This window comes from Pseudomonas atagonensis (assembly GCF_011369485.1).
GTDB classification, from domain to species: Bacteria; Pseudomonadota; Gammaproteobacteria; order Pseudomonadales; family Pseudomonadaceae; genus Aquipseudomonas; species Aquipseudomonas atagonensis.
The window spans coordinates 57,672-107,526 of sequence record NZ_VXCA01000006.1; the positions used below are offsets into that span (position 1 = coordinate 57,672).

Here is a 49,855-nt window from a genome sequence, read left to right on the forward strand (position 1 = left end):
CCACGGCTGGCGATGACGGGGCAGGACACCGGCATCGCCATGCGTGAAGTGCGTGTCGGGCTGAATCTGCTCGACTTGCTCGCCTACACCCCGCGAGTGACCGGCGCGCCGAACGTTTTGTTGCAGCAAGTGGTCAGTGAAGTCGGCGAGTATTTCCGCGCCTGCCTCAAGGCCGGCGAACGCTTGCCGGCGCCGGCCGCATTGCTGATGACCATGGATCGCACCCGTCGCGCACTCAATGGCCACGGCGACGATGAAACCCGTCTAAACCTGTTGCACGCCTTGAGCGGTTTGCGTCTGGCGTTGCTGCCCGGCGTTGAATTCGTTTCCAGCGCCGAGCCCGAAGAACCGCTGCCCGATGGAGCGCCCCTATGATCGGTGATCTGGACATCAGCGGCATTTTCCTGCCGACCCTGCTGGTGTTGATGGGCATCACTTATGTGCTGTTTTTGTTGGTGCATGCCGTGCTGACGCGCGTGCACTTTTACCGTCTGGTCTGGCACCGGGCATTGTTCAACGTGGCCCTCTACGCGGTACTGCTGTACGGCGTGGACTCACTCAGTCGATACCTGATGACATGAAAAAACCGTTTTTGACCCTCGGTCGCGTGGTACTGACCCTGCTGATCGTGACTTTTGCCGTTGTCCTCGTCTGGCGCATGGTGATGTATTACATGTTCGCGCCGTGGACCCGTGACGGCCACATTCGCGCCGACATCATCCAGATCGCCCCGGACGTGTCCGGTTTGATCCAGCAGGTGGAAGTGAAAGACAACCAGTTGATCAAGCGTGGTCAGGTGTTGTTCAGTATCGACCAGGACCGCTTCAAACTGGCCCTGCGTCAGGCCAAGGCAGCCGTCGCCGACCGCGAAGAAACCCTCGCCCAAGCGCAGCGTGAAGCCAAGCGTAACCGTGGCCTCGGCAACCTCGTGCCGGCCGAGCAACTGGAAGAAAGCCAATCGAAAGTCGCCCGCGCGCAATCGGCACTGGCCGAAGCGTTGGTGACCGTGGACAGCGCCCAGCTCAACCTCGACCGCTCGGTGATCCGCAGTCCGGTCGACGGTTACGTCAACGACCGTGCGCCGCGCCCGCAGGAATTCGTCACCGCCGGACGTCCGGTGTTGTCGGTGGTCGACAGTAACTCGTTTCACATCGACGGTTATTTCGAAGAAACCAAACTCGACGGTATTCATGTCGGCCAATCGGTGGATATCCGCGTGATCGGCGACAAAGCCAAGCTGCGCGGGCATGTCGAAAGCATCGTTGCCGGTATCGAAGACCGCGACCGCACCAGCGGCAGCAACCTGCTGCCGAACGTCAACCCGGCGTTCAGCTGGGTGCGGCTGGCGCAGCGGATTCCGGTGCGGATCGCCTTTGATGACGTGCCGGAAGACTTCCGCATGATCGCCGGGCGTACGGCCACGGTGTCGATCATCGACGATCAGCCAGTCGACAAGCGCAAGCAGGAGCCCGGGCAATGAACAGGGCGCTGATGATCGCCGGGTTGGGCGTGATGCTCTCGGCCTGTCAGATGGTCGGGCCGGATTATCACGTGCCCGAAGACGCTGCGGTCCAGCGCAAAGACTTTCAGGGCGAGTTGGCGGTGGACGGCAAACCGGTGGTGTCGGCGCCCGTGCCGGCCGACTGGTGGCGGTTGTACAAGGACCCGCGTCTGGATCAACTGGTGCAGCAGGCCATGGCCTCCAACACCGATCTGCGCGTTGCGGCGGCTAACTTGCAACGCGCCCGTGCTCAGGTCGATGAGGCCGAGGCAGCCGGTGGCTGGAGCGCTGGCGTGAAAATGGGCGCACAGCGCTTGCAGGAATCCGGTCAGGCATTTTTGCTGCCGGAAAAAGTGCCGGTTGCCAACGTCGGCGATATTGGCATCAGCGCTTCGTATCAGTTTGACCTGTGGGGCACGCTGCAGCGCGGGATCGAAGGCGCGAAGGCCAATGCCGACGCGACTCAGGCTGCCGCCGACACCGCACGCATCACGCTGGTGGCGGACGTGGTTCGTGCCTATACGCAAGTCTGCGCGGCCAACGAAGAACGGGAAATTGCTCAGCACTCCCTCGATCTGCAATCGCAAGGCACTACGCTGATCCAGCGTTTGCGTGACGCCGGACGGGGCGATGAAACCCAGGTCACCCGTTCGCAAACCCAATTCAAATCCCTGCGCGCCGACTTGCCGCGCTACGAAGCGGCGCGTCAGGCCGGTTTGTTCCGCCTGTCGATGTTGCTGGCCAAACCGGTCGATCAGTTGCCTGCCGGCACTGCAACCTGCGCCGAACTGCCGAAAATCGCCCAATTGGTGCCGGTTGGCGATGGCGCCGCGCTGCTCAAGCGCCGCCCGGATATTCGTCAGGCTGAACGACGTCTGGCGGCTTCGACCGCCGGCATCGGCGTCGCCACCGGCGAGCTGTACCCGGACATCAGCATCGGCGCGACTATCGGCACCGTCGGCATCATCGACGACCTCGGTGATCCGTCGACCAATCGCTGGGGCTTCGGCCCGTCGCTGAGCTGGAAAGTCCCGACCAATGGCGCTCGTGCGCGCATTCGCGAAGCAGAAGCGGCGACACAGGGTGCACTGGCGCATTTCGATGGCGTAGTGCTCAACGCCATTCGCGAAACCCAGACCGGCCTGGCCCAATACTCGGCGTTACTGCAACGTCGCGATGCGCTGGCCGAAGCCGAACAGTCGGCGAAACTCGCCGCAGACCAGACTCACCGCTTCTTCCAGGCCGGCCGCGAGTCGTTCCTCGCCGACCTGCAAGCGACGCGAACCTACACCGACGTCACCGCGCAACTGGCCGCCGCCAATACGCAAGTTGCGATGAGCCAGATCGATTTGTTCCTTGCCCTCGGCGGCGGTTGGGAAAGCGGACGAACGCAAGCTTCAAGCGCGAGCAAACCCTGACGCCGTAGCTATGCTTTGAAGTGTTGGAAGGGTGCCTCGAGCAACGCACTCTTTCAGCGCACATTGCTAGCGCTGGTCTAGGGGAAACCAATAATGAAAAACCCTTACGCTCTCGGCTTCTGGTGCGCCCTCGCAGCGCTGGTGCTGCTCTCGGCCACCTATTTCTACGGCATCATGCTGGCCCACCAGATCGACAAGGCGATGGTGTTCCTCGACAGTGCGACGGCGCTGATCGCGGTGATGGCCATCGTCGTCGTAGCCTGGGCCTCGGTTCAGGTGCAGCGGGTCAAGAAACGACAACTTGAACAGGGTAAAACCCTGGTGCTGATCTGGGACACCAAAGTCGCCCTGCGTCGGGTCGAAACCGTGTTCGACCGGTATTTCTGGGGCAGTTACTGGCAGCCCGGGCGCACCTTCGCCGAAGTCATGGGCGAACTCACCGGCACGCCGCTGGAAAAAAGCCTTGAAGCGCTGAAGAAGCAGTGTCTGGAACTCGACAAGCAGATCGCCGACGAGGGCTGGCACTGGCTGAACAATGCCCGCGAACTCTCGGACGTCGCCACGGCCATGGCCCGCGAGCGTTATCAGCTGGATTTCTGCGACCCGCGCGCCGACGGGCCGGGCGGGGCGGTGATTGATCGGGATTTTGAAGTGCTGGTCTACACGTGGACCGCGCGGCTGAAAAGCTTTGATCATCAACTGGATGAGATCGAGCTTCAGTATTCCTGAGCGGCGTCGTTCTCTCTGGCCCCTTCGCGAGCAAGCCCGCTCCCACAGGTTGAGCGCATTCCTCCTGTAGCAGCGGGCTTGCTCGCGAAGGCGACGGCGAAAATTGCGAAACTCTTCCAGCCAGTCGACTGTCCACACTCCCCATAGACACTCTTTCACCTTTAATCATTGGGCCGCCCCGCGCGGCCAGTGCTAATCTCCACCGCTGAATTCAGCGGAGTCGAGCCGCGACCCGGTCACGGGTTCAGGGAAGACGACCCCACTCACAGCCACGGAAATCGATCAGGTCATTCATGAATAAATCAGCAGGCGTGCTTCTCGGAATTGTAGTTGCCATCGGCGCGATCAGCGCAGGCGGGGCCTGGTACACCGGGACCAAGATCGAAGGCGTACTGAACAACGCCGTCACCAACGCCAACAAAGAGCTGCAGACCGCGATGGCCGGCTCCAACGGCACTGCGTCGCTGGAACTGGTGTCGCTGGAGCGTCACACCTTCACCAGCACCGCGCACTATCGCCTCAAGGGCGAAGGCGAAATGTTCGGCGACAAGCCGGTCGAGCTGCTGTTCGTCGACCACATCGAGCACGGTCCGCTGCCGTTCTCGCGTCTGGTTTCGCTGAAATGGCTGCCGGTCATGGCCACCAGCAATTACGAGCTGGAAAAGAGTCCGGCCACCGAAAAATGGTTCGCCGCCACCAAAGGCGCAGCACCGCTCAAAGGCGTGACCAATATCGGCTATGACGAATCCACCACCAGCACCGTCGATCTGCTGCCGCTGGAAACCGCACTGGATGACCAGTCGAGCCTGAAATTCTCCGGCCTGACCATGAATATTTCCGCCAGCGCTCAGGCACAGAAGGTCAAGGCTGACGGCTACATGGACAGTCTGAAACTGGTCACCGTCGCTGAAGATCAGGCACCGGTTCAGGTCGAGCTCAACGGTCTGACCCTGGCCAGCAACCTCGCCAAAAGCAGTTACGGCTACTACACCGGCGAAAACACCCTGGAGCTGACCAACAGCAAAACCACCTTCGGCACCAAGCAGTCGGTACTTGGCGTGAAGAACTTCGAAATGAAGAACCTCACCGAAGAGAGCGGCAGCAATGCTTCCGGTCGTGCTGACTACAAGGTTGGCGAAGTGACACTCAACGACAAGAAGATCGGCTCGGCGAACATGGCCATGAGCCTGAAAAATCTCGACATTCCGTCGACGATGTCGCTGATGCAAATTTACCAGACCAAGTTGCAGCCCTACGAAAAAGCCGCCGCAGAAGCGGCCGAAGCAGGCTTGCCGGCGCCGGAACTGAACCTGACTGACGCTGAGAATGCGCAAGTCAAAGCCGATCTGCAGAAACTGCTGGCGGCCGGCCCGCAAGTAGCGCTGGAGAACCTGTCGTTCAATACCGCCAACGGCGAAAGCCGCGCCAGCCTGGTCATTGATCTGACCAAACCGCAGTCGATGGACTTGCCGCCGGACCAACTGGGCAAACAACTGGTCGCGCTGCTCGACCTGAATATCCAGGTGTCCAAGCCAATGCTGGTCGACCTGCTCAGTGTGCAGGCGCAACTCGATGGCCAGACCGATGCCAAAGCCATCGTCGATCAGTCCAAAGAGGCTGCCGACATGTTCGCGGGCATGGCGGTCGGTTCGCAGTTAGCCGTAGTGGACGGCACCAACGTGGTGACCAAGCTGCATTACGCCGCCAATCAGGTGGAATTCAACGGCCAGAAAATGACCGTCGAGCAGTTCGTCGGCTTCCTGATGAGCAAATTCGCCGGCGTCACGCAAGTGCAGTAATACTGCGTTCTAAATAACAACGCCCGGCCTCTGCATTGCGCAGACGTCGGGCGTTTTGCTGTCTGGCGCATGGGTTTTTGCGGTGTTTCAGCCCAGGCTTTGTTACGAATCTGAACAATTATTGTGTTCTGAATATTGGTCTACGCTTGCATGCAAGACTGCCTGACTAAGCTTGGCTGAGCCTTGTTGGCTCAGTCTCCGTTACGAATGGGCAAGGAGGGCATTGCGACCCGGCTGGCCATGTAAGGATGCTGACGAATGCCGCGTATTGATGTCCCTGTATTGCATCGTGGTTTACGCCCTTTGTTTCGCTTCGCGCTGTGCAGCCAATTGCTTTGGCCGGCACTGGCGTTTGCCGACACACCCTACGATCAGATGGTGCGAGATGCCCGTGCCGGGCAAACCACGCCTGCGTTGAATGTGCTGCGGCAGGTGCCGCCGGGCCAGTCGACCACCGGGCAGATCAGCGATCACCTGCAAATCGCCAGTTGGGCCGGACTCGATGCCGAAGTGGTGCAGGTCTATGAAACCCAGGGCCGCGACCGCGTGTTGCCGGTACAGGCACTGACTGCCACCGCCCGCGCTTATCGCAACCTCAAGCGTTGGGATCAGGCCACTCAGGTCTACAACAAGGCTCTGGCTCTGGAACCGGACAACGCCGACCTGCAACTCGGCCTCGCGCTGACCCAGGCCGACGCCGGCAAACCGGACGAGGCCGTGACCCGCGCCAAGGCCTTGGTCGCGGCCAAACCCGATGATCCTTCGCGCCGACTTGCGCTGGGCTACGCGCTGACCCGCGCCGGCAAGCAATACGATGCGCTGTTCGAATACGATCAGGCGTTCAAACGTGCCGGCAGCAAACCGGAAGTTGCCCGCGAATACGTGGTCGCCCTGCAAAAGGCGCGTCTGCCGGAACCGGCGATACGCTTGGCCAATCAACGTCCCGGCCTGATTGATCCGGTCACCCTGCGCCGTCTCGAAGGCGATCTGGCCGCCGAACGCGTGCGCCTCGCCGAACTGGCCACCCGCAGCGAAAAAGAACGCTACGTCATCGCCGACCGTGCGCTGGCCGATTACGACAAACTGCTCGCCACCTGGACTCCGGATGCCAGCGCCAGGGACGACGTGACGCGTTGGCGCATCGACCGCATGGGCGCACTCAAGGCGCGCGCACGTACCGCCGACGTCATCAGCGAATACCAGAAGCTGCAAGCCGAAGGTGTGAAAATTCCGACCTACGCACTGCGTTGGGTCGCGGCGTCCTACCTCGATCAGCGTGAGCCGGAAATCGCTTCCGATCTCTATCGCCAGGTACTGTCCGCCCCGGACGCTGATGTCGGCGACCGTCTCGAAGACACCACGGCGTTGTACTACGCGCTGCTGGAAAGCGACCGGGCCGACGAGGCACGCAAAGTCGCCGAAGATCTGGCCAAATCCCAGCGCCCGCGCATCGAACTCAAGGGCCTGCCCATCGGCAACCCCAACGATGAGTGGATGGACGCCCAGCAACTCGCAGCGCAGGCCGGCACTTACAGCTCCGACCTGCCACACGGCGAAGAACGCTTGCAGACGTTGGTCGATCAGGCTCCGGGCAACATCGGCTTGCGGCTCGCTCAGGCCGATCTGTACCTGGCCCGTCAATGGCCGCGCCGCGCAGAAAACCAGCTCAAGGAAACCGAGAGCATGACGCCGCGCGACATGGGCCTGGAGGTCGCTCAGGCGCGTACCGCGATGACGCTGCAGGAATGGCGGCAGATGGATGCGCTGACCGACGACGTCGTCGCGCGCTTTCCTGACAATCGCCAGGTTCAACGCGCGGCCCGCGAGCGTGAAGTTCACGACATGTCCGAACTGCGCGTCGAAGCCTACGGCGGCAAGGCCAACGGTGGCGGCAGCAGCGGCGCCGGAGCGGTTAGCGGCAGCCGTGATTACGGTATTCAGACCACGCTTTACAGCCCGCCGATTGATGAAGACTGGCGCGTCTTTGCCGGTGCCGGTTACGCCACGGGCGACTTTGCCGAAGGCACCGGCAACCATCGCTTCCAGCGTGTTGGCCTGGAGCGGCGCACCCGCGACATGACCCTCGAAGCCGAAGTCTCCAACCACTCCTACGGGTACGGCGACAAGCAGGGTGCGCGTCTGGCGATTGCCCGCGACATCAATGACAACTGGCAATACGGCGGCAGCCTCGAATACCTGTCGGCGGAAACCCCGTTGCGCGCGCTCAACAGTGACATCAAGGCCAACGGCGGCAGCGGTTTCATTCGCTGGCGCGCCAACGAAAGCCGCGAGTGGCGGCTGTCGGTCAGCCCATCGCATTTCAGCGACGGCAACAATCGCGTCGAAGCTTTGCTCACCGGTCGCGAGGGCGTTTACAGCGCGCCGAACGTGCAGGTCGATGCCGGTCTGGAAGTCGGCACCAGCCATAACTCCAAGTCCGATGACGTGCCGTACTTCAACCCCAAATCCGACTTCAGCGTCATGCCGCTGGTCAACGTCAATCACGTGCTCTACCACCGTTACGAAACTTCCTGGAGCCAGCAATTCCAGGCGGGTGCCGGTACCTACAGCCAGCGTGATCACGGCACGGGCGGCATGGCGTTGCTCGGTTACGGCCAGCGTTACGCCTGGAACGACGTGTTCGAAGTGGGCGGTCTGTTCAGTGTGATCAACCGGCCCTACGACGGTGATCGGGAGACCGATCTGCGTCTGCTCGTCGACCTCACTTTCCGCTTCTAGAAGAGTTTGAAGATGCCTTTGATTTCGCGTTTCATCCTTCTGCTGGGAGTGCTGCTGGTCAGCGCCTGCGCCCAGCAAGCTCCGGCCTTCGCACCGCCGTCCGAGCGCCCGGTGGCGGCCAGTGAGAAACCATGGCCGAAAAATCACGTGCTGGGCATCGCCTACCACGACGTCGAAGACCGCGATCCCGATCAGGCGGTGGTGGCGGTGCGCACCGAGCGCATGATCGAGCAACTGGCCTGGCTGCGTGAAAACGGCTACAAACCGGTCACGGTCGACCAGATCATGGCCGCGCGCAAGGGTGGCCCGGAGCTGCCCGCGAAAGCGATCCTGCTGAGCTTCGACGACGGTTATGCAAGCTTCTACACCCGAGTATTACCGGTGTTGCGCGCCTATAACTGGCACGCGCTGCTGGCGCCGGTCGGTACCTGGATCGACACGCCCCTGAATCAACCGGTGGACTTCGCCGGCGCCCCGCGTGCCCGTTCCGACTTTCTGACCTGGGATCAGGTACGCGAGATTTCGCAATCCGGGCTGGTGGAAATCGCCGCCCACACCGACGCCAACCACAAAGGCATCCTCGCCAACCCGCAGGGCAACATGCAGCCTGCGGCCGCGACCCGGCGTTACGATCCAGTGACCAAGCGCTACGAATCCGAGGCCGATTTCCAGGCGCGGATTCGCACCGACGTGAACAATATTTCGGAAAAAATCCGTAAGGTCACCGGTAAAAAGCCACGCGTCTGGGTCTGGCCGTACGGCACGGCGGACGGTACTTCGCTGACCGTTGTCGGCGAGGAAGGCTACGAAATGGCCCTGACCCTCGACGACGGTCTCGATGCCCTCGACAACCTGATGAGCAGCCCGCGCTTCCTCGTCGCCTCCGACCCTGACGGCGAGCACTTCGCCAACAGCGTGGTTGCGGTGCAGTCCGATTTCGCCATGCGCGTGGTGCATGTCGATCTGGACAACGTCTACGATCCGGACCCGGCGCAGCAGGACATCAACCTTGGCAAACTGGTGCAGCGCATGGCGGACATGGGCGCCAACACGGTGTTCCTGCAAGCCTTCGCCGATCCGAAAGGCGATGGTCTGGTGCACTCGCTGTACTTCCCCAACCGCCACTTGCCGGTGCGTGCGGACATCTTTGACCGGGTCGCCTGGCAGTTGCGTACCCGCGCTCACGTGAAAGTCTTTGCGTGGATGCCGGTGCTGAGTTTCGGCCTCGACTCGAAGCTGCCACGCGTTACCCGCTGGGACCCGAAGACCGGCACCACGTCGGTCGATCCGGACCAGTACAAACGCCTGTCGCCCTTCGATCCGGAAGTACGGCGGATCATCGGTGAAATCTACGAAGACGTGGCACGCCTGACGTCAGTCGACGGCATTCTTTATCACGACGACGCGGTGCTCTCGGACTTCGAAGACGCCAGCCCCGAAGCCTTGAAAACCTACGCTGCCCACGGTTTACCGGGATCGATTGCCGCGCTGCGAGATGACCCCGCAGCGATGCAGCGCTGGACGCGTTTCAAGAGCAAATACCTCATCGATTTCACCAACGAGCTGACTGCCAAAGTCCGTGCGATTCGCGGCCCGCAGGTGCTGACAGCGCGCAACATCTTCGCCGAGCCAATGCTCAATCCCGAAAGCGAAGCGTGGTTCGCACAGAACCTCGATGACTTCCTCGTGACCTACGACTGGACGGCGCCGATGGCGATGCCGCTGATGGAAAAACAGACCCAGGCGCAATCCGGCCCGTGGCTGGAGGCGTTGGTGGCCACGGTCAGGAAACGCCCCGGCGCGCTGGATCGCACCGTGTTTGAACTGCAGGCGCGGGACTGGACGAAAAAGGATCAGGCCGACATCGATGGCGCGCATCTGGCGGACTGGATGGGTCGCCTCAAGCGTCAGGGCGCGACCAGCTTCGGCTACTACCCGGACAACTTCCTCGACAACCTGCCGGACCTGAAAACCGTAAGGCCTGCGCTCTCCAACAAATGGAATCCATAACATGCTGGATAGACTGTTAGCCCTGCTTGTTCTGGCGATTGTCCTCGGCGTTCCGCTGGGGCTGATCTTCCTGGTGACCGGGCAGTTCCTGATGGACTTCGTGTTCTTCTACCCGCTGTTCATGTCCGGGTTGTGGATTGCCGGTGGCCTGTATTTCTGGCTGCACTGGGAGCGCCACTGGCCGTGGAAGGACGATACGTTGCCGCCGCCGCTGGAAGGCGAACCGCTGATCTCGATCCTGATCCCTTGCTACAACGAAGGCGAAAACGCCGCCGACACGATCCACGCGGCGCTGGCCCAGCATTACCCGAACATCGAAGTTATCGCGATCAACGACGGCTCCAAGGACAACACCGCCGAAGTGCTCGACCGGCTGGCCAAGGAAGATCCGCGCCTGCGCGTGCTGCACCTGGCGGAAAACCAGGGCAAGGCCGTGGCGCTGCGCATGGGCGCCATCGCCGCGCGCAGTGAGTATCTGGTGTGCATCGACGGTGATGCGCTGCTGGCGCCGAACACCGCTGCCTATCTGGTGGCACCGATGCTCGACAACGCCCGATTGGGTGCGGTGACCGGCAACCCACGGATTCGCACGCGTTCGACGCTGGTCGGGAGGGTGCAGGTCGGCGAGTTCTCGTCGATCATCGGCTTGATCAAACGTACGCAACGCGTGTTCGGACGGATCTTCACCGTCTCCGGGGTCATCGTCGCGTTCCGTCGTACGGCGCTGAACCGGGTTGGCTACTGGAGCCCGGACATGATCACTGAAGACATCGACATTAGCTGGAAGCTGCAACTCGATCACTGGAGCATCTTTTACGAGCCGCGCGCGCTGTGCTGGATTCTGATGCCGGAAACCCTCGGCGGATTGTGGAAGCAGCGGCTGCGCTGGGCGCAGGGCGGCGCCGAAGTGCTGTTCAAGAACATTCGCGGGATCTGGCAGTACCGCCACCGTTACCTGTGGCCGCTGCTGTTCGAATACTGCCTGTCGACCGGTTGGGCCTTCACCTTCCTGTTGTCGGTGATTTTCTGGGGTGTCGGCAAGTTCGTGGTCATGCCGGAAGCGATTGCGGTGGATCACCTGATGCCGCCGGCGTTTACCGGTCTGCTGCTGGCCTTCGTCTGTCTGGTGCAGTTTGCCGTCAGCATTGTCATTGATCGCCGCTACGAACCGGGGCTGGGCAGGACCATGTTCTGGGTGGTCTGGTATCCGTTGGTGTTCTGGTTGATCAGCCTGCTGACCACGCTGGTCAGTTTCCCCAAAGTGCTGTTCGGCCAACATCAGAAACGTGCGCGTTGGGTCAGCCCTGACCGGGGCATCAAGCCGATCGGGGACGACGAAGAGGAGGTCATCAAATGAAAATCATCCGGACCCGCCAACGGCCATTTCTGGTTGTGGTCGATGTGTTTCTCACGGTGCTGGCGTGGATTGGCCTGCTGTTTCTGCTGGTGCGCGGGCTCTGGCCGCTGATCGAAACCCATGCCGGCGGGCCGCGCATCGACAACTCGGCGTTCGAAGCGCTGGGTACCTTGCAGATTTACCTGTGGGTGGCGTTGGTCAACGCGGTGATCCTGATTTCCTGGGCGCGTTATCAACAACGCAAAAGCAGAAGCTTCGCCCAGCGGCGTTTGCCTTCGCCGGTGATCGACGACGAAGGGCTGAGCAAGAGTTTCAAACTGTGTGATGACCGTTTGCAAAAGCTGCGCACACCTGGGGTGATGACCATTCACAACGATCAGGAAGGCGACATCAGTCATGTGGTGACGCATTTCTGGCCGGTGCAGCAGGAACAGTTGCCGCCACCGCTGGCGCCCATCGAGCACCCACGGGTGATCTTTCTCCACGCCGAGGATGACGATAACCGCGAGCCGGTCAATCGGCCGACCTGACTTCGCGAATCAGCCGCCACGCCTCTTCCATCGGCAGCGGCTGTTTCATTCGTTCGGCCAGCAGCGCCATCGCGCGCTCTTCTTCGCAGGCCACGGCGGCGACCAGAATGCCGTTTCTGCCGAACAGACCGATGAAGGGCGGTTGCTCGGGGTCGCCGAGAAATTCCGAATCATCCCAATGCTCGGCGTGGCCGAGGTAGTCGTAATTCTTGCCGAAATGCCAGGTCCAGAAGTACGGCACATCGAGATAGTGTTCCTCGCCCCCAAGCATGTTCGCCGCCGCGATCCGTGCGTGCTGCTGGGCCAGGCGCCAGTGTTCGATGCGCTGGGGCTGGCCGTTCAGCGGGAACGTGGCGATGTCGCCAATCGCCCACAGACCTTCGGTCACGCGCATGCCGTCATCGACACTTATTGACTGGTCTTGCTCACGGGGTAATGAGGTAAACGCCTCGGTGGCCGGGTGTACGCCGATGCCTGCCAGCACCAGATCGGCTGAAAGACGCAAACCATTGTCCAGCAACACCGCCTCGACCTTGCCGTCACCGATGATTTCTGTGGCCTCATGATTGTTAATGAACTTCACGCCATGGGCTTCGTGCAGAGCGCGGATTGCCTTGCCCACCGCTTCGCCGAACTGAGCCACGAAAGGAATCGCGTGGCGCGCGATGACGGTCACGTCGAGGCCGAACTGGCGTAGTGCAGAGGCGCATTCGAGGGCGATGAAGCTGTCGCCGATGATCACGGCGCGTTGATCGGGCCTGGCAGCGTTGATGATCTGTTCGGCCTGGGCTTTGGAGCGCAGGACGAAAACTTGCGCCAGGTTCGCACCGGGCAGTTCCAGTGCATTGGGCGTAGCACCGGTGGCCAGCACGGCTGCGCTGTAATTGAGCGTCCGGCCGTCTTTTAGATGCAGGGTTTTGCTTTCGACGTCGAGCGCGACGACTTCGCCTGCGACCCGATTGATGTGTTGTTCGCGGTAAAAGGCGTCATCGCGCAACGCAGGGGTTTGCGCTGGCGGCATCTCACCGGCGAGCACGAATTTGCTCAACACCGTGCGGTCGTAACCGGCAGTTTCACGGTCGATCAGCACAATACGGCCGCCGAAGCCCTTTTCACGCAGAGCCGCCGCACACGCAGTTCCCGCCGCGCCCGAGCCAACGATTACGAACGTGCGCGAGTCATCGGCGGGCGGCGTGTGTGGGTGGGGCAACGGTTGATCGTCTACCCAGACCTCGTCGCCACGCAGCTCCAGTGGATAGCGCTTGAGGCTGTCGAGGGCCGGCGGTTCGCATAACGCGCCGTCCTCGATGCGGAACGCCGCCTTGTGCCAGGGGCAGATCAGGCGTCCGTGGCACAACGCGCCGTCAGCCAGCGGCGCACCGGCATGAGGGCATTCGCCCTGGAAGGCGCGTAATTGCCCGGCCGTGCGCAGCAAAACAATCTTGCACTCGCCTATTTTGACTTCCAGGCCACGGTCTTCAGGAACATCTGCGAAACGGGCGACACGGTGCAGGGACATGTTCGGCTTCCTCGCGGGCATTTCTCTTACGAGTTTGGGCGACAGTGCGAGGTTCAGCCATTTGCTACTGCCACGGCACGAACGGTACGGCTATAGTTTGCAGGCCGACGACGGCCCCACTGCACAAGGTGCTCCCGGAATGACCCGATTGACCTCTCTTAACCCTTGGCTGGCGGCCGTTGCCGTTGCCCTTTGCGTGCAGTTTCCGGCGCAGGCAGCCCAGGAGCGCTTCACCCTCGATATCCCCGGTGTCTCGGACAATCGCCTGTTCACCTCGGCGGCGGCCAGCGATGCGGCAGGTTGCGGCGGCAAGAACCAGTCGCCGGCATTAAGCTGGAACGCCGGGCCTGCCGGCACCCTGAGCTACGCGATCGTCATGCACGACCCGGACGGCCAGAAAGGTCTGGGCGTCGATCACTGGATTCATTACGGCATCAAAGCCACGACTCACCAGATCGCGGCGGGTGTCGGCGCCAAATCTGCGCTCGAGGGCGTCGGCGGCACCAACAGCAAGGGCAACACTCATTACATGGGACCGTGCCCTCCGGTGGGCGACAGCGCGCACCACTACATCATCCAGATTTACGCGCTGGATCTGACGCCGGACGCCTTGCCTGCCGGTCTGACCCGCGCCGAGCTGATGGAAAAAATCAAAGGCCATGTGCTGCGCAACAGCAGTGTGGTGCGGCGTTATCACCGCTGAAAATTTTTTTAGCGGCGCTTAACCCGAACTGAATGGGCTGGCCGTCTCAGTGGATGAATGATCACTTTCATCCCGAGGTCAGCCCCATGTCCCTTTCTGTGTATATCTTGCGGCCCGTAACTGTCGGCGTGTTGCTGGCGGTGGCCGGTTGCGGCGTGTCTTCCAACCCGGAATCCGCTGCCGTGCCAGCCCCCGCTCAGCCTGTGCAGATGATTCAACAGGAAGCCGTGATGGCTGACAGCGCAGTAGCCAAGCGCGCGATCTACAAGATGCCGAATGCGGGCAGTGCGCCGATGCCGTTGCAGGAAAGTTATCCACAGGGCTATCGCAGCGAGCCGCGTGAGCAGTACCAATCGCTGGCCGATAACCCGATCCACAGCGTCGCTGAAACGCCGGTTTCTACTTTCAGCGCCGATGTCGACACGGGTGCTTACGCCAACGTCCGCCGCTTGCTCAATCAGGGCCGCCTGCCGCCGGAAGGCGCGGTGCGACTGGAAGAGATGGTCAATTACTTTCCCTACGATTACGCCTTGCCCAGCGATGGATCGCCGTTCGGCGTGACCACCGAACTGGCCGCGTCGCCGTGGAACCCGCACACCCGCCTGTTGCGCATTGGCATCAAGGCGTCCGACCGTGCGGTGGCGGAACTGGCCCCGGCCAATCTGGTGTTTCTGGTGGATGTTTCCGGGTCGATGGATCGCCGTGAAGGATTGCCATTGGTCAAAAGCACGCTGAAATTGCTCGTCGATCAGTTGCGCGAGCACGATCGCGTATCGCTGGTGGTGTACGCCGGCGAGTCGAGAGTGGTGCTGGAGCCAACGTCCGGACGAGAAAAAGCGAAAATTCGTACAGCCATCGAGCAATTGACCGCCGGTGGCTCGACCGCCGGCGCTTCCGGCATCGAACTGGCCTACCAAATGGCGCAACAGGCGTTCATCCCTAAAGGTATCAACCGCATTCTTTTAGCCACCGACGGTGACTTCAACGTCGGCATCAGCGACTTCGACAGCCTCAAGCAAATGGCTGTGGATAAACGCAAAACCGGAATCTCCCTGACCACCCTGGGTTTTGGTGTGGATAACTACAATGAACACTTGATGGAACAACTGGCCGATGCCGGCGACGGCAACTACGCCTACATCGACAACCTGCGCGAGGCGCGCAAGGTGCTGGTGGATCAACTCGGCTCGACCCTCGCCGTGGTGGCAAAAAACGTCAAGTTGCAGGTGGAGTTCAACCCGGCGCAGGTCAGCGAGTATCGTCTGCTCGGCTACGAAAACCGTGCTTTGCAAAGGGAGGATTTCAGCAATGACAAGGTCGATGCTGGCGAAATCGGTGCAGGACACACGGTGACTGCGCTGTATGAAATTATCCCGGCGGGGGAGAAGGGCTGGCTGGAGCCTCTGCGTTACGGTAAGTCGGAGCCGGCTGTTTCCGGGAAGAACGGAGAATTGGCGATGTTGCGTGTGCGTTATCAACAGCCTGAGGGTGGGAAAAGTCTGCTGATCGAGCGCCCGATTGCCAATGAAGTCGCGCAGCCCAGTGAAGACCTGCGCTTTGCAGCCGCCGTCGCCGCGTTTTCCCAGCAGCTCAAGGACGGTCGCTACACCGGCGATTTCAGCCTGAAAGACACCGAAACGCTGGCCCGAGGTGCACGGGGTGATGATCGCTTCGGTCTGCGCAACGAGTTTGTGCAACTGGTTGAACTGGCGCAGAGTCTGCGCAGCGCAACCTTATCGAATGCGCAGCCCACTGAACGACGGATTGAATAAGTGAGTCGTCTGAAAGGCTTCATTTCTCAGCTGTTTGCTGCGCCAGACAGCCCGATCGCCAGCAGCGATGAATCGCTGCTGGCGCGTTACCGCGAGGGCGACAGTGCCGCGTTCGAGATCCTGTACGCCCGCCATCGCCAGGGTTTGTATCGGTTTCTGCTCGGATTGAGCGGCAAACCGGAACTGGCTGACGAGGTCTTTCAGGAAACCTGGTTGAGCCTGATTCGCAGCACCAGCCAGCCACAAGGCCGAGCGACATTTCGTACGTGGCTGTTCCAGATTGCCCGCAATCGTCTGATTGATCACTGGCGCAAACACGGCGCCCAACAACCGCTGCACGACAGCTACGATGAACAGGTTCACGCTGTCAGCGATGAGTCGACCGACCCTGCGGAACAGCTGAACCTCAGCCGCGACAGTCAGCGCCTGGAAAACGCTCTGCAAAACCTGCCCGCTGACCAGCGCGAAGTGTTTCTGCTGCGCGCCCACGGCGACCTCGACCTGGCACAAATCGCCAGCCTCACCGAAACACCGCTGGAAACCGTCAAGAGCCGCTTGCGCTACGCCCAGCAAAAACTGCGTCGGCTGCTGGCCGAGGAGGTACTGACATGAACGACGCCCGCCAGACACCCGAAGAACAACTGCTCAAGCACTATCGTGAGCAACAAGGCAGCGAACCGCCTGCGCACCTCGATGCGTTGATCCTTAATGCTGCGCATCGCAATGTCCCGGCGCCGAAATCAGGCCTTTGGCAACGCTGGCTCGACGCCTGCCGCCAACCGCGCTGGCAAGTCGCGTTCGCCAGCGTAGTGGGTGTGGCCCTGATGTTATCGCTGGTGCAACGCACACCCGAGTCGCTGACTCGATACGAATACACCCCGGCCCCCAGCCTCTCGGTACCCATGGCCGAACCGGGTGGCGCGCAACTGCACCGCTTGTCTGCACCGGCAGCCCCTCGGCCCGCACCTGCGCCGATGATGGAAATGGCTGCGCCAATGCAAAGCGAAGCGTTCAGCGCCGACACTGCCGACGAACCCAAAACCGCGAAACGCGCTGCGGCCCCGGCCAATGGTCTCGATGAACAACTGCGCGAAGTTCTGCGTTTGCGTGAAGCAGGTCAAGCGCAAGCCGCTGATACGCTGTATAAAAATCTGCACAAACGCTACCCGAACACCGACCTCGACGCCCGACTCGAACAGTTGCAAAAAAAATGAGCGCCCTGATCCGCCCGCCATTTGGCATTGCCCGGCAAAAACGCGCACTATCGGCCCATAGCTGAAGCGCTGGAGAACACCGTGGCACCAAAAATCGACCGCATCGCCCAACTCCTCAATTGCCCGGAAAAGGGCGAGCAGATGCGGCGCGCGATTACTGAGGCGCGTAAGGAGTTTCTGCTGGGTCAGTCGGAAGAAGACGTCGTTGAGGAAGACGAGGTTTTTGAGGAGGAAGACGACGAGGATGAGGATTATGATGAATTCGATTGGACGACGGAGTGACGCGCGTTTGTTCAGTAATTCGGTCAAGCCGGATAACGTCGGATAAAACCGTCGGCCACAAAAAAGCCCCGAACCATCACAGTCCGGGGCTTTCTCGTTTAAATCAATGGTGCACCAGGCGGGATTCGAACCCACGACCCCTGCCTTCGGAGGGCAGTACTCTATCCAGCTGAGCTACTGGTGCAGCGGGCGACATCATACCTAGGTCGGCTCGGGGCGTCCATGCCGGGTTTTGGCGGGTTTTGTCAGTGCGCGTGTCGGTTTGCGCGGGTGCATTCCATAAAGCTGTAACGTCCTGCAAAACCCTCGCTTGGCGCTTTTGCGGGGCTGTTCTATGGTTTTGCTGCGGCGGATGGTTTTTGCTCGTTGATCTGAAAATTCCAGCAAATGCGGGGTTTTTGTTCTTTTTTTCGAACGCCCTATTGTCCTTTAACCCCTTTGCTCCTACGATCCGTTTGAGATTTCAAACGCTCGTTGATCGGGTGTTGAAGCGCAGGTGTTTCGAGTCGTGCACGATTAATGCGCCTCACCCGTTCACTGATTTCCCTGACGGCAGCCTTGCGAGGCGCCTTTCTACAATCATAATTTGCTCCGCGCAGGCCGCGGTGCTGTTAAGGAAAGCCGACATGCAGCTTAAAGACACCCAGTTGTTCCGCCAGCAAGCCTTCATTGATGGCGCTTGGGTCGATGCGGACAACGGTCAGACGATCAAGGTCAACAACCCGGCCACCGGCGAAATTCTGGGTACCGTGCCGAAAATGGGCGCTGCCGAAACCCGCCGTGCCATTGAAGCCGCTGACAAAGCGCTGCCGGCCTGGCGTGCACTGACCGCCAAAGAGCGTGCCGGCAAGCTGCGTCGCTGGTTCGAACTGATGATCGAGAATCAGGACGACCTCGCTCGCCTGATGACCCTTGAGCAGGGCAAACCGCTAGCTGAAGCCAAGGGCGAAATCGTTTACGCCGCTTCGTTCATCGAGTGGTTCGCCGAAGAAGCCAAGCGCATCTACGGTGACGTGATTCCAGGCCACCAGCCGGACAAGCGCCTGATCGTCATCAAGCAGCCGATCGGCGTGACCGCAGCGATCACCCCGTGGAACTTCCCGGCCGCGATGATCACCCGTAAAGCCGGCCCGGCCCTGGCCGCCGGTTGCACCATGGTGCTCAAGCCTGCTTCGCAAACTCCGTTTTCCGCTTTCGCACTGGCTGAACTTGCCCAGCGTGCCGGCATTCCTGCGGGCGTGTTCAGCGTGGTGTCCGGCAGCGCCGGCGACATCGGCAGCGAGCTGACCAGCAACCCGATCGTGCGCAAACTGTCCTTCACCGGCTCGACTGAAATCGGTCGTCAGCTGATGTCGGAATGCGCCAAGGACATCAAGAAAGTCTCGCTGGAACTGGGCGGCAACGCGCCGTTCATCGTGTTCGACGACGCAGATCTGGATAAGGCCGTCGAAGGCGCGATCATTTCCAAATACCGCAACAACGGCCAGACCTGCGTCTGCGCCAACCGTCTGTACATTCAGGATTCGGTCTACGACGCGTTCGCCGAGAAGCTGAAAGTGGCTGTGGCCAAGTTGAAGATCGGCAACGGTCTGGAAGACGGCACCACCACTGGCCCGCTGATCGACGAAAAAGCTGTCGCCAAAGTGCAAGAGCACATCGCTGACGCCGTGGCCAAAGGCGCCACCGTACTGGCCGGCGGCAAGCAAATGGAAGGCAACTTCTTCGAACCGACCATCCTCACCAACGTGCCGAAAAACGCTGCGGTGGCCAAGGAAGAAACCTTCGGTCCGCTGGCGCCGCTGTTCCGCTTCAAAGACGAAGCCGAAGTGATCGCGATGTCCAACGACACCGAGTTCGGTCTGGCCTCGTACTTCTACGCTCGCGACCTGGGCCGTGTGTTCCGTGTCGCTGAAGCGCTGGAATACGGCATGGTTGGTGTCAACACCGGGCTGATCTCCAACGAAGTCGCGCCGTTCGGCGGCATCAAGGCCTCGGGCCTGGGCCGCGAAGGCTCCAAGTACGGCATCGAAGATTACCTGGAAATCAAATACCTCTGCCTGGGCATCTAAGCCGGGAAAGGGATCGCTGCAAACGCAAAGGGCACGAGAGCGCTGTCCCTTTGCGTCGTTTCAAACCGGAATTTTCTCTGCGGCCGGAAACGCCGTGGCAGTCGATCATCGCATGCTGCCACCGCCGATTTCTCCCGCTTAATCCTTGAACCACGCCGCCCGATGAGCGGTGAATGAGGACTGTAATGAGCAAGACTAACGCTGAACTGATGGCCCGTCGTACCGCAGCTGTTCCACGTGGTGTGGGCCAGATTCACCCGATCTTCGCTGAATCGGCGAAGAACGCTACCGTGACTGACGTTGAAGGTCGTGAATTCATCGACTTCGCCGGCGGTATCGCTGTGCTGAACACCGGCCACGTGCATCCGAAAATCATCGCTGCCGTGACTGAACAGCTGAACAAGCTGACTCACACCTGCTTCCAGGTACTGGCCTACGAGCCGTACGTTGAGCTGTGCGAAAAAATCAACGCCAAGGTGCCAGGTGATTTCGCCAAGAAAACCCTGCTGGTGACCACCGGTTCCGAAGCTGTCGAAAACGCCGTGAAAATTGCCCGTGCCGCCACTGGCCGTGCCGGCGTGATCGCGTTCACCGGCGCTTACCACGGTCGCACCATGATGACCCTGGGCCTGACCGGTAAAGTCGTGCCTTACTCGGCCGGCATGGGCCTGATGCCAGGCGGCATCTTCCGCGCGCTTTACCCGAACGAACTGCACGGCGTGAGCATCGACGACTCGATCGCTTCCATCGAACGCATCTTCAAGAACGACGCCGAGCCGAAAGACATCGCTGCGATCATCATCGAGCCTGTTCAGGGTGAAGGTGGTTTCTACGTCGCACCTCAAGCATTCATGAAGCGTCTGCGCGCTCTGTGCGACCAGCACGGCATCCTGCTGATCGCTGACGAAGTACAGACTGGCGCTGGCCGTACCGGTACTTTCTTCGCCATGGAACAGATGGGCGTTGCTGCCGATCTGACCACCTTCGCCAAATCCATCGCTGGCGGCTTCCCGCTGGCCGGTGTTTGCGGCAAGGCCGAATATATGGACGCCATCGCTCCAGGTGGCCTGGGCGGCACCTACGCCGGTAGCCCGATCGCTTGCGCTGCTGCTCTGGCAGTGATGGAAGTATTCGAAGAAGAAAAACTGCTGGATCGCTGCAAGTCTGTTGGTGAGCGTCTGGTCACTGGCCTGAAAGCTATCCAGGCCAAATACCCGGTAATTGGCGAAGTCCGTGCTCTGGGCGCCATGATCGCCGTTGAGCTGTTTGAAAACGGCGACAGCCACAAGCCGAACGCTGCCGCTGTGGCATCCGTGGTGGCCAAGGCTCGCGACAAGGGCCTGATCCTGCTGTCCTGCGGCACTTACGGCAACGTGCTGCGTGTACTCGTACCGCTGACCTCGCCGGACGAGCAACTGGACAAAGGCCTGGCGATCATCGAAGAGTGCTTCTCCGAGCTCTGATCACCCAGTGTGACCTGATCGACAAAAAACCCGCTTCGGCGGGTTTTTTTACGCCCCTTGAAACACATCGACCGCTTTAGCGCTGTATCGAATGGCCAGCATTGGCTAAGGTTCAGGCATTGCAAGGGAGAGCGTGCATGACTGCCGTTGAATTACCCGCCGTACCAAGAGTGCTGATTGCCGAGGCTGATCCGTGGTCTCGCGACCTGCTCAAGCAAGTCCTGCTGAACGTGCGTTGTGATGCGCGGCTGGATTTGTGCGCCGATGGCCAACAAGCCATGTCGATGCTCAGCGAAATTCCCTATGACCTTGCCATCGTCGACTGGGAGTTGCCCGGTGTCGATGGCTTGAGCGTTTTACGCAGCGTGCGTCAGCGCAAACGCAATCCGCCGCTGCCATTCATTCTGATGAGCAGCCGCAACGACAGCGCCAGCGTGCGCGAAGCCATACCACTGGCGCCCACGGCGTACCTGACCAAACCGCTGAACATGGAAAGCCTGACCGAGCGTTTGCAGGGGTTGCTGCTCAATGCGGGCGAAGAAGTATTTTGCGAAGTGCCAGCGCTGGCACCGGGCATGACCTTGTCGGTGTTCCTTGAGCGGCGTCGTGAGCAGGCAGATGGCGCGCCGTTGATGACCGATGTGCAGGTGGCGGTGAAACGCAGCCTCAATCCCAGCGGACTCGATCTGAAGCTGCTGGAAGATGAGATCAAAACCGATCCACAAATCACGGCAGTGCTGATTGCCGCTGCCAACAGCGCCGCGCAACACCATGGATCGCCGGTGCAGACGCTGGCACAGGCGCTGCATCGGCTGGGCACCGGGCAAAGCATGAATCTGATTCTGGGGCTGGCGCTCAAGCGCAGCGCCAAACTCAGTGACCCGTGTCTGGCGGACTACGCCGAGCGTTATTGGGGGTTATCGCTGCACACGGCCGAATACGCCCGCACGCTGGCGCGCCTGTTGGATCTGGATCAGGAGCGCTGTTACTGCGCGGGCATGCTTCATCGACTCGGCGATCTGGCATTGCTGCGCTGTTTGCAGGAGTGGCAGCAGGCCGGAGGTGCGCTGGATGAGCTGGAAGAAGTGGGCGAAGCACTGGCGGAGTTTGGTGCGGCTTACGGTTCGGCGCTACGCACGCGTTGGCGCTTGCCGCTGGAGCTGCGTGAGTTGATTGCCTCGGTGTATCAGCTCGGTGGCGGGGTGTATTCCCGTGAGGCGCTGGTGATGAACATGGCGGCGCAGATGGCGCGCCTGACCGAGCATGAAGGTGTTGAGGAGCTGGCGAGGAGTCGCACGGCGCGGTTGCTGAAGATCGGTTTGCCGGAGCTGATGCGGATGCGCAAATAATCTGACTTACGCAAATCTCCTACAATGGATCTTTGTGTAGCTGAGATACGGGTCAGGCAGAAATGATGCGGTTTTTGCCTTGGCGTTTCGCTTCGTACATCGCCGCATCTGCGCGTGCGAACAGGCTGTCGAGGCTTTCATCGTCCGGGGTGAGGCTGGTCAGACCCTGGCTGACGGTGATGCCGAAGGTCTGGCCGTGATGGTTGAAGCTCAAACGCTGAATCTCGTGCTGCAAGCGTTCCGCCACCTGCATTGCCATGTCCGGGGCACAGCCGGGAAACACGGCGGCAAACTCTTCCCCGCCAATGCGCCCGAACAGATCGCCCCGACGTAATGACACGCGGCCGCACTCGGCAATCCGCTGCAGCACGTTATCGCCTTCGGGGTGGCCGTAGCTGTCGTTGATCATTTTGAAGTCATCGATATCCAGAAGCAGAAACGCCATTGGCGAGCCTTGCAGGCGCGCCTCTTCGAACTCCCGGTGAGCGCATTCGAAAAAGTGTCGGCGGTTGCTGCTTTGGGTCAGCACGTCGGTGGTGGCCAGGCGTTGCAGCTCGGTTTCCATCTGCTTCTTGTCGGTGATGTCCTCGGCGATGCCGACGATGATTACCGGTTGCCCCGGTTCGTCCTGGCGGTTGATGAAGCACTTGTCGCTGAGCCAGCGCAACTGGCCGTCGGCGGCGATGATCCGGTATTCGCGATCTTCCACGGCGCCTTTGTGCAGGACTTCAGCGAGGCTGCGTTCGGCGTAGTCGAGATCGTCGGGATAAATGCTGTCACGCCACTGGTTGTAGTCGGCGAGCAGCAGGCCTGCGGAACGACCGAAAATCCGTTCGTAGGCAGGGCTGACGTAAAGCACTTGGCGGGTTTCCCAGTTGAACGCCCAGAGCACGGCGTTGACGCTGACCAGCAGCGAGCTGAACAGTTGCTCGCGCTCACTCAGGCGGGCGACTTCGCCTTGGGCGTGCATCAACGCCATCAGGGTTTGTGCGGCCTCGGGCCATTGCGTAAGGGATGAGTCTTTTTGATTGTTGTTGACCATCGACACGGATCTCAAAGGGCGTGCCGATCAGTCGACAACGGCCACGGGACAGCCCGCCGGGGGTGGCGAAGTGTCTTTGAGATAGGGGATTTGTTGCTTAGTTCCGAAGGGTGCACCCGGGAGACCGGGTGCACCGATCAACGGCATCAGACCGCTGCAGGACGCAACGAGTAGGTTTTCAACTGGTCAGCGAATTCGCGCAGGGACTGGATGCCACTGGCTTCGGCTTCGTGAATCCATTCCTTGATGGCGGCGAGCATGTCGTGGCCATTTGCGCTGGTCTTGACCCAGATCTGCTGCAGCGCCAGGCGTTTTTCGTAAATTACCTTCAGCGCCTGGCTGTGTTCGAGCATGTTCTGGATGCGCGCGTGGTGACGATCTTCCAGCAGGCTGGTTTCCCGCGAGAGCAGACGTTTGGCGCGGTGGAACTGGTGGCGCACCGAATGATCGACCTTGGCCAGTTCCTGCTTGACCAGCGGGCCGATCACCAACTTGCGGTACTGGGCCATGATCTGAAAGCGGTTGTTGAGGATCGCCATGGCGGTGTCCATGTCCAGATTGCCTTTGCCTTCGACCCGGTGGGCAATCGGCGCGACACGCTGCACTTTGGCCAGACGCAGGAAACTGAAGACTTTGATCCACGCCCAACCGAGGTCGAACTCCCACTTCTTCACCGACAGCTTGGCCGAGTTAGGGTAGGTGTGATGGTTGTTGTGCAGCTCTTCGCCACCGATCAGGATGCCCCACGGCACCAGATTGGTCGCTGCGTCACGGCATTCGAAGTTGCGATAGCCGACCGCATGGCCCAGACCGTTGATCACGCCGGCAGCCCACACCGGAATCCACATCATCTGGATCGCCCAGATGGTGATACCGATGGTGCCGAACAGCAGCAGGTCGATGACGCCCATGATCGCCACACCCAGCAACGGATAAGGGGTGTAAACGTTGCGCTCGATCCAGTCTTCTGGGCAGTTCTTGCCGTAGATGCGCAGGGTTTCCGGGTTCTGCGCTTCGGCGCGATACAGCTCGGCGCCGGTACGCAGGACGGTGGACAAACCCTTGATGACCGGGCTGTGCGGGTCGTCTTCGGTTTCGCATTTGGCGTGGTGTTTACGGTGGATCGCAGTCCACTCGCGGGTGTTCTGCGCCGTGGTCAGCCACAGCCAGAAGCGGAAGAAATGTTTCAGGCCGGCATTCAGCTCCAGGGAGCGATGGGCCGAGTAACGGTGCAGATAGACCGTGACGGCTACAATCGTCACGTGGGTCATCAGCAGGGTGACAGCGACCAGTGACCAGGCCGACAAGCCAAGAAAACCTTCGTACCACATAGGCTATAGGGCCCTCGATAAAGATAAAAACAGCCGTTGCATTATCACCAAGCACACAGATAAAACCAGTCGCCCTTTCAGATAAGAGTCGCTGGATGTTTCTTGACCTATAATTCCAACCTTTTTGTAGGGACATGGACAGCCGAATGTCTGCCACTTATCGCGATGCCTTGCGTGCAGCGCTGCTTTATCTCGTGCTTGCCGCCGCGTGGCTGCTGGGTACTGATCATTTATTAAACAGTTTCTTCGATAACTCCGCCGATCTTGCGCGATGGCAACTGATCAACGGTTATGTCTTTGCGGCGCTCAGCGCCGGGCTGATTTTTCTCGCACGGGCGCGTTTGTGTGAATTCCTCGGGATTGGTGCGCGATTGCGCGAGCGACACGCCGACCGCGAACGCCTGCGTCAGGCCGCCGCCGTGTTCGATTGCACCCGTGAAGGGGTGTTGGTCACCAACCACCAAGGGCTGATTGTTCACGTGAACCGCGCGTTCATGGAGATCACCGGTTATCAGCGAGAAGAAGTCCTCGGCCAGCAGCCAAGCCTGTTCAAGTCCGGACATCATCCGCCGGATTTCTATCAGGCGATGTTCGCCACGCTGGCGGCGCACGGCGAATGGAGCGGCGAGATCTGGAATCGCCGCAAAAGCGGCGAAATCTATCCACAGTGGCAGACCATCCGCGTCATTCACGATGATCAGGGTCGGCTCAGCCATTACGTGGCGGTGTTCTCCGACATCAGTGCGATCAAGGACTCCGAACACGAACTCAAACACCTGGCCCACCATGACCCGTTGACCGATCTGCCCAATCGCCTGCTGTTCAGCGACCGCGCCGAGCAGGCGTTGGCCTCGGCGCAGATCCACAAGCGCGGCTGTGCGTTGCTGATGCTCGATCTGGATCACTTCAAATTGATCAACGACAGCCTCGGGCACAACGTCGGAGATCGCTTGCTCAAGGCTGTGGCGGCGCGCTTGCAGGCGTTGTTCGGGCCGGGGATCACGCTGGCGCGACTGGGCGGCGACGAGTTCGCGGTACTCGCGGAAAGTTGTCCACAGCTAGTGCAGGCGGCGGCACTGGCCCAGCGCATTCTCGATGCGTTGAAGGAGCCGTTCTGCATTGATGGCCACGAACTGTTCATCAACGCCAGCATCGGTATCAGCCTGTTTCCCAGTGATGCGCTGAGCGCCGATCAACTGTTGCGTAACGCCGATGCGGCGCTGTTCAAAGCCAAGGGCAGTGGACGCAACGGCTACGCGCTGTACACCGAAGAACTCACCGCCCATGCGCAACAGCGGGTCGAAATCGCCTTCGAACTGCGCCGCGCACTGGAGCAACAGGAACTGCGCGTCTATTACCAACCGGTGCATGACCTGCGCACCAGCCGCCTGATCGGCGTCGAGGCGCTTGTGCGTTGGCAGCATCCGCATCGGGGTCTGGTGTCGCCGGCGGAATTTATTCCGATTGCCGAGCGCACTGGGCTGATCGCTGAAATCGACGCCTGGGTGATGCGTCAGGCGTGCCTGCAGATGTGTCAGTGGCAGCAGGCCGGGGTCGTGCTGTCGTTTGTCGCGGTGAATGTTTCGTCACGATTGTTCGCCCGACGTGAGCTGTATCAACAGGTGGCGCAGGTGCTGCGCGACACCGGCCTGGACCCGGCGTATCTGGAGCTGGAAGTGACCGAGAGCGCGGTGATGGATGATCCGGAGGTGGCGCTGGAGCAAATGCATCGTCTGCGTGAGTTGGGTATTCGTCTGGCCATCGATGACTTTGGCACCGGTTATTCGTCGCTGCTACGGCTCAAGCGTTTGCCGGTGCAAAAGCTCAAGATCGATCAGGGCTTTGTCGCCGGATTGCCGTGGGACGAGGATGACGCAGCGATTGTCCGGGTAATCATCGCCCTGGCCCGCAGCATGGGTATGCAGGTGCATGCCGAGGGGATCGAGCAGGTCGAACAGGCGGCGTTTTTGCTCGAGCAGGAATGTGATCTGGGGCAGGGGTACTGGTTTGGACGGCCGAGTCCTGCGCAGGAAATTGATTGGTCGCGCGCACCCTTTATCGGTTGAAACGAATCTGTGGCGAGGGGATTTATCCCCGTTGGACTGCGCAGCAGTCGCCAATTTTTCAGGGTCGCTTCGCCACCCAACGGGGATAAATCCCCTCGCCAAAGGGCTAACTGTCGCTCTCGAAGGCGCGCAAACCCTTGCCCCATCACATAATGTTTTCTAGTTATATAAACATTCTTAAATAGTCTTTTTAAGAATATCTGCGCCTCTCTTATATTGCTCCCACGCCGAACGCAGTGCCGCCCACTGCCAGGCAAATCCCATTCAAAGGAGCAGCACCATGAGCGCATCCCTGCGTAGCGTTGACGGTCAGGACGAAACCACCATTTTGCGTGAAATCCAGAGCGCCCTGCGCGATCTGCGGTTTGGCGCGGTGGAGATCACTGTGCACAACGCGCAAGTCGTGCAGATCGAACGCAAAGAGAAATTCCGCTTGCAGCAACCGGGCAAGCAGCCGGGCTAAAAGATCTCAGCCTGCGTCAGCTCTTGCGGGGAGCTTGAGGCGGGAGCTGCCGAAGGCTGAGATCTTCGAACCGGCACCACGATTTGCGCAATTCATAAGAAAAAGCCACCACCAGGAATTCCAGGAGCTTTCACCATGTCGTCGATTCGCCGTTACGCTTTGGCCGCTCTGGCCAGCGCAGTGTTTGCCGGTTCCGCAGTTGCCAAGGATTACGAACTGCTCAATGTGTCGTATGACCCGACCCGTGAGCTGTATCAGGATTACAACGCCGAGTTCGTGAAGTACTGGCAAGCGCAGCATGCCGGCGACACGGTGAAAATCCAGCAGTCCCACGGTGGTTCGGGCAAACAGGGCCGCGCGGTCATCGACGGTCTGCGTGCCGATGTCGTGACGCTGGCGCTGGCCGGTGATATCGACGAAATCGCCAAACTCGGCAAGACCCTGCCGGCGGACTGGCAGAAGCGTCTGCCGGAAGCGAGCACGCCGTACACCTCGACCATCGTGTTCCTGGTGCGCAAGGGCAACCCGAAAGGCATCAAGGACTGGGGCGATCTGGTCAAGAACGATGTTTCGGTGATCACCCCGAACCCGAAAACCTCCGGCGGTGCACGCTGGAATTTCCTCGCGGCGTGGGCTTATGGCCTGAAAGCCAACGGCGGTAACGAAGCCAAGGCAAAGGAATACGTACAAACCCTGTTCAAGCACGTGCCGATTCTCGACACCGGCGCCCGTGGTTCGACCATCACCTTCGTCAACAACGGTCAGGGTGACGTGTTGCTGGCCTGGGAAAACGAAGCCTTCCTGGCGCTGAAGGAAGACGGCGGCAAGGACAAGTTCGACATCGTCGTACCGTCGCTGTCGATCCTCGCCGAACCACCGGTGGCCGTGGTCGACAAGAACGCCGAGAAGAAGGGCAACGAGCAGATCGCCGAAGCCTATCTGAAGCACCTGTACAGCCCGGCCGGCCAGGAAATCGCCGCGAAGAATTTCTACCGTCCACGTGACAAGGACGTGGCGGCCAAGTACGCCGAGCAGTTCCCGAAACTGGAACTGGTGACCATCGACAAAGACTTCGGCGGCTGGAAAACCGCGCAGCCGAAATTCTTCAACGACGGTGGCGTGTTCGACCAGATCTATCAGGCGCAGTAATCTCACCCTTACCAGCCTGATGTCTGGGCACATGAGATGTGGGAGTGAGCTTTTGTGGTGAGGGGATTCATCCCCGATGGGTTGCGCAGCAGCCCCGGAATCAAAGATTGCGGTTGATCAGTTAGACCGCATTTAATGGTTTTGGGGCAGCTTCGCTGCCCAACGGGGATAAACCCCCTCGCCACAGGGTTCGCTCCCACATTGATGCGTTTTTAACCAAGGACTTTTATGTCGCGTCGTATCTCCCCCGTCATACCCGGCTTCGGGCTGACGCTGGGTTACACCTTGGTGTACCTCAGCCTGATTGTGCTTATCCCGCTGGCGGCGATGTTCGTCCACGCCGCCCAACTTACCTGGGATCAGTTCTGGACGATCATCTCCGCACCGCGGGTGCTGGCGGCATTGAAGCTGAGCTTCGGCACTGCGCTGTGCGCCGCGATCATCAACGGCATCATCGGTACGTTGCTGGCGTGGGTGCTGGTGCGCTACACGTTCCCGGGGCGCAAGGTCATCGACGCGATGATTGATCTGCCGTTTGCATTGCCGACGGCCGTCGCCGGTATTGCGCTGACGGCTCTGTACGCGCCGGCCGGTCTGGTCGGCCAATTCGCCGCCGACCTCGGTTTCAAGATCGCCTACACCCCGCTGGGCATCACTCTCGCGCTGACCTTCGTGACCCTGCCTTTCGTAGTGCGCACGGTGCAACCGGTGCTGGCCGACATTCCCCGTGAAGTCGAAGAAGCCGCCGCGTGCCTCGGTGCGAAGCCGTGGCAGGTGTTCCGCCATATTCTGGTGCCGGCGCTGCTGCCCGCCTGGCTGACCGGTTTTGCCCTGGCGTTCGCCCGTGGCGTTGGCGAATACGGTTCGGTGATTTTCATCGCCGGCAACATGCCGATGAAAACCGAAATCCTGCCGCTGCTGATCATGGTCAAACTCGATCAATACGACTACACCGGCGCCACGGCCATCGGCGTGCTGATGCTGGTGGTTTCCTTCGTCCTGTTGCTGCTGATCAACTTGCTGCAGCGGCGCATCGAAACCCCATAAGGAGGCGCGAACCATGTCCCAATCGTCTATTGCGGCCGCCTCTTCGGCCAACGCTGCACGCCGTGGCAGCGCCACGTCGCGCAGAGTCCTGATCGGCCTTGGCTGGCTGATTTTTTTCCTGTTTCTGCTGCTGCCGTTGTTCATCGTGGTGTCGCAAGGTTTGAAGAACGGCCTCGGCGCGTTCTTCACTGCGATCTTTGAACCGGATGCTTTATCGGCACTGAAACTCACCGTGTTCGCCGTGCTGATTTCGGTGCCGCTCAACCTGGTGTTTGGTGTCAGCGCCGCGTGGTGCGTGAGCAAATACTCGTTCCGCGGCAAGAGCATGCTGGTGACGCTGATCGACCTGCCGTTTTCGGTGTCGCCGGTGATCGCAGGTTTGGTCTACGTGCTGATGTTCGGCGCCCAGGGTCTGTTCGGGCCGTGGCTGCAGGATCACGACATCCAGATCGTCTTCGCCCTGCCGGGCATCGTGCTGGCGACGATTTTCGTCACCGTGCCGTTCGTGGCCCGTGAGCTGATCCCGCTGATGCAGGAACAAGGTACACAGGAAGAGGAGGCCGCGCGTCTGCTCGGCGCCAATGGCTGGCAGATGTTCTGGCACGTCACCGTCCCCAACATCAAATGGGGCCTGATCTATGGCGTGGTGTTGTGTACTGCGCGGGCCATGGGTGAGTTCGGTGCGGTGTCGGTGGTGTCCGGGCACATTCGCGGGGTGACCAACACCTTGCCGCTGCACGTCGAGATCCTCTACAACGAATACAACCACGTGGCCGCGTTCGCTGTGGCGAGCCTGTTGCTGATCCTGGCGCTCTTCATCCTGCTGCTCAAGCAGTGGAGCGAAAACCGTATCAACCGCCTGCGCGCCAGCGCCGCGGAGGAATAATTCATGTCGATCGAAGTGCGTAACGTCAGCAAGAATTTCAATGCGTTCAAGGCGCTGGACAACATCAGCCTGGACATCCACAGCGGTGAACTGGTGGCGCTGCTCGGCCCGTCCGGCTGCGGCAAGACTACTTTGCTGCGGATTATCGCCGGTCTGGAAACCCCGGATAACGGCAACATCGTGTTCCACGGCGAAGACGTGTCTGGCCACGACGTGCGCGATCGCAACGTCGGTTTCGTATTCCAGCACTACGCCTTGTTCCGCCACATGACCGTGTTCGACAACGTCGCGTTCGGCCTGCGCATGAAACCGAAAAACCAGCGCCCGAGTGAAAGCCAGATCGCGACCAAGGTTCACGAGCTGCTGAACATGGTGCAGCTGGACTGGCTGTCGGATCGTTATCCGGAGCAACTGTCCGGCGGCCAGCGTCAGCGTATCGCCCTGGCCCGCGCTCTGGCGGTCGAGCCGAAAGTGCTGCTGCTCGACGAGCCGTTCGGCGCCCTCGACGCCAAGGTGCGTAAGGAGCTGCGCCGCTGGCTGGCGCGCCTGCACGAAGATATCAACCTGACCTCGGTGTTCGTGACCCATGACCAGGAAGAGGCGATGGAAGTCGCCGACCGTATCGTGGTGATGAACAAGGGCGTGATCGAACAGATTGGCTCACCGGGCGACGTCTACGAAAATCCGGCCAGTGATTTCGTCTATCACTTCCTCGGCGATTCCAACCGCTTGCTGCTGAGCGACGACAACCACGTGCTGTTCCGTCCGCACGAAGTGTCCCTGTCCAGGCATGAGCTGGAAGATCACCACGCCGCTGAAGTGCGTGATATCCGCCCCCTGGGCGCGACCACGCGGGTGACGTTGAAGGTCGAAGGACAGACCGATCTGATCGAAGCCGAAGTGGTGAAAGACCACGACAGCCTGATCGGCCTGGCCAGGGGCGAAACCCTGTTCTTCAAACCGAAGGTCTGGCAGAAAGTCGCCAGCCTTTAAAGTCAAAAGCTTCGCGAGCAAGCCCTCTCCCACAATTGGAACGCATTCCAGAATGTGGGAGCGGGCTTGCTCGCGAAAGCTATTTAGACAGCCGCACGATTAGGATTGACCCGCACCACCCCCGCCCGCGCCTCGATCTGCTCTTTCAGTTCATGCCGCAGACCGAGCATGAAAGCCAACTCGGCCACCACAAACAGCGGCCCCACAATCAACCCGCTCACATCATCGACAAACGCCGGCTTGCGCCCCTCGTAGTGATGCCCGACAAACTGGATCGCCCAACCGATCACAAACATCGCCAGGCCGCTGCTCAGCCAGACCAGAGTGCTCTGCTGCGCCAGGACATGCCCGGCCCAGACCGACAAGCCCATCAGCACTGTCATCAGCACCCCAAGCTTCACTTCCAGGCGCAGATAAAACCACGCCGAGGCCAGCGCCAGCAGTACGGCTGGTGAAATCCACAATCCACCCAGCGACCACTCCGGACGCGACAACAGAACTGCGACCGCCACCACAATCAGCGGAATGCCGATAAAGTGGCTGGCGATGTTGCGCGGGTCGCGGTGGTAGGCGGCGTATTGACTCAAATGATCGACGAGGCTTTTCATTGTTGTTCCTCCTGTAGGGTGAGCGCAGCATGCCCCGGGTTCAGCGTTCGCTCTGTCAGGCAGGCGACAATTAGGAGTGTTCATGGATAAGCGTGCACGGCTGCTGAGCGGTCAGTGGTTCAGTCATCTGCCCGAACTCTTTCAGGATAGCCTGCTGGCGGCGGCCCGGGAGCGACGGCTGACGGCGGGGCAGCGACTGTTTCAGCGTGGCGATCCACCGTGCGGTCTGTACGCGGTGCTCGATGGCGCCGTGCGTATCGGCGCGGTGAGCGAGCAGGGTAAGGAAGCGTTGCTGAGCCTGGTTGAGGCGCCGCATTGGTTCGGCGAAATCTGTCTGTTCGATGGTCAGCCGCGCACCCATGACGCCTACGCGGTGGGGCCGTGCACGTTGCTCAATATCCCGCAGGCGCCACTGCTGAAATTGCTCGACGAGCATCCGCTGTACTGGCGGCACCTGGCGCTGTTGATGAGCCACAAGCTGCGCCTGACGTTTATCAATCTCGAACAACTGAGCCTGCTACCGGCGCCGGCGCGTCTGGCCCACCGCCTGCTGATGATCGCCGAAGGCTATGGCGAGCTCGATCCGCCCCGCCGGGTGCTGCAACTGCCGCAAGAGCAACTGGCGTCGATGCTGTCGCTGTCGCGGCAGACCACCAATCAGATTCTCAAGGACTTGCAGGGGCAAGGGATTATCGGCTTGGGGTACGGCGAGATCGAGATCCTCGACGCAGTGCGATTGCGGGCTCTCGCAACAATCTGACGGACACCTATAACCCCCTGTGGGAGTGGGCTTGCTCGCGAAAGCGGTGTGTCAGCCAACACATCATGAACTGACACACAGTCTTCGCGAGCAAGCCCGCTCCCACATTGGATCGATGCTGTTCTTACGATCCGCGATAGGTCGAGAAGCCATAAGGGCTGAGCAGCAACGGGATGTGGTAATGCTGGTCGGTCTGTTTCACTTCAAAGATCACCGGAATCTCCGGGAAAAACGTCTCATGTCTGGCCTTCTTGAAATACTCGCCAGTCTTGAACACCACGCGGTATTCACCCGCCTCAAAAGGCTGTTTGGCCGGGAACAATTCGGCAATCCGCCCTTGTTCATTGGTCGTGCCTTGGGCCAGTGCTTGCCAGTTCTCACCGACATGCTTTTCCAGGGTCACGTCGATGCCCGGCGACGGCAGGCCGCTTTCCAGATTGAGCACGTGCACGCTCAACGGGTTGCCAGCGGCCAGTGCAAGGCTTGAGACGGCACTCAGGCCGAGCGCGGCAAGGGTCATGCGCAAAGTCGTCATGGATGAAACTCCTTATTGGGAACGGGTGGTGGCCAGACCGGTTTTCTCGGCTGCCTTGATCGCACAGATTTCGTCTTGCTCACCGCCACCGGAACCGGCGACGCCCATGGCGCCAACCAGTTCGTTCGCGGCGAACAGCGGGATCCCGCCGCCGAGCAAAAGCAGCTCGCCGAGGGTGTTGAGGTTGGCGGTTTCCGGGTTGCTGCGGGCGCGCTCGGCGAACAACCGGGTAGGGGTTTTCGTCGACAGCGCGGTGTAGGCCTTGCGCTGACTCGCAGCGGTGTTGTGCGGGCCGACACCGTCGCCGCGCAAGGTGACGAGCAGGTTGCCGCCCCGATCCAGTACCGACACCGTACCGATGCAGTTGCTCATCGCCGTATCGGCCAGCAACCGGGCGGTTTTCAGGTCGAGATCGGCGTGGCGCGGCAGTTCCGGCGCCGCGAAAACGCTGGCGCTGAGGCCGACGACCAGGCTGGCGAGAAGATATTTGACGGTCATGGACAGGCTCCGAAAGCTAAGGACGCCACCTTAGCCGCGTCACTTCGTCAGAACCTCGTCAGTCGGATTACAAGTTTGTAATGGGCAACGCCGCCGAAGGCGCCTAGCCTGTGTGCCTGATCAATCGAGGTGTGCCATGCGTTTGCTGGTCGTAGAAGATGAAGCCAAAACCGCGAATTTCCTCGCCAAGGGCCTGGGTGAATCCGGATTTGCCGTGGACGTGGCGCTCAATGGCCTCGACGGGCGTTATTTCATCGAGCAGCAGGCATACGACCTGATCATCCTCGACGTGATGCTGCCGGGCCTCAACGGCTGGCAATTGCTGCAACTGATCCGCCAGCGCGGCGCCACGCCGGTTCTGTTTCTGACCGCCAAGGACGCCATCGAAGACCGCGTGCGCGGCCTCGAACTGGGTGCCGACGACTATTTACTCAAACCATTCGCCTTTGCCGAATTGCTCGCGCGAGTGCGCACGCTGTTGCGGCGCGGGCCGATGCGCGAGGCCGAGTCGTACAGCATCGCCGATCTGGAAATCGATGTGCTGCGCCGCCGCGTCAGTCGTGGTGGCCAGCGGATTGCCCTGACCAACAAGGAGTTTGCGTTGCTGCAATTGCTCGCCAGCCGTCAAGGTGAAGTGCTGTCGCGCACCCTCATCGCCTCGCAGGTGTGGAACCTGAACTTCGACAGCGACACCAACATGGTCGAAGTCGCGGTGCGGCGCTTGCGCGCGAAAGTCGATGATCCGTACATGCCGAAGCTGATCCACACCGTGCGCGGCGTTGGGTATCAACTGGAAGCGCCCGACGATGCGGGCTAGGTCGATCGCCTGGCGTCTGGCCCTGGCATTTGCGCTGGTCTGCGCTTTGGTCTTGAGCGCCATCGGGGTATTTCTCTACCGTTCGCTTGCCGCCGAAATTGCGTATCGCGACGACATGGCCCTGCTCGGGCGACTGGAGCAGGTGCGCGCCTTGCTCGCTGACAGCGACAGCCTCGACGCCTTGCAGGCGCGGCCACGGCTGTACCAGAACATGCTCGGCAATCTCGACAGCCTGCTGCTGGTGCGCCGCGCCGATGGTTCGAGTGTGATCGGCATCAACCCGCGCCAGCGTGAATTGCCGACTCTGAAGGCGATCCCGCGCGAGCAAACGCCGCAGCGCCGCGATGTGCTGACCTGGCAAGCGGCGGACGGCGCAGAACTGGCGTTGCTGTCCGGTGAAGCGCAGGGGCCGAACGGCGAACCGCTGACGGTGATTGCTGGCAAAGTGCTGAGCGAACGTGAGCAGATGCTCGGCAGTTATCGCCTGCGTTTGTATCTCTCAGTCGGGCTGGGCGCGGTGCTGGCGTTTGCGCTGGGGCTGGTGCTGCTGCGCCGTGGTCTGAAACCACTACGGCAATTGAGCGAAGCCGTGCGCGGCATCGATCTGCGCAGCCTTGATCAGCGTTTGCCCGCCGCCGGCACGCCCGCAGAATTGCTCGAGCCGGTGCAAGCGCTCAACGGCATGCTGGCGCGTCTGGACGACAGTGTGCAGCGCCTGTCGCAGTTCTCCGCTGACCTCGCCCATGAAATCCGCACGCCGCTGCACACCTTGCTTGCCAGCAACGGTCAGGCGCTGAACCACCCGCGCAGCACGGCGGAATATCAGGAAGTCCTGGCTTCGAACATGGAAGAGTTCGAGCGGCTCAAGCGCATGGCGGAAAACCTGATGTTCCTCGCTCGCGCCGAACAGGCCGAACGAGCGCTCAACCTGCAATCACTGGATCTGCAAAACGTCGGCAGCGAACTGTGCGATTACTTCGAAGCCCTGGCCGACGACCGCGACCTGCGCCTGGAAAACCATCTGCACGGCGCACTTCGCGCCGATCAGCAACTGCTGCAACGCGCCCTCGGCAACTTGCTGGCCAACGCCGTGCGGCATGCCGACCCCGGCACCTCGATCAGCCTGCGTCGACACGATGAGGTGGCCATGTGCTGGTTGCAGATTCACAACCATGGCCCGGCCATTGCGCCCGCGCATCTGGGCAAACTGTTCGACCGCTTCTACCGCGTCGATCCGGCCCGCGCTGAGCCCGGGGACTCCGGAGGATTGGGGCTGGCGATCGTGCGGTCGATCATGCAATTGCATGGCGGGGAGGTGCGGGTCAGGAGTGATGCTCTCGGCACTGTTTTTGAGTTGGGCTTCTCGGTGAACTGACTGCCGCCATCGCGAGCAGGCTCACGCCTACAATTGGAATGCATTCCCCCTGTAGGAGTGAGCCTGCTCGCGATGACGTCAGATCAGAAAAATCTGATTCTGGATCAGCGCAAGCCATCGCGAAACTGCCCCGGCGTGATCCCTGTCCAGCGCTTGAACGCGCGGCTGAAGCTGCTGGTGTCGGCGAAGCCGAGCAGGTAGCTGACTTCACTCAGCGAACACTGCGGATCACGCAGGTGCAGCAGCGCGAGGTTTTCGCGGCTTTCGTTGAGCAGCGTGTCGAAGCGACAACCTTCATCCGCCAGATGCCGTTGCAGGCTGCGCAGGCTCAGGTGCAACGCCTGGGCAATCCGCTCGGCACTCGGCTCACCTTCCGGCAATTGTTCTTCGATGGCGTCGCGCACTTTGCGCTCCCAGGTCAGTGGTTTGAGCTGGGCCATGGTGCGTTTGAGCACGGCTTCATTGTGCTCGGCGAGTTCGGGGTTGGCGTCGTCGAGGTGGCTGTCGAAGTCGGTGAGGGCGAATTCCAGACGGTCTTCAGTGCAGGCGAAATGCACGGGGGCGCGAAAGACTTTGTGCCACTGATGCGCATCGACAGGTTCCGGCCGACGCAGGTAAACCGCCAATGGTGCGTAGTCGCGACCCAGACGATTACGGCAGGTGCGCACGTAAATCGCGGCGAAGGCATCGATGGCTTCGAAGGCCGGTGCGGGATTGCCTGACGGAATTTTCAGACGGAACAGATAGCGGTCATCGCCGCGGCTCAGATCCAGCTCCAGCGCGTCGCTGACCACCGGGTGATAGCGCACGATACGTTCGAATACCTCACGCAAGCTGCCACTGGCGACCAAGGCATAACCGAGCGCGTGAAACGTGGTCGGGCTGACAAACCGCGACACCCGAAGGCCGATGGCCGGATCGCCGCTGGACTGCACCGCAAGCTCCCACAGGCGTGTGGTGCCGGACAGCGGATAACGCGCGTTCGGATCATCCATCAAGTCCGGGTCAAGCCCGGCCTGCTGGCACAGGGCAGTGCTGTCCAGCCCCAGCGCATCGAGTTGCTTGCGCAAGGCACGGGTCCAGCTGGCGAGGGAGGTCGGTTCCTTCATGCTGATTGGCGCTTCCGGTCAACAGGTTGGCGTTCTCGGCTACCGCGATTCGAACCCTTGCAGGGCAGGATGCGAACATCAATACCCAGAGGATGGAAGCATGGACCGTACTTCTGCAAGTCCCCAGCGACACAATGCCGCCCAGCGATCAGCACATATTCGCGAAGTGGTGCTGGCCAAAGGTGTCGAACTGCGTGAACGCTTTCCGATACTCAAGCATCAGGATGCGCTTGGGGCGGGGATTCTGGCCTTTGCCCTGGCCGGGATGATCGGTTCAGCGGCGCTGTACATCACTGGCCACATGGCGTGGTGGGTGTGCCTGCTGCTCAATGCGTTTTTCGCTTCGCTGACCCACGAGCTTGAGCACGACCTGATCCACAGCATGTATTTCCGCAAGCAGCGGGTGCCGCACAATTTGATGATGGGCCTGGTCTGGCTGGCGCGGCCGAGCACGATCAACCCGTGGATCCGCCGCCATTTGCACCTCAATCACCACAAGGTCTCCGGCACCGAGACCGACATGGAAGAGCGCGCGATCACCAACGGCGAACCGTGGGGTTTTGCGCGGTTGTTGATGGTCGGCGACAACGTGATGTCGGCGTTCATCCGCATGCTGCGGGCGGAGAACTGGGCGCACAAGTTCAGCATTATCAAACGCACGCTGAGGGTTTATGCGCCGCTGGCGCTGGTGCACTGGGGCGCGTGGTATGTGTTTCTCGGTTTTCATGCAGCCAATGGCTTCGCGTACCTGCTGGGTGCGCCGATCGAATGGTCAGCGACGACGTTGTCGGTGATGCAGGTGATCGATATCGCCGCCGTGGTGATCATCGGCCCGAATGTTTTGCGTACGTTTTGCCTGCACTTCATCAGCTCGAACATGCATTACTACGGCGATGTCGAGCCGGGCAATGTCCTGCAGCAATGCCAGGTGCTGAACCCGTGGTGGTTGTGGCCGTTGCAGGCGTTCTGCTTCAACTTTGGCAGCAGTCACGGGATTCATCATTTTGTGGTGAAGGAGCCGTTCTACATCCGCCAGTTGACCGTGCCGGTGGCGCATAAGGTGATGCGTGAGATGGGCGTGCGGTTTAATGATTTCGGCACGTTTGGGCGGGCGAACCGGTTTGTTCGTCGGGATGAAGTTGCGGTGTCTGGTGAGGCGGTGGAGGCCTGACAAGCTGCCCTCACCCTAGCCCTCTCCCAGAGGGAGAGGGGACCGACCCGGGGATATTGAAGAGTTACGCTGAAGTGAAAGAGCTTTGTCGAATCCATAATCGATCCGATTTTTCAGGTCGATGGTTGACGAAAGACACCTCGGTCAGTCCCCTCTCCCTCTGGGAGAGGGTTAGGGTGAGGGGCTCTTGATCCGGCCTCAATCCGGCTGAAACGGCGAAGCACTCAGGATCACTCCGGTCTCCTCGACATACTGCTGCCAATGCCCGATCAGCGTGCTGAGCTTGTCTGGCTGACTCAACGCCAGGTCATGAATCTCCCCCGGATCACTGGCCAGATCATAAAGCTGCCAAGTCGCCGGCCCCACTGGCCCGGGAATCCACACCGCTTTCCACGAGCCCTGGCGAATCGCCCGACGCCCGAACAATTCCCAGCCCGTCACCGTGTGTTCGTCATGCACCTGCGCGGTCTCGCCAGACAAGAACCCCAGCCACGATTTACCGCGCAACGGCGCCACCGGTTTACCGTGCCACTGCTTGCCCGGATGCCGCACACCGGCCAGATCGAGAATCGTCGGCGTGATGTCCATCACCGTGCCGAAGCCATGACTGATCTGCCCCTTGAGCGGCAGTTGCGGATAGTGCAGCAGCGCCGGCACGCGAATCCCGCCCTCGGTGGTGAAGGCTTTGAACAGCCGTGATGGTGCGGTCGCCACTTGTGCCCAGTTCGGCCCGTACCAGATGTAGGAGTTGGCCCGGCCAATGTTGTCGAGGCTGTTGTCGTAATGCTGATTCAGATACGTCATCAGCTCCGGGCCGAATTTGGGGAACGCTTCCAGCAGCGCGCCCTCGGCACCGTTATCCGACATGAACAGGATGAAGGTGTTGTCTAGCTGACCTTGCTGGCGCAGGTAATCGACGACCCGGCCGATGTTCCAGTCCATACGCTCGACCATCGCCGCGTAGACCTCCATCGCCCGCGCGGAAATCCGTTTTTGCTCCTCGCTTAACGCGTCCCACTGCCGGGTCAATTGAATCAGCGGATGCGGCTCGACATCAGGCTCGATCAGACCGAGGGATTTGAGTTTTTCCAGCCGTTCGAGGCGCAAGACCTCAGGGCCGGCGTCATAACGGCCACGGTATTTTTCGACGATGTCGGCCGGTGCCTGTAACGGCCAGTGAGGCGCGGAAAACGGCAGGTAAGCGAAGAACGGCCGGGTCTGGTCGCGCTCCTTGAGGTATTGCAGGAGCTTGTCGCCGAAGGCATCGGAGGAATAGAAGTCCTTGGGCAGCTCGTCGACGAAAGTGTCGTCCTCGATGTACAGCGCCGGCGTGGATTTCAGCAGGCCAGGCGTCTGCTCATCGTAGGTCGGCTCGAAGCCGTAATGGTTGGCCGCGCCCGGCAGCAGCGAAAACGAGCGCTCGAAACCCCGCGCGTGCGGTGCCAGTTCGGCTTTCAATCCGAGGTGCCATTTGCCGCTCATCAACGTCTGGTAGCCGGCCTCGCGCAGCAGTTCGGGAAGCGCGACCACGCGGTCATTCAGATATCCCTCGTAACCCGGTTTGCCGATCAGCTCCGGTGTCAGCGCCTCGGCCATGGTGCCGATGCCGGCGATGTGGTGATCGGTGCCGGTCAGCAGCATCGAGCGGGTCGGCGAACAGGTCGGTGCGGTGTGAAAATCGGTGAGGCGCAGGCCATTGTTGGCCAAGGCATCGAGGTGCGGCGTAGCGATTTCGCCGCCGAAAGCGCCGATGTCGGAGAAGCCGAGATCATCGGCCAGGATCACCAGAAAATTGGGACGTTGCGGCATTGCAAAACTCCTGTTCAGCAGGCAATGAACGTCAGCGGCAGATCACGGATCTGCACCGGCACGCTCGGTTGGTAATGGTCGTCACTGGTCAGTTCGTGCAGCAGTTCTTCACGCAGTTGATGGAAGTCGAAACTGCTGCGCTGGCGCGGATGGGGCAGAGCGATATTCACCACTTGCTTGATGCGTCCCGGACGGGGTTCCATCACCACCACGCGATCGGCCAGAAAGATCGCTTCTTCGACGTCATGGGTGACGAGGATCGTGGTGATTTTTGCTCGCGCGCGGATCGCCAACAGCTCGTCCTGCATCTGCTGACGGGTCAGTGCATCGAGGGCGCCGAAGGGTTCGTCGAGCAAGAGAATTCTTGGGCTGGCAACGAGGCCGCGAGCAATCGCCACACGCTGCGCCATGCCGCCGGAGAGCTGATGAGGGTAAGCGCGGGTGAAGTCGCGCAGGCCAACCAGGTCAATGAAATCGTCGATGCGTTTTTGCTTTTGGGCGGCGCTCAAAGGCTCGTTGACCAGGCCCAGGCCGATGTTGTCGGCGACGCTCAGCCAAGGGAACAAACGGTGTTCCTGAAAGACGATGCCGCGCTCGCCGCCGATGCCGCTGACGGCTTTGCCATCCACGCTGATCTGCCCGCGAAACTGTGTATCGAGTCCCACCAGCAAGCGCAGCAAGGTGGACTTGCCGCAACCGCTGGAACCGACGATGGCGACGAATTCGCCTTCGGCGATGTCCAGGTTGAATTCGCGAATCGCCTCCAGTTCGAAGCCGTCGACATCGAAGGATTTGCCTACATGGTTGAAGCTGACAATCGGTGCGTTCATGCGTGTCTCCAGCGGGTCGCGCGAATTTCCAGGCGTTGGCCAATGAGGTTGAGCAGGGCGCCGGTCAGACCGACGAAAAGCATGCCAGCCATGATCAAGTCCATGCGCAGCAGTTGTTGTGCGCCGATCATCTGACTGCCGATGCCGCCGTTGGACGGCATGAAATATTCGGCGCCGATGGTGCCGAGCCAGGCGTAGATCAGGCTCAACCTGAGCCCGGCGAAAATCCCCGGCGCGGCGCCTGGCAGTACCAGACAGCGCAGTCGCTGAGCGAGGCTCAGGCGCAGCACTTGCGCCGCCTCGTTGAGTTGCGGCGAAAGGGTGGCGACGCTGCGTTGGGTGGCGATGAACAAGGGGAAAAACGCGGCGAGGGCGACGAAGACCCACTTGGCCAGTTCACCCAGACCGAACCATGCGGTGAGCAACGGCACCCAGGCGAAAATCGCGATCTGACGGATCGCGGCGAGGGTAGGGCCGAACAGCCGTTCACTGGTACGCGACAGACCCAGCAGCAGGCCGAGCGCAAAGCCGAGTCCGCCGCCCAACAGCAACCCACCGAGGGTGCGGCCCAGGCTCAGGGCCATGCCGGAAATCAGGCTGCCGTCGAGCAAGCCGTGCCACGCGGTGATCAGCACGGCCAGCGGGCTCACCAGAATATTGGCGTCGACCCATTGCCGATCATTTGCCAGTTGCCACAGGGCCAACAAGCCCAGCGGCAACAGCCACGGTTGCAGGCGCTGCCAGCCTTCGTAGCGCGGGCCGCGGCGAATTTCCGCAGTTGCCGGGTGCGGCCAGTGCACCAGTTTTTTGTCCAGCAGACCGATACCGCGATCCATCGCTACGCCGATCAGGCCGATGACCACGATGCACACGAACACGATGTCGAGCATGAACAGTTGCCGTGCCCAGACCATCAGGTAACCGATGCCTTCGCTGGAGGCGAGCAGTTCGACGGCGAGCAGCGACGTCCAGCCGGCGGCCAGCGCCAGACGCACTCCCGCCATGAAAGCGGGCAGGGCGGCAGGCAACACCAGGCGACGAATCAACAAGCGTGGCGGCAGGCGCAACACGGCAGCGGCTTCACGCAGTTTCGGTTGCGCATCGCGCACGCCGACCAGCGTGTGCAGGGTCACCGGGACGACAATGGCTTTGATCAGCACCACCAGTTTCAGCACTTCGCCGATGCCGAAAAACACCATGAACAGCGGAATCCACGCCAGCGTCGGCACCTGCGCGAGGCCTGCAAAAGTCGGGAAGACCAAGCGTTCGAGGCAGCGACTGAAACCCAGCGCAGCACCGAGTAACGCGCCGGCAGAAATTCCTGCGAGCAAGCCCCAGAACAACCGTTGCAGGCTGATCCACAGATGGCTCCACAGCTCGCCCTGAGACAGTTCGACCGCGCTGGTCCACACCAGCGACGGCGCTGGCAGGATCTGCTCGCTCATCCACTGATTGCGCGCCGCCAGCCACCACAGGGCGAACAGGCCCAGTGGCAGTAACCACGGCAACAGGCGTTGACTCAGGCTGGGCCAGGTGCGCCGGCTTTTCAGCTGCGTTGCAGGCAGCGGCAGGCTGAGCAGGGATTGACGGGCCATGGGTGACCTCCGTTGTCGGGTTGCATGGCTGACCGCTTTGCTTCTGTGGGAGTGGGCTTGCTCACGAAAGCGTCGTATCGGTCGCCGAATGTGTTGGCTGACACGACGCCTTCGTGAGCAATCCCGCTCCCACGTGGGTTCGCGGTGTATGCAAAATCGATCTAATAAAATTTAAATCAATGCTATTGGGAGATAAGCCAGACCATTTAAGGCTTCTGGCCAATACGCATCCAATGCATTCGAAGAATATTTTCGATGCTGTTAATGCATACGTCGCTGTAAGCCCCGTCATAGCCTGCTTAGCGTTAAAAGCTATAAAAATGTGCATTTATAGTATTTAAGCGAAGGTGCTGCTTCAGCCTACTTTCGGCTCCTCAACGCCCGTCGTGATCAAGGAGCTGCACCCATGAACCTTCCCTTCAAACGCGTTTTCAGTCGGTTTGCCGTCCCGGCGCTGGCGGGTCTGCTGGCGTTCACCGCCCACGCTGACGAACTCAAGGAAATCCGCATTGCCGTGCCCGATCTGAGCGCCGGCACTCAGCACAGTGGCGGCGGCGTGGTCGACGTGCTGCGCGATCAGCAGATTTTCGAGAAGGCCTTCGCCGAGCAGGGCATCAAGATTCAGTGGAGCTTCTTCAAAGGCGCCGGGCCGGTGATCAATGAGGCGTTTGCCAACGGTCAGGTCGATCTGGCGTATCTGGGGGATCTGGCGGCGATCATCGGCAAATCCAACGGGCTGGATACGCGATTGCTCAGTGCCAGCGCCCGTGGCGTGAAACAGTATCTGGGCGTGGTTCCGGGGTCGGGGATCAAGACCTTGCAGGATCTCAAGGGCAAGCGTGTAGCGATCTTCCGTGGCACGGCGACGCAGTTGTCGTTTGATGCAGCGCTGGCCAGCCAGGGTCTGAGCGAGAAGGATCTGAAGGTGATCAATCTCGACTTCAATGCGGCCGTCGCAGCACTGGCCGCCAAACAGATCGATGCATCGTGGGGCAGTTCCGGACTGACCGCACTGCAGGCCAAAGGTCTGGCCGAGTTACCGGTGAACACCAAGGATCTGGGTGGCGCCGGCAGTGTGCAGTCGGTGCTGGTCGGCACCGGCAAGTTTGTCGATGCGCACCCTGAAGCCGTGGCGAAGTTGCTGAAAGCTCAGCAGCAAGCGGTGGAATGGTTGACGCAAGACAGCAACAAGGCAGCTTACGTGCAACTGGTGTCGGGTCTGGCGAGCTATCCGCCGGTGATCCTCACTCAGGATCTGCAGGATCAGAAACTCAGCGACGTATTCCCCTCGACGCTGGATCCGGTATTCCTCGGCAAGCTGCAGGATTCGGTGGACCTGGCGGCGAAGGAGAAGCTGATTCGCAAGCCGTTCAAGGTGAGCGACTGGGTGGCGCCGGAGCTCGCCGCTGCCAAGCTTTGAGTGTCTAGCGCTTGGCTTGCTCGCGAAAGGGCCTTAAACAGCGACGCTGACTTCCTGCCGATCCACCGCCACCAATGTCTCGATCATTGCCCGTGCCGCCGGCGAAAGCCGAAACCCGGTGCGACTGACAATCCCGCAGCGGGCGTTCATGCTCTCGAGGTTCTGCGGCAGGTTGCGCCAGTGCAACAACACCAGCGAGCCCTTGGCGATATCCTCGTGGAACGCCTCCTCCGTACCGATGCCAATGGCATTGGATTGCAGCACTACCTTCACCAGAGCCGGAAAATGCTCGGTCTCGATGGTCGGTGAAAAATCGATGCGGCCACTGAGGTTTGCCAGCAGTTTACGAATGCCCGGCGGGATCAGCGTGGTCGCCAGCGGATAGTCGAACATGTCATTGGTCGACAGGCTTTCCTTGGCCAGCAACGGATGCCCCGGCCGGCAGAAAAACACCCCGCGCTTGGGCGTCAGTGGCTGCGTCTGAAAATTTGGATCGGACTCGAAATGGCGGATGTCGGCGATGAAGAATTCGATCTCTTCACGGCTCAGGGCGCGGCTGAGTTTTTCCCAGTTATCTACCTGAAAACAGGTGCGCACTTTCGGGTGTGCGTTGATGAATTGCGCCACCGCGTCGGGCACCAGTTTCACCGCCGGTGCCGGGCCGCACCCAAAGTGCACCTCACCGGCATCGAGCTTGGTCATCTGCGTCACTTCCGCGCTGAGCAACGCCGCGCCCTGCACCAGGCTCAAGGCGTGCTGCAAGACTACCTGGCCTTCGGGCGTGGGGCGCAAATCCTTGTTGCCGCGATCCACCAGCACGCAGCCGAACTCCTGCTCCAGCCCTTGAATGCTGCGGCTGAACGCCGGTTGGGTGATGCCCATGGCGTCGGCCGCGCGGACAAAACTGCGGTGTTCGTTGAGGGCGATGAAGTAGCGCAACTGGCGAAGATCCATATGCTTTTCCGGCATCCTAAAAATAGCTCGAAGGCATTTGCGACGAGGGTTGCTTGAGGTTTTAAATGCAAGCTCTTATTCCGTCAACGAAGCATGTGAATATCTATTAGATGTAAATGGAATATAGATAGAGCGTTGTTTCGCTGCCGTCCAACCGCAAGCAGTCGATGAGGGTCTACCCATGAGCAATGCCGCACTCGCCGTAAAACCCGCTGTTCACGCGCTGGAGATTCATCCGGTGGCCGGTCGTATCGGCGCCGAGATCCGTGGTGTGCACCTGTCCGGTGAACTGGACGCCGCCACCGTAGAAGCCATTCAGCAGGCGCTGATTCAGTACAAGGTCGTGTTCTTCCGCGAGCAGACCCAGCTCGATGATCAACGCCAGGAAGCCTTTGCCCATCTGCTCGGCGAACCGGTGGCGCATCCGACCGTGCCCGTGCGTGAAGGCACTCGTTATCTGCTCGAGCTGGACGGTGCCGAAGGTCAGCGCGCCAACTCCTGGCACACCGACGTGACCTTCGTTGATGCCTACCCGAAAGCCTCGATTCTGCGCTCGGTGGTGGCCCCGTCGTTCGGTGGCGACACCCTGTGGGCCAACACCGCCACTGCGTACAACGAGCTGTCGACGGAGCTTCGCGAATTGGCCGACAAACTGGTCGCCGTGCACAGCAACGAATACGATTACGCCGGCGCCAAGCCTGACGTCTCGGCAGAGAAGCTTGAGCGTTATCGCAAGATCTTCACCTCGACCGTTTACGAGACCGAGCATCCGGTGGTGCGTGTGCACCCGATCAGCGGCGAGAAGAGCTTGCTGCTGGGGCATTTCGTCAAGCGCATCAAGGGCTATTCCCAGGCTGATTCAGCGCACCTGTTCGGCTTGTTGCAGAGCCATGTGATTCGCCAGGAGAACGTCGTGCGCTGGCGCTGGAAGGCGGGCGATGTGGCGATCTGGGATAACCGCTCGACGCAGCATTACGCGGTTGATGATTACGGGACTCAGGATCGGATCGTGCGCCGGGTGACGTTGAAAGGTGAAGTGCCGGTCGGGGTTTCGGGGCAGCGTAGCCAGACCATCAAAGGGCGCGATTGAAGAATCAACAGCCCCTCACCCCAGCCCTCTCCCGGAGGGAGAGGGAGCCGACCGAGGTACCTGTCGCTATACATCGACCTGTAAAATCGAGTCGATTGTGGATTCGGTAAAGCTCTCCCAAGTCGGCGCATTTTTTCAATATCCCACGGTCAGTCCCCTCTCCCTCAGGGAGAGGGTTAGGGTGAGGGGCTTTTCAGCTACCACACACCAATTTGAACGACCTTCTCGGTCTCGGGCTCACCGTAGCGAAACCTTTGCCCACGCAAATCAATCTCCTGATGACTGATCGTCGTGCGCCGCTTCAACCCCCGCATCCATTCAAACAAATACCCCGCATGCTCCTCGCGTATCGCCGCATATGCCGGGTCCTCACCCAGGTCGCGCAGCTCCTGCGGATCATTGAGCAGATCAAAAAGCTGTGGCCGAAAGCCGTCATACGCCAGGTATTTCCAGCGTTCGCTGCGCACCATGGTCATCCTGCAACGGTCGATCGGCTGACCCAGTCGCTCGCGCGCCGGGGCCTGGAAGGCGTAGTCGTATTCGCTGATCGCATAGCGGCGCCAGTCGGGATGTTCACCGTGCAACAACGCAATCAACGAGCGACCTTCAAGGCGATGTTCAGCTGTCGGCAGGCCTAACGCCTCAAGAAATGTCGGCAGCGCATCAATGGTTTCCGCCAGCCGTTCATCCACGGTTCCGCGAGTGACATCTGCAGCCGCCCGCGGGTCGCGCACGATCAACGGCACACCCACCGCTTGTTCCAGCAAAAACTCCTTCTCGCCCAGCCAGTGATCGCCCAGAAAGTCGCCGTGATCGCTGGTGAACACGATCAGCGTGTCATCCCAGCGGCCATTGCTCTGCAGAAAATCGAACAGGCGCCCGAGCTGATCATCCACTTGCTTGATCAGGCCCATATAGGTCGGGATTACACTCAATCGTACTGAATCGCGGGAGAAGTTGAGGCTTTCTTCATGCTGACGAAAGGCAGTGTATACGGGGTGTTTGCTGGCTTCGGAGGGCGTCGCGCGGATCGGTTCGAGAATCGATTTCGTACTGTACAAAGCGTGGTACGGTGATGGTACGATGTAGGGCCAGTGCGGTTTGATATACGAAAGGTGTAAACACCAGGATTTCTCGCCTTGCTCGGTGATGAAGTCGATGGCTCGATTTGTAGTGTAGACAGTCTCTGAATGTTGCTCGGGAATTCGTGCTGGCAAATTCGCATGACGCATGTGCCACCCGCTGAGGATTTCACCGTTCTCGCCTTCGGCGGCGTTGGCCCAGTCATGCCAGGGGTTGCGACCTTCGAAACCGTTTTCGCGCAGGTAATGGGTGTAGGGCGCGGATTCGCGTTTGTCGTCGAACAGCGGATCGTCGGGATAAATACCGTCGTGGCGCATGTAGGGTTCAAAGCCGACTTCGTTGAGTACTTCGGCCTGTTCGCTGGCCGGGTTTATTGCCAATCGCTGCAACGCATCGACATTCGCTGTGGCGTGGGTCTTGCCAACCAGCGCGGTACGAATGCCGTGGGGACGCAGGTAGTCGCCGATGGTCAGTTCTTCGAGCGGCAGCGGCACGGCGTTCCACGCCACTTGATGGCTGCTGACGTAGCGTCCGGTATAAGCCGACATCCGCGACGGCCCGCAGATCGTGCCTTGGCTGTAGGCGCGGCTGAAACGCACGCCGGCCGCGGCCAGGCGATCAATGTTCGGCGTGTGCAGGTGTGGGTGGCCGTAGCAGGAGAGATAATCGCGGCGCAGCTGATCGCACATGATGTACAGCACGTTGCGCACGGGTTTTTGCGGGTCGGACATGGGGTTCACCGGTCAGAGAGGCAGGTGAGGGTTTTCGCTTTCGATGAGGGTGTTCGGCAAGTGCATTTGGGGAATGGGTTTTATGCAGGGAATGCATTGGTGTTTGTACTGGCGCTATCGCGAGCGGGCTCACTCCTACATTTGAAATGCGCTCACCTGTAGGAGTGAGCCTGCTCGCGATAGCGGTAGATCAGACAGCCAAATTCTCCAGTGAACAGACTTCCTCATCCACCGCATCAATCGCCTTGATCTGCTCGATCATCGCCTCAGCCAACGGCGACAACCGATACCCCACCCGACTGACAATCCCATAGCGGGTGTACAACTCCTCCAGATCGTCCGCCAAGCCTTCGATCTTCAAACACAGCAGATCACCCTTGGCCTGATGCAACGCATCGGAATACGCGCCGACGATCCCGATCGCATCCGAACGCAGCACCACGCTTAGCAGGCTGGAGCTGTTTTCACACTCCACATTCGGCGTGAAATCCGGACGACCGCTGAGATCGACGATGACTTTGCGCAGATTCGGTGGCCGGATGCTCACCGCCAGCGGATAACTCATCAGCTCCTTCGCGCTGACCCGTTCGCGATCCGCCAGCGGATGCCCCGCGCGGCAGCAGAAATGCCATTTGCGTGGCCGTAACCGGTGCGTCAGGTAATCCGGATCGGCTTCGAAATGCCGAGTATCGGCGACGAAGAATTCGAACTCTTCGCTGAGCAGTCGTTTGCTCAGGCTCTGCCAGTCATCGACCTGAAATTGCACCCGCGCTTTCGGATAACGGCCGATGAAGCTGCCGATCGCACGCGGGATCAATCCCGCCGCCGGTGCCGGGCCGCAACCGAAGCGCAATTCCCCCGCCTCCAGCCCATTGAACTGGCTGATCTCATTGGCCATCTGCTGCGCGCCGCTGACCAGCCGCCGCGCATGCTCGAGCAGGACCTGGCCCTGTTTGGTCGGCGGCAATTCCTTGCGCCCGCGATCAATCAACTGGCAACCGACGCTGTGTTCCAGCGCCTGGATGCTGCGGCTGAATGCCGACTGCGACAGGTTCACCGCCTGCGCGCCGGCGACGAAGCTGCGTTGTTCAGCCAAGGCGATGAAGTGACGAAGTTGGCGCAAGTCGATATGCATTTTTCACATAAAAAATATCCGGGAAATGCATTGGATATGCATTAGGTCGACTCCTTATAAAGGCAATCTCTTATGCAGTAAATATTTGTAAATCCATAAATAAATAACTTAAAAGAATATGCAGCGCTGACGATGTCTGTGTGTTTTTTGACCAGGAGCCGCGCCATGAGTCCGTTGAACCTCGCGTCACCCTTAACGCCACGACGGCTCAAACGCCTGCCTCTGGCCCTGCTGCTGGCGGGGAGCGCCAGCTGGACTCACAGCTACGCCGCCGAATCGGAAGCCTCGGCACCGGTACCGGCCGGCAAGCCTGCGGCCAACAGTTCGCAACTGGAAACCGTGACCGTGACCACCCGCCGCCGCGAAGAAAGTTCGCAAGATGTGCCGACGCCCATGAGTGTGGTCAGCGGCCAGAATCTTGAGACGCAACGGGTCTACCGCATCCAGGATTTGCAGCAACTGGTGCCGAGCGTCAACGTCGCCTATATGCACGCGCGCCAGTCCAGCGTGTCGATTCGCGGGCTGGGCAACAACCCGGCCAGTGATGGTCTGGAAGGCAGCGTTGGCCTGTACATCGACAACGTCTATCTAGGCCGCCCGGGAATGGCTGTGTTCGATCTGATGGACATCGAGCAGCTCGAGGTTTTGCGTGGCCCGCAAGGCACGCTGTTCGGTAAAAACACCACCGCCGGAGTGATCAACATCAGTACCCGGGCGCCGACGTTCACACCGGAGCGCAGCATCGAAACGTCGGTTGGCGAGGACGGTTACTTCCAGACCAAGGGCACGATTTCCGGGCCGCTCAACGATCAACTTGCCGGGCGCTTTTCCGCCTATCGCACTCGCAGTGACGGGGACATCAAGAACGAATACGACGGCCATGACCTCAACGGTGGATCGCGCG

Annotated in this window: 44 protein-coding genes and 1 tRNA gene (1 of these 45 running past the window's edge); 31 read left to right on the top strand and 14 right to left on the bottom strand. The window is 60.5% G+C overall.

From position 1 onward, the window contains the following. From F2P67_RS04650 to pgaD, 10 genes are all read left to right on the top strand, one after another. A protein-coding gene (locus F2P67_RS04650; RefSeq protein WP_166217935.1) for an FUSC family protein crosses the window boundary here: on the top strand, window positions 1–375 show its 3' end. Its footprint begins 1,689 nt before the window's first position; 375 of the gene's 2,064 nt are visible here — the last part of the coding sequence; its start codon lies beyond the left edge, outside the window; it ends in the stop codon at window positions 373–375. Further along, complete coding sequence (locus tag F2P67_RS04655; protein WP_007917703.1) at window positions 372–581, top strand: DUF1656 domain-containing protein; 210 nt, start codon at window positions 372–374, stop codon at window positions 579–581. Before F2P67_RS04650 ends, F2P67_RS04655 begins: the two co-directional genes overlap by 4 nt. Then, entirely contained in the window at window positions 578–1,480 is a 903-nt protein-coding gene (locus tag F2P67_RS04660; protein ID WP_166217938.1) for an efflux RND transporter periplasmic adaptor subunit, read from the top strand. Before F2P67_RS04655 ends, F2P67_RS04660 begins: the two co-directional genes overlap by 4 nt. After that, window positions 1,477–2,919 carry an efflux transporter outer membrane subunit gene (locus F2P67_RS04665; RefSeq protein WP_166217940.1) on the top strand — a complete coding sequence of 481 codons (1,443 nt, stop codon included), beginning with the start codon at window positions 1,477–1,479 and terminating at the stop codon, window positions 2,917–2,919. The genes F2P67_RS04660 and F2P67_RS04665 overlap by 4 nt, the downstream gene beginning before the upstream one ends. Before the next feature lie 93 nt (window positions 2,920–3,012). Beyond that, complete coding sequence (locus F2P67_RS04670) at window positions 3,013–3,648, top strand: NADH:ubiquinone oxidoreductase subunit N (RefSeq protein WP_166217943.1); 636 nt, start codon at window positions 3,013–3,015, stop codon at window positions 3,646–3,648. A 293-nt stretch (window positions 3,649–3,941) separates the two neighbouring features. Beyond that, window positions 3,942–5,447, top strand: a complete 1,506-nt coding sequence (locus F2P67_RS04675) for a YdgA family protein (protein ID WP_166217945.1) — start codon at window positions 3,942–3,944, stop codon at window positions 5,445–5,447. A 258-nt stretch (window positions 5,448–5,705) separates the two neighbouring features. After that, window positions 5,706–8,186, top strand: coding sequence for a poly-beta-1,6 N-acetyl-D-glucosamine export porin PgaA (pgaA, locus tag F2P67_RS04680; RefSeq protein WP_166217947.1), 2,481 nt, complete (start codon window positions 5,706–5,708; stop codon window positions 8,184–8,186). 12 nt (window positions 8,187–8,198) lie between these two features. Next, a complete protein-coding gene (gene pgaB / locus F2P67_RS04685; protein WP_166217949.1) occupies window positions 8,199–10,196 on the top strand; it encodes a poly-beta-1,6-N-acetyl-D-glucosamine N-deacetylase PgaB in 1,998 nt (665 codons plus the stop codon). Window position 10,197: 1 nt separating this feature from the next. Next, entirely contained in the window at window positions 10,198–11,553 is a 1,356-nt protein-coding gene (gene pgaC, locus F2P67_RS04690) for a poly-beta-1,6-N-acetyl-D-glucosamine synthase (protein WP_166217952.1), read from the top strand. Continuing rightward, on the top strand, window positions 11,550–12,083 hold the full coding sequence (gene pgaD, locus F2P67_RS04695) for a poly-beta-1,6-N-acetyl-D-glucosamine biosynthesis protein PgaD (protein ID WP_166217954.1): 534 nt from the start codon (window positions 11,550–11,552) through the stop codon (window positions 12,081–12,083). The genes pgaC and pgaD overlap by 4 nt, the downstream gene beginning before the upstream one ends. On the opposite strand, the gene F2P67_RS04700 is transcribed toward pgaD, so the two are convergent. Continuing rightward, a complete protein-coding gene (locus tag F2P67_RS04700; RefSeq protein WP_166217956.1) occupies window positions 12,067–13,602 on the bottom strand; it encodes an FAD-dependent oxidoreductase in 1,536 nt (511 codons plus the stop codon). The genes pgaD and F2P67_RS04700 overlap by 17 nt on opposite strands. A 139-nt stretch (window positions 13,603–13,741) precedes the next feature. On the opposite strand from F2P67_RS04700, the gene F2P67_RS04705 reads away from it, so the two are divergent. The 5 genes from F2P67_RS04705 (at window position 13,742) to F2P67_RS04725 (ending at window position 17,573) form a co-directional block, all read left to right on the top strand. Then, on the top strand, window positions 13,742–14,305 hold the full coding sequence (locus F2P67_RS04705; RefSeq protein WP_166217959.1) for a YbhB/YbcL family Raf kinase inhibitor-like protein: 564 nt from the start codon (window positions 13,742–13,744) through the stop codon (window positions 14,303–14,305). Between the two features lie 86 nt (window positions 14,306–14,391). After that, window positions 14,392–16,077, top strand: a complete 1,686-nt coding sequence (locus F2P67_RS04710) for a vWA domain-containing protein (RefSeq protein WP_166217961.1) — start codon at window positions 14,392–14,394, stop codon at window positions 16,075–16,077. 30 nt (window positions 16,078–16,107) lie between these two features. Continuing rightward, window positions 16,108–16,689, top strand: coding sequence for an RNA polymerase sigma factor (locus F2P67_RS04715; protein ID WP_218583181.1), 582 nt, complete (start codon window positions 16,108–16,110; stop codon window positions 16,687–16,689). Beyond that, complete coding sequence (locus tag F2P67_RS04720) at window positions 16,686–17,291, top strand: hypothetical protein (protein WP_166217967.1); 606 nt, start codon at window positions 16,686–16,688, stop codon at window positions 17,289–17,291. Before F2P67_RS04715 ends, F2P67_RS04720 begins: the two co-directional genes overlap by 4 nt. Before the next feature lie 21 nt (window positions 17,292–17,312). Then, window positions 17,313–17,573, top strand: coding sequence for a hypothetical protein (locus tag F2P67_RS04725; RefSeq protein WP_166217970.1), 261 nt, complete (start codon window positions 17,313–17,315; stop codon window positions 17,571–17,573). A 107-nt stretch (window positions 17,574–17,680) separates the two neighbouring features. On the opposite strand, the gene F2P67_RS04730 is transcribed toward F2P67_RS04725, so the two are convergent. Continuing rightward, window positions 17,681–17,757: transfer RNA gene (locus tag F2P67_RS04730), tRNA-Arg, on the bottom strand. Between the two features lie 442 nt (window positions 17,758–18,199). Here F2P67_RS04730 and gabD point away from each other — a divergent pair. The 3 genes from gabD to F2P67_RS04745 all read left to right on the top strand — a co-directional run bounded on the left by gabD (window position 18,200) and on the right by F2P67_RS04745 (window position 22,454). Beyond that, entirely contained in the window at window positions 18,200–19,642 is a 1,443-nt protein-coding gene (gene gabD / locus F2P67_RS04735; protein ID WP_166217972.1) for an NADP-dependent succinate-semialdehyde dehydrogenase, read from the top strand. Window positions 19,643–19,827: 185 nt separating this feature from the next. Next, window positions 19,828–21,105, top strand: coding sequence for a 4-aminobutyrate--2-oxoglutarate transaminase (gabT, locus tag F2P67_RS04740; protein ID WP_166217975.1), 1,278 nt, complete (start codon window positions 19,828–19,830; stop codon window positions 21,103–21,105). Window positions 21,106–21,242: 137 nt separating this feature from the next. Next, window positions 21,243–22,454, top strand: coding sequence for a response regulator (locus F2P67_RS04745; protein WP_166217978.1), 1,212 nt, complete (start codon window positions 21,243–21,245; stop codon window positions 22,452–22,454). Between the two features lie 52 nt (window positions 22,455–22,506). On the opposite strand, the gene F2P67_RS04750 is transcribed toward F2P67_RS04745, so the two are convergent. Next, on the bottom strand, window positions 22,507–23,496 hold the full coding sequence (locus tag F2P67_RS04750) for a GGDEF domain-containing protein (protein WP_166217981.1): 990 nt from the start codon (window positions 23,494–23,496) through the stop codon (window positions 22,507–22,509). A gap of 146 nt (window positions 23,497–23,642) precedes the next feature. Beyond that, entirely contained in the window at window positions 23,643–24,827 is a 1,185-nt protein-coding gene (desA, locus tag F2P67_RS04755) for a delta-9 fatty acid desaturase DesA (protein WP_166217984.1), read from the bottom strand. Window positions 24,828–24,973: 146 nt separating this feature from the next. On the opposite strand from desA, the gene dibA reads away from it, so the two are divergent. The 6 genes from dibA (at window position 24,974) to F2P67_RS04785 (ending at window position 31,431) form a co-directional block, all read left to right on the top strand. Further along, window positions 24,974–26,893 carry a phosphodiesterase DibA gene (gene dibA / locus F2P67_RS04760; protein WP_166217987.1) on the top strand — a complete coding sequence of 640 codons (1,920 nt, stop codon included), beginning with the start codon at window positions 24,974–24,976 and terminating at the stop codon, window positions 26,891–26,893. A gap of 280 nt (window positions 26,894–27,173) precedes the next feature. Next, window positions 27,174–27,356 (top strand): sulfur starvation response protein OscA, encoded by a 183-nt coding sequence (gene oscA, locus F2P67_RS04765; protein WP_034151822.1) that lies wholly within the window; start codon window positions 27,174–27,176, stop codon window positions 27,354–27,356. A gap of 135 nt (window positions 27,357–27,491) precedes the next feature. Continuing rightward, entirely contained in the window at window positions 27,492–28,505 is a 1,014-nt protein-coding gene (locus tag F2P67_RS04770) for a sulfate ABC transporter substrate-binding protein (protein ID WP_166217990.1), read from the top strand. Between the two features lie 228 nt (window positions 28,506–28,733). Continuing rightward, window positions 28,734–29,552: a sulfate ABC transporter permease subunit CysT gene (gene cysT / locus F2P67_RS04775; RefSeq protein WP_007917680.1), complete on the top strand. Its 819-nt coding sequence runs from the start codon at window positions 28,734–28,736 to the stop codon at window positions 29,550–29,552. Window positions 29,553–29,565: 13 nt separating this feature from the next. Then, window positions 29,566–30,438 (top strand): sulfate ABC transporter permease subunit CysW, encoded by an 873-nt coding sequence (cysW, locus tag F2P67_RS04780; RefSeq protein ID WP_041477435.1) that lies wholly within the window; start codon window positions 29,566–29,568, stop codon window positions 30,436–30,438. Between the two features lie 3 nt (window positions 30,439–30,441). After that, on the top strand, window positions 30,442–31,431 hold the full coding sequence (locus F2P67_RS04785; RefSeq protein WP_166217992.1) for a sulfate/molybdate ABC transporter ATP-binding protein: 990 nt from the start codon (window positions 30,442–30,444) through the stop codon (window positions 31,429–31,431). 83 nt (window positions 31,432–31,514) lie between these two features. Here the strand turns inward: F2P67_RS04785 and F2P67_RS04790 are convergent, their stop codons facing one another. Beyond that, window positions 31,515–32,039, bottom strand: a complete 525-nt coding sequence (locus F2P67_RS04790; RefSeq protein WP_166217995.1) for an Mpo1 family 2-hydroxy fatty acid dioxygenase — start codon at window positions 32,037–32,039, stop codon at window positions 31,515–31,517. An 82-nt stretch (window positions 32,040–32,121) separates the two neighbouring features. Here F2P67_RS04790 and F2P67_RS04795 point away from each other — a divergent pair, with 82 nt between their 5' ends. Next, the gene (locus F2P67_RS04795) at window positions 32,122–32,799 is read left to right on the top strand and encodes a Crp/Fnr family transcriptional regulator (RefSeq protein ID WP_166217997.1); all 678 of its coding nucleotides are present in this window, start codon (window positions 32,122–32,124) and stop codon (window positions 32,797–32,799) included. A 124-nt stretch (window positions 32,800–32,923) separates the two neighbouring features. Here F2P67_RS04795 and uraH read toward each other — a convergent pair whose 3' ends face one another. Continuing rightward, the gene (gene uraH / locus F2P67_RS04800; RefSeq protein WP_166218000.1) at window positions 32,924–33,334 is read right to left on the bottom strand and encodes a hydroxyisourate hydrolase; all 411 of its coding nucleotides are present in this window, start codon (window positions 33,332–33,334) and stop codon (window positions 32,924–32,926) included. A gap of 12 nt (window positions 33,335–33,346) precedes the next feature. Continuing rightward, a complete protein-coding gene (locus F2P67_RS04805) occupies window positions 33,347–33,832 on the bottom strand; it encodes a GlcG/HbpS family heme-binding protein (protein ID WP_166218003.1) in 486 nt (161 codons plus the stop codon). 136 nt (window positions 33,833–33,968) lie between these two features. Between F2P67_RS04805 and F2P67_RS04810 the strand changes: the two genes are divergently transcribed. Together F2P67_RS04810 and F2P67_RS04815 are read left to right on the top strand one after the other, a co-directional pair. Next, complete coding sequence (locus F2P67_RS04810) at window positions 33,969–34,649, top strand: heavy metal response regulator transcription factor (protein WP_166218006.1); 681 nt, start codon at window positions 33,969–33,971, stop codon at window positions 34,647–34,649. Beyond that, window positions 34,639–36,024: a heavy metal sensor histidine kinase gene (locus F2P67_RS04815; RefSeq protein WP_166218009.1), complete on the top strand. Its 1,386-nt coding sequence runs from the start codon at window positions 34,639–34,641 to the stop codon at window positions 36,022–36,024. Before F2P67_RS04810 ends, F2P67_RS04815 begins: the two co-directional genes overlap by 11 nt. 104 nt (window positions 36,025–36,128) lie before the next feature. On the opposite strand, the gene F2P67_RS04820 is transcribed toward F2P67_RS04815, so the two are convergent. After that, complete coding sequence (locus tag F2P67_RS04820) at window positions 36,129–37,133, bottom strand: AraC family transcriptional regulator (RefSeq protein WP_166218012.1); 1,005 nt, start codon at window positions 37,131–37,133, stop codon at window positions 36,129–36,131. A gap of 100 nt (window positions 37,134–37,233) precedes the next feature. On the opposite strand from F2P67_RS04820, the gene F2P67_RS04825 reads away from it, so the two are divergent. Further along, window positions 37,234–38,304 (top strand): fatty acid desaturase, encoded by a 1,071-nt coding sequence (locus F2P67_RS04825; RefSeq protein ID WP_166218015.1) that lies wholly within the window; start codon window positions 37,234–37,236, stop codon window positions 38,302–38,304. 198 nt (window positions 38,305–38,502) lie between these two features. Here the strand turns inward: F2P67_RS04825 and F2P67_RS04830 are convergent, their stop codons facing one another. From F2P67_RS04830 to F2P67_RS04840, 3 genes are read right to left on the bottom strand one after another with little or no spacing between them, the layout of a single operon-like run. Then, window positions 38,503–40,113 (bottom strand): arylsulfatase, encoded by a 1,611-nt coding sequence (locus F2P67_RS04830; RefSeq protein WP_166218018.1) that lies wholly within the window; start codon window positions 40,111–40,113, stop codon window positions 38,503–38,505. Window positions 40,114–40,127: 14 nt separating this feature from the next. Continuing rightward, a complete protein-coding gene (locus tag F2P67_RS04835) occupies window positions 40,128–40,943 on the bottom strand; it encodes an ABC transporter ATP-binding protein (protein ID WP_166218021.1) in 816 nt (271 codons plus the stop codon). Next, complete coding sequence (locus tag F2P67_RS04840) at window positions 40,940–42,538, bottom strand: ABC transporter permease (RefSeq protein WP_166218023.1); 1,599 nt, start codon at window positions 42,536–42,538, stop codon at window positions 40,940–40,942. The genes F2P67_RS04835 and F2P67_RS04840 overlap by 4 nt, the downstream gene beginning before the upstream one ends. A gap of 406 nt (window positions 42,539–42,944) precedes the next feature. Here F2P67_RS04840 and F2P67_RS04845 point away from each other — a divergent pair, with 406 nt between their 5' ends. Next, window positions 42,945–43,958 (top strand): ABC transporter substrate-binding protein, encoded by a 1,014-nt coding sequence (locus tag F2P67_RS04845; protein WP_166218026.1) that lies wholly within the window; start codon window positions 42,945–42,947, stop codon window positions 43,956–43,958. Window positions 43,959–43,991: 33 nt separating this feature from the next. Here the strand turns inward: F2P67_RS04845 and F2P67_RS04850 are convergent, their stop codons facing one another. Then, window positions 43,992–44,912: a LysR family transcriptional regulator gene (locus F2P67_RS04850; RefSeq protein ID WP_166218029.1), complete on the bottom strand. Its 921-nt coding sequence runs from the start codon at window positions 44,910–44,912 to the stop codon at window positions 43,992–43,994. A gap of 181 nt (window positions 44,913–45,093) precedes the next feature. On the opposite strand from F2P67_RS04850, the gene F2P67_RS04855 reads away from it, so the two are divergent. Next, window positions 45,094–46,002 (top strand): TauD/TfdA dioxygenase family protein, encoded by a 909-nt coding sequence (locus F2P67_RS04855; protein WP_166218032.1) that lies wholly within the window; start codon window positions 45,094–45,096, stop codon window positions 46,000–46,002. A 197-nt stretch (window positions 46,003–46,199) separates the two neighbouring features. On the opposite strand, the gene F2P67_RS04860 is transcribed toward F2P67_RS04855, so the two are convergent. Both F2P67_RS04860 and F2P67_RS04865 read right to left on the bottom strand, forming a co-directional pair. Continuing rightward, window positions 46,200–47,816: an alkaline phosphatase family protein gene (locus tag F2P67_RS04860; RefSeq protein ID WP_166218035.1), complete on the bottom strand. Its 1,617-nt coding sequence runs from the start codon at window positions 47,814–47,816 to the stop codon at window positions 46,200–46,202. 190 nt (window positions 47,817–48,006) lie between these two features. Beyond that, window positions 48,007–48,951, bottom strand: coding sequence for a LysR family transcriptional regulator (locus F2P67_RS04865; RefSeq protein WP_166218038.1), 945 nt, complete (start codon window positions 48,949–48,951; stop codon window positions 48,007–48,009). 165 nt (window positions 48,952–49,116) lie between these two features. On the opposite strand from F2P67_RS04865, the gene F2P67_RS04870 reads away from it, so the two are divergent. After that, a partial coding sequence (locus F2P67_RS04870) for a TonB-dependent receptor (RefSeq protein ID WP_166218041.1) occupies window positions 49,117–49,855 on the top strand: 739 nt, incomplete at its 3' end.

What these genes read in the sequence shown, in the direction of transcription:
- F2P67_RS04655 (WP_007917703.1), top strand. Translation starts at nt 372, where the DNA reads ATGATCGGTGATCTGGACATCAGCGGCATTTTCCTGCCGACCCTGCTG.
- F2P67_RS04660 (WP_166217938.1), top strand. Translation starts at nt 578, where the DNA reads ATGAAAAAACCGTTTTTGACCCTCGGTCGCGTGGTACTGACCCTGCTG.
- F2P67_RS04665 (WP_166217940.1), top strand. Translation starts at nt 1,477, where the DNA reads ATGAACAGGGCGCTGATGATCGCCGGGTTGGGCGTGATGCTCTCGGCC.
- F2P67_RS04670 (WP_166217943.1), top strand. Translation starts at nt 3,013, where the DNA reads ATGAAAAACCCTTACGCTCTCGGCTTCTGGTGCGCCCTCGCAGCGCTG.
- F2P67_RS04675 (WP_166217945.1), top strand. Translation starts at nt 3,942, where the DNA reads ATGAATAAATCAGCAGGCGTGCTTCTCGGAATTGTAGTTGCCATCGGC.
- pgaA (WP_166217947.1), top strand. Translation starts at nt 5,706, where the DNA reads ATGCCGCGTATTGATGTCCCTGTATTGCATCGTGGTTTACGCCCTTTG.
- pgaB (WP_166217949.1), top strand. Translation starts at nt 8,199, where the DNA reads ATGCCTTTGATTTCGCGTTTCATCCTTCTGCTGGGAGTGCTGCTGGTC.
- pgaC (WP_166217952.1), top strand. Translation starts at nt 10,198, where the DNA reads ATGCTGGATAGACTGTTAGCCCTGCTTGTTCTGGCGATTGTCCTCGGC.
- pgaD (WP_166217954.1), top strand. Translation starts at nt 11,550, where the DNA reads ATGAAAATCATCCGGACCCGCCAACGGCCATTTCTGGTTGTGGTCGAT.
- F2P67_RS04700 (WP_166217956.1), bottom strand. Translation starts at nt 13,602, where the DNA reads ATGTCCCTGCACCGTGTCGCCCGTTTCGCAGATGTTCCTGAAGACCGT.
- F2P67_RS04705 (WP_166217959.1), top strand. Translation starts at nt 13,742, where the DNA reads ATGACCCGATTGACCTCTCTTAACCCTTGGCTGGCGGCCGTTGCCGTT.
- F2P67_RS04710 (WP_166217961.1), top strand. Translation starts at nt 14,392, where the DNA reads ATGTCCCTTTCTGTGTATATCTTGCGGCCCGTAACTGTCGGCGTGTTG.
- F2P67_RS04720 (WP_166217967.1), top strand. Translation starts at nt 16,686, where the DNA reads ATGAACGACGCCCGCCAGACACCCGAAGAACAACTGCTCAAGCACTAT.
- gabD (WP_166217972.1), top strand. Translation starts at nt 18,200, where the DNA reads ATGCAGCTTAAAGACACCCAGTTGTTCCGCCAGCAAGCCTTCATTGAT.
- gabT (WP_166217975.1), top strand. Translation starts at nt 19,828, where the DNA reads ATGAGCAAGACTAACGCTGAACTGATGGCCCGTCGTACCGCAGCTGTT.
- F2P67_RS04745 (WP_166217978.1), top strand. Translation starts at nt 21,243, where the DNA reads ATGACTGCCGTTGAATTACCCGCCGTACCAAGAGTGCTGATTGCCGAG.
- F2P67_RS04750 (WP_166217981.1), bottom strand. Translation starts at nt 23,496, where the DNA reads ATGGTCAACAACAATCAAAAAGACTCATCCCTTACGCAATGGCCCGAG.
- desA (WP_166217984.1), bottom strand. Translation starts at nt 24,827, where the DNA reads ATGTGGTACGAAGGTTTTCTTGGCTTGTCGGCCTGGTCACTGGTCGCT.
- dibA (WP_166217987.1), top strand. Translation starts at nt 24,974, where the DNA reads ATGTCTGCCACTTATCGCGATGCCTTGCGTGCAGCGCTGCTTTATCTC.
- oscA (WP_034151822.1), top strand. Translation starts at nt 27,174, where the DNA reads ATGAGCGCATCCCTGCGTAGCGTTGACGGTCAGGACGAAACCACCATT.
- F2P67_RS04770 (WP_166217990.1), top strand. Translation starts at nt 27,492, where the DNA reads ATGTCGTCGATTCGCCGTTACGCTTTGGCCGCTCTGGCCAGCGCAGTG.
- cysT (WP_007917680.1), top strand. Translation starts at nt 28,734, where the DNA reads ATGTCGCGTCGTATCTCCCCCGTCATACCCGGCTTCGGGCTGACGCTG.
- cysW (WP_041477435.1), top strand. Translation starts at nt 29,566, where the DNA reads ATGTCCCAATCGTCTATTGCGGCCGCCTCTTCGGCCAACGCTGCACGC.
- F2P67_RS04785 (WP_166217992.1), top strand. Translation starts at nt 30,442, where the DNA reads ATGTCGATCGAAGTGCGTAACGTCAGCAAGAATTTCAATGCGTTCAAG.
- F2P67_RS04790 (WP_166217995.1), bottom strand. Translation starts at nt 32,039, where the DNA reads ATGAAAAGCCTCGTCGATCATTTGAGTCAATACGCCGCCTACCACCGC.
- F2P67_RS04795 (WP_166217997.1), top strand. Translation starts at nt 32,122, where the DNA reads ATGGATAAGCGTGCACGGCTGCTGAGCGGTCAGTGGTTCAGTCATCTG.
- uraH (WP_166218000.1), bottom strand. Translation starts at nt 33,334, where the DNA reads ATGACGACTTTGCGCATGACCCTTGCCGCGCTCGGCCTGAGTGCCGTC.
- F2P67_RS04805 (WP_166218003.1), bottom strand. Translation starts at nt 33,832, where the DNA reads ATGACCGTCAAATATCTTCTCGCCAGCCTGGTCGTCGGCCTCAGCGCC.
- F2P67_RS04810 (WP_166218006.1), top strand. Translation starts at nt 33,969, where the DNA reads ATGCGTTTGCTGGTCGTAGAAGATGAAGCCAAAACCGCGAATTTCCTC.
- F2P67_RS04815 (WP_166218009.1), top strand. Translation starts at nt 34,639, where the DNA reads ATGCGGGCTAGGTCGATCGCCTGGCGTCTGGCCCTGGCATTTGCGCTG.
- F2P67_RS04820 (WP_166218012.1), bottom strand. Translation starts at nt 37,133, where the DNA reads ATGAAGGAACCGACCTCCCTCGCCAGCTGGACCCGTGCCTTGCGCAAG.
- F2P67_RS04825 (WP_166218015.1), top strand. Translation starts at nt 37,234, where the DNA reads ATGGACCGTACTTCTGCAAGTCCCCAGCGACACAATGCCGCCCAGCGA.
- F2P67_RS04830 (WP_166218018.1), bottom strand. Translation starts at nt 40,113, where the DNA reads ATGCCGCAACGTCCCAATTTTCTGGTGATCCTGGCCGATGATCTCGGC.
- F2P67_RS04835 (WP_166218021.1), bottom strand. Translation starts at nt 40,943, where the DNA reads ATGAACGCACCGATTGTCAGCTTCAACCATGTAGGCAAATCCTTCGAT.
- F2P67_RS04840 (WP_166218023.1), bottom strand. Translation starts at nt 42,538, where the DNA reads ATGGCCCGTCAATCCCTGCTCAGCCTGCCGCTGCCTGCAACGCAGCTG.
- F2P67_RS04845 (WP_166218026.1), top strand. Translation starts at nt 42,945, where the DNA reads ATGAACCTTCCCTTCAAACGCGTTTTCAGTCGGTTTGCCGTCCCGGCG.
- F2P67_RS04850 (WP_166218029.1), bottom strand. Translation starts at nt 44,912, where the DNA reads ATGGATCTTCGCCAGTTGCGCTACTTCATCGCCCTCAACGAACACCGC.
- F2P67_RS04855 (WP_166218032.1), top strand. Translation starts at nt 45,094, where the DNA reads ATGAGCAATGCCGCACTCGCCGTAAAACCCGCTGTTCACGCGCTGGAG.
- F2P67_RS04860 (WP_166218035.1), bottom strand. Translation starts at nt 47,816, where the DNA reads ATGTCCGACCCGCAAAAACCCGTGCGCAACGTGCTGTACATCATGTGC.
- F2P67_RS04865 (WP_166218038.1), bottom strand. Translation starts at nt 48,951, where the DNA reads ATGCATATCGACTTGCGCCAACTTCGTCACTTCATCGCCTTGGCTGAA.